The organism is Peribacillus sp. FSL K6-1552, from assembly GCF_038005205.1.
Lineage (GTDB): Bacteria > Bacillota > Bacilli > Bacillales > DSM-1321 > Peribacillus > Peribacillus butanolivorans.
In genome coordinates this window covers 2,305,303-2,362,973 of the sequence record NZ_JBBOST010000001.1, presented here as the reverse complement: position 1 = coordinate 2,362,973, position 57,671 = coordinate 2,305,303, and the positions used below count along the sequence as shown (strand labels likewise).

General features: G+C 35.8%; 54 protein-coding genes and 6 pseudogenes (1 of these 60 running past the window's edge). 19 read left to right on the top strand and 41 right to left on the bottom strand.

Annotated features, from left to right (window positions below):
* The first annotated feature begins 475 nt into the window (after positions 1–475).
* The 4 genes and pseudogenes from NST21_RS11530 to NST21_RS11515 all read left to right on the top strand — a co-directional run bounded on the left by NST21_RS11530 (position 476) and on the right by NST21_RS11515 (position 2,127).
* Complete coding sequence (locus NST21_RS11530; protein ID WP_340892508.1) at positions 476–1,156, top strand: YesK family protein; 681 nt, start codon at positions 476–478, stop codon at positions 1,154–1,156.
* A 27-nt stretch (positions 1,157–1,183) separates the two neighbouring features.
* Positions 1,184–1,315, top strand: a pseudogene (locus tag NST21_RS11525) (HIT family protein); the annotation flags it as partial.
* 171 nt (positions 1,316–1,486) lie between these two features.
* The gene (locus NST21_RS11520) at positions 1,487–1,651 is read left to right on the top strand and encodes a hypothetical protein (RefSeq protein WP_283901966.1); all 165 of its coding nucleotides are present in this window, start codon (positions 1,487–1,489) and stop codon (positions 1,649–1,651) included.
* Positions 1,652–1,845: 194 nt separating this feature from the next.
* Positions 1,846–2,127, top strand: a complete 282-nt coding sequence (locus tag NST21_RS11515; protein ID WP_340889212.1) for a hypothetical protein — start codon at positions 1,846–1,848, stop codon at positions 2,125–2,127.
* A gap of 513 nt (positions 2,128–2,640) precedes the next feature.
* Here the strand turns inward: NST21_RS11515 and NST21_RS11510 are convergent.
* Together NST21_RS11510 and NST21_RS11505 are read right to left on the bottom strand one after the other, a co-directional pair.
* Positions 2,641–2,850 carry a DUF3006 domain-containing protein gene (locus tag NST21_RS11510; protein ID WP_340889210.1) on the bottom strand — a complete coding sequence of 70 codons (210 nt, stop codon included), beginning with the start codon at positions 2,848–2,850 and terminating at the stop codon, positions 2,641–2,643.
* Between the two features lie 320 nt (positions 2,851–3,170).
* Positions 3,171–4,001, bottom strand: a pseudogene (locus tag NST21_RS11505) (ComEC/Rec2 family competence protein); the annotation flags it as partial.
* Positions 4,002–4,623: 622 nt separating this feature from the next.
* On the opposite strand from NST21_RS11505, the gene NST21_RS11500 reads away from it, so the two are divergent.
* The gene (locus NST21_RS11500) at positions 4,624–4,821 is read left to right on the top strand and encodes a helix-turn-helix domain-containing protein (protein ID WP_340889209.1); all 198 of its coding nucleotides are present in this window, start codon (positions 4,624–4,626) and stop codon (positions 4,819–4,821) included.
* A 353-nt stretch (positions 4,822–5,174) separates the two neighbouring features.
* Positions 5,175–6,308 (top strand): site-specific integrase, encoded by a 1,134-nt coding sequence (locus NST21_RS11495; protein ID WP_340889207.1) that lies wholly within the window; start codon positions 5,175–5,177, stop codon positions 6,306–6,308.
* Between the two features lie 175 nt (positions 6,309–6,483).
* Here NST21_RS11495 and NST21_RS11490 read toward each other — a convergent pair whose 3' ends face one another.
* The 12 genes from NST21_RS11490 to NST21_RS11435 form a co-directional block, all read right to left on the bottom strand.
* Complete coding sequence (locus NST21_RS11490; RefSeq protein ID WP_340889205.1) at positions 6,484–7,263, bottom strand: sulfite exporter TauE/SafE family protein; 780 nt, start codon at positions 7,261–7,263, stop codon at positions 6,484–6,486.
* 51 nt (positions 7,264–7,314) lie between these two features.
* Positions 7,315–7,542 carry a sulfurtransferase TusA family protein gene (locus NST21_RS11485; RefSeq protein WP_053345635.1) on the bottom strand — a complete coding sequence of 76 codons (228 nt, stop codon included), beginning with the start codon at positions 7,540–7,542 and terminating at the stop codon, positions 7,315–7,317.
* Positions 7,543–7,588: 46 nt separating this feature from the next.
* Positions 7,589–8,716: an MBL fold metallo-hydrolase gene (locus NST21_RS11480; protein WP_057217100.1), complete on the bottom strand. Its 1,128-nt coding sequence runs from the start codon at positions 8,714–8,716 to the stop codon at positions 7,589–7,591.
* A 48-nt stretch (positions 8,717–8,764) separates the two neighbouring features.
* A complete protein-coding gene (locus tag NST21_RS11475) occupies positions 8,765–9,160 on the bottom strand; it encodes a DsrE/DsrF/DrsH-like family protein (RefSeq protein WP_340889202.1) in 396 nt (131 codons plus the stop codon).
* A 30-nt stretch (positions 9,161–9,190) separates the two neighbouring features.
* Positions 9,191–9,763 carry a sulfurtransferase TusA family protein gene (locus NST21_RS11470; RefSeq protein WP_340889201.1) on the bottom strand — a complete coding sequence of 191 codons (573 nt, stop codon included), beginning with the start codon at positions 9,761–9,763 and terminating at the stop codon, positions 9,191–9,193.
* 53 nt (positions 9,764–9,816) lie between these two features.
* Positions 9,817–10,113: a rhodanese-like domain-containing protein gene (locus NST21_RS11465; protein ID WP_340889199.1), complete on the bottom strand. Its 297-nt coding sequence runs from the start codon at positions 10,111–10,113 to the stop codon at positions 9,817–9,819.
* A 17-nt stretch (positions 10,114–10,130) separates the two neighbouring features.
* On the bottom strand, positions 10,131–10,499 hold the full coding sequence (locus tag NST21_RS11460; RefSeq protein ID WP_340889198.1) for a rhodanese-like domain-containing protein: 369 nt from the start codon (positions 10,497–10,499) through the stop codon (positions 10,131–10,133).
* 54 nt (positions 10,500–10,553) lie between these two features.
* Positions 10,554–11,033 carry a DsrE/DsrF/DrsH-like family protein gene (locus tag NST21_RS11455; protein ID WP_056523021.1) on the bottom strand — a complete coding sequence of 160 codons (480 nt, stop codon included), beginning with the start codon at positions 11,031–11,033 and terminating at the stop codon, positions 10,554–10,556.
* A gap of 310 nt (positions 11,034–11,343) precedes the next feature.
* Positions 11,344–11,649 carry a monooxygenase gene (locus tag NST21_RS11450; protein ID WP_056523023.1) on the bottom strand — a complete coding sequence of 102 codons (306 nt, stop codon included), beginning with the start codon at positions 11,647–11,649 and terminating at the stop codon, positions 11,344–11,346.
* A gap of 138 nt (positions 11,650–11,787) precedes the next feature.
* The gene (locus tag NST21_RS11445) at positions 11,788–12,048 is read right to left on the bottom strand and encodes a metal-sensitive transcriptional regulator (protein ID WP_340889196.1); all 261 of its coding nucleotides are present in this window, start codon (positions 12,046–12,048) and stop codon (positions 11,788–11,790) included.
* 15 nt (positions 12,049–12,063) lie between these two features.
* Positions 12,064–12,405: a sulfurtransferase gene (locus NST21_RS11440; protein WP_340889195.1), complete on the bottom strand. Its 342-nt coding sequence runs from the start codon at positions 12,403–12,405 to the stop codon at positions 12,064–12,066.
* An 860-nt stretch (positions 12,406–13,265) separates the two neighbouring features.
* Positions 13,266–13,751: a peptidoglycan-binding domain-containing protein gene (locus tag NST21_RS11435; protein ID WP_057217070.1), complete on the bottom strand. Its 486-nt coding sequence runs from the start codon at positions 13,749–13,751 to the stop codon at positions 13,266–13,268.
* A gap of 356 nt (positions 13,752–14,107) precedes the next feature.
* On the opposite strand from NST21_RS11435, the gene NST21_RS11430 reads away from it, so the two are divergent.
* Positions 14,108–14,701, top strand: a complete 594-nt coding sequence (locus NST21_RS11430; RefSeq protein WP_056523027.1) for a hypothetical protein — start codon at positions 14,108–14,110, stop codon at positions 14,699–14,701.
* A gap of 1,207 nt (positions 14,702–15,908) precedes the next feature.
* On the opposite strand, the gene NST21_RS11425 is transcribed toward NST21_RS11430, so the two are convergent.
* The 6 genes from NST21_RS11425 to NST21_RS11400 all read right to left on the bottom strand — a co-directional run bounded on the left by NST21_RS11425 (position 15,909) and on the right by NST21_RS11400 (position 21,425).
* Complete coding sequence (locus NST21_RS11425) at positions 15,909–16,688, bottom strand: hypothetical protein (RefSeq protein ID WP_056523029.1); 780 nt, start codon at positions 16,686–16,688, stop codon at positions 15,909–15,911.
* Positions 16,689–16,824: 136 nt separating this feature from the next.
* Positions 16,825–17,592 carry a LysM peptidoglycan-binding and 3D domain-containing protein gene (locus NST21_RS11420; protein ID WP_340889190.1) on the bottom strand — a complete coding sequence of 256 codons (768 nt, stop codon included), beginning with the start codon at positions 17,590–17,592 and terminating at the stop codon, positions 16,825–16,827.
* Positions 17,593–17,975: 383 nt separating this feature from the next.
* The gene (locus NST21_RS11415) at positions 17,976–18,224 is read right to left on the bottom strand and encodes a hypothetical protein (RefSeq protein ID WP_340889187.1); all 249 of its coding nucleotides are present in this window, start codon (positions 18,222–18,224) and stop codon (positions 17,976–17,978) included.
* Positions 18,225–18,237: 13 nt separating this feature from the next.
* A complete protein-coding gene (locus NST21_RS11410; protein WP_340889186.1) occupies positions 18,238–18,528 on the bottom strand; it encodes an SAV0927 family protein in 291 nt (96 codons plus the stop codon).
* Between the two features lie 35 nt (positions 18,529–18,563).
* The gene (locus NST21_RS11405) at positions 18,564–19,841 is read right to left on the bottom strand and encodes a Glu/Leu/Phe/Val family dehydrogenase (RefSeq protein WP_340889184.1); all 1,278 of its coding nucleotides are present in this window, start codon (positions 19,839–19,841) and stop codon (positions 18,564–18,566) included.
* 237 nt (positions 19,842–20,078) lie between these two features.
* Positions 20,079–21,425 carry an APC family permease gene (locus NST21_RS11400; protein ID WP_445670505.1) on the bottom strand — a complete coding sequence of 449 codons (1,347 nt, stop codon included), beginning with the start codon at positions 21,423–21,425 and terminating at the stop codon, positions 20,079–20,081.
* Positions 21,426–21,814: 389 nt separating this feature from the next.
* On the opposite strand from NST21_RS11400, the gene speB reads away from it, so the two are divergent.
* The 3 genes from speB (at position 21,815) to NST21_RS11385 (ending at position 24,360) form a co-directional block, all read left to right on the top strand.
* Positions 21,815–22,780: an agmatinase gene (gene speB, locus NST21_RS11395; protein WP_056523038.1), complete on the top strand. Its 966-nt coding sequence runs from the start codon at positions 21,815–21,817 to the stop codon at positions 22,778–22,780.
* Between the two features lie 395 nt (positions 22,781–23,175).
* Entirely contained in the window at positions 23,176–23,529 is a 354-nt protein-coding gene (locus tag NST21_RS11390; protein WP_082612881.1) for a GNAT family N-acetyltransferase, read from the top strand.
* A gap of 516 nt (positions 23,530–24,045) precedes the next feature.
* Complete coding sequence (locus NST21_RS11385) at positions 24,046–24,360, top strand: hypothetical protein (RefSeq protein ID WP_340889181.1); 315 nt, start codon at positions 24,046–24,048, stop codon at positions 24,358–24,360.
* 640 nt (positions 24,361–25,000) lie between these two features.
* On the opposite strand, the gene NST21_RS11380 is transcribed toward NST21_RS11385, so the two are convergent.
* The 7 genes and pseudogenes from NST21_RS11380 to NST21_RS11350 form a co-directional block, all read right to left on the bottom strand.
* Complete coding sequence (locus NST21_RS11380; protein WP_340892504.1) at positions 25,001–26,413, bottom strand: LysM peptidoglycan-binding domain-containing protein; 1,413 nt, start codon at positions 26,411–26,413, stop codon at positions 25,001–25,003.
* Positions 26,414–26,972: 559 nt separating this feature from the next.
* A complete protein-coding gene (locus tag NST21_RS11375; protein ID WP_340889180.1) occupies positions 26,973–27,260 on the bottom strand; it encodes a hypothetical protein in 288 nt (95 codons plus the stop codon).
* On the bottom strand, positions 27,253–29,397 hold the full coding sequence (locus tag NST21_RS11370; RefSeq protein WP_340889178.1) for a transglycosylase domain-containing protein: 2,145 nt from the start codon (positions 29,395–29,397) through the stop codon (positions 27,253–27,255). The genes NST21_RS11375 and NST21_RS11370 overlap by 8 nt, the downstream gene beginning before the upstream one ends.
* An 898-nt stretch (positions 29,398–30,295) precedes the next feature.
* The gene (locus NST21_RS11365) at positions 30,296–31,114 is read right to left on the bottom strand and encodes a putative protein N(5)-glutamine methyltransferase (RefSeq protein ID WP_377374312.1); all 819 of its coding nucleotides are present in this window, start codon (positions 31,112–31,114) and stop codon (positions 30,296–30,298) included.
* 776 nt (positions 31,115–31,890) lie between these two features.
* A pseudogene (locus NST21_RS11360) lies at positions 31,891–32,098 on the bottom strand (IS6 family transposase); the annotation flags it as partial.
* A gap of 106 nt (positions 32,099–32,204) precedes the next feature.
* Positions 32,205–32,552 carry a hypothetical protein gene (locus NST21_RS11355; RefSeq protein ID WP_340889175.1) on the bottom strand — a complete coding sequence of 116 codons (348 nt, stop codon included), beginning with the start codon at positions 32,550–32,552 and terminating at the stop codon, positions 32,205–32,207.
* 280 nt (positions 32,553–32,832) lie between these two features.
* Positions 32,833–33,983, bottom strand: a protein-coding gene (locus NST21_RS11350; RefSeq protein WP_445670500.1) for an IS3 family transposase whose coding sequence is annotated in 2 segments (ribosomal slippage) — positions 32,833–33,734 and positions 33,734–33,983 — 1,152 coding nt in all. Because the reading frame shifts where the segments join, the coding sequence is not laid out codon by codon here.
* Positions 33,984–34,454: 471 nt separating this feature from the next.
* Between NST21_RS11350 and NST21_RS11345 the strand changes: the two genes are divergently transcribed.
* The 3 genes from NST21_RS11345 to NST21_RS11335 all read left to right on the top strand — a co-directional run bounded on the left by NST21_RS11345 (position 34,455) and on the right by NST21_RS11335 (position 37,758).
* Positions 34,455–35,990, top strand: a complete 1,536-nt coding sequence (locus tag NST21_RS11345; RefSeq protein ID WP_056523044.1) for a maltose/glucose-specific PTS transporter subunit IIC — start codon at positions 34,455–34,457, stop codon at positions 35,988–35,990.
* A 31-nt stretch (positions 35,991–36,021) separates the two neighbouring features.
* Positions 36,022–36,714 carry an N-acetylmannosamine-6-phosphate 2-epimerase gene (locus tag NST21_RS11340; protein ID WP_056523045.1) on the top strand — a complete coding sequence of 231 codons (693 nt, stop codon included), beginning with the start codon at positions 36,022–36,024 and terminating at the stop codon, positions 36,712–36,714.
* A gap of 201 nt (positions 36,715–36,915) precedes the next feature.
* Positions 36,916–37,758, top strand: a complete 843-nt coding sequence (locus NST21_RS11335) for a MurR/RpiR family transcriptional regulator (RefSeq protein ID WP_340889170.1) — start codon at positions 36,916–36,918, stop codon at positions 37,756–37,758.
* A gap of 164 nt (positions 37,759–37,922) precedes the next feature.
* Here NST21_RS11335 and coaA read toward each other — a convergent pair whose 3' ends face one another.
* From coaA to NST21_RS11300, 7 genes and pseudogenes are all read right to left on the bottom strand, one after another.
* On the bottom strand, positions 37,923–38,843 hold the full coding sequence (gene coaA / locus NST21_RS11330; RefSeq protein ID WP_056523064.1) for a type I pantothenate kinase: 921 nt from the start codon (positions 38,841–38,843) through the stop codon (positions 37,923–37,925).
* Between the two features lie 189 nt (positions 38,844–39,032).
* Complete coding sequence (locus NST21_RS11325) at positions 39,033–39,326, bottom strand: RNA polymerase alpha subunit C-terminal domain-containing protein (RefSeq protein WP_053345612.1); 294 nt, start codon at positions 39,324–39,326, stop codon at positions 39,033–39,035.
* Positions 39,327–40,043: 717 nt separating this feature from the next.
* Positions 40,044–40,489, bottom strand: a pseudogene (locus NST21_RS11320) (IS3 family transposase); the annotation flags it as partial.
* 324 nt (positions 40,490–40,813) lie between these two features.
* A complete protein-coding gene (locus tag NST21_RS11315) occupies positions 40,814–41,041 on the bottom strand; it encodes a hypothetical protein (protein ID WP_056523049.1) in 228 nt (75 codons plus the stop codon).
* A gap of 413 nt (positions 41,042–41,454) precedes the next feature.
* Positions 41,455–42,285, bottom strand: coding sequence for an ABC transporter ATP-binding protein (locus NST21_RS11310; protein ID WP_098175088.1), 831 nt, complete (start codon positions 42,283–42,285; stop codon positions 41,455–41,457).
* Between the two features lie 252 nt (positions 42,286–42,537).
* Positions 42,538–43,359 carry an enoyl-CoA hydratase-related protein gene (locus NST21_RS11305; RefSeq protein ID WP_340889168.1) on the bottom strand — a complete coding sequence of 274 codons (822 nt, stop codon included), beginning with the start codon at positions 43,357–43,359 and terminating at the stop codon, positions 42,538–42,540.
* 592 nt (positions 43,360–43,951) lie between these two features.
* Positions 43,952–44,593, bottom strand: a complete 642-nt coding sequence (locus tag NST21_RS11300; protein ID WP_340889166.1) for a GntR family transcriptional regulator — start codon at positions 44,591–44,593, stop codon at positions 43,952–43,954.
* A gap of 484 nt (positions 44,594–45,077) precedes the next feature.
* On the opposite strand from NST21_RS11300, the gene NST21_RS11295 reads away from it, so the two are divergent.
* Complete coding sequence (locus tag NST21_RS11295) at positions 45,078–45,890, top strand: hypothetical protein (RefSeq protein WP_340889164.1); 813 nt, start codon at positions 45,078–45,080, stop codon at positions 45,888–45,890.
* Between the two features lie 68 nt (positions 45,891–45,958).
* On the opposite strand, the gene NST21_RS11290 is transcribed toward NST21_RS11295, so the two are convergent.
* The 4 genes from NST21_RS11290 to NST21_RS11275 are packed head-to-tail and all read right to left on the bottom strand — an operon-like array spanning position 45,959 to position 49,599.
* Positions 45,959–46,936 (bottom strand): quinone oxidoreductase family protein, encoded by a 978-nt coding sequence (locus tag NST21_RS11290; protein ID WP_340889162.1) that lies wholly within the window; start codon positions 46,934–46,936, stop codon positions 45,959–45,961.
* Positions 46,937–46,955: 19 nt separating this feature from the next.
* Positions 46,956–47,549 (bottom strand): flavin reductase family protein, encoded by a 594-nt coding sequence (locus NST21_RS11285; RefSeq protein ID WP_340889161.1) that lies wholly within the window; start codon positions 47,547–47,549, stop codon positions 46,956–46,958.
* A gap of 40 nt (positions 47,550–47,589) precedes the next feature.
* Positions 47,590–48,798, bottom strand: coding sequence for a CaiB/BaiF CoA transferase family protein (locus NST21_RS11280; protein WP_098175083.1), 1,209 nt, complete (start codon positions 48,796–48,798; stop codon positions 47,590–47,592).
* A gap of 3 nt (positions 48,799–48,801) precedes the next feature.
* Positions 48,802–49,599: an enoyl-CoA hydratase/isomerase family protein gene (locus tag NST21_RS11275; protein ID WP_328113244.1), complete on the bottom strand. Its 798-nt coding sequence runs from the start codon at positions 49,597–49,599 to the stop codon at positions 48,802–48,804.
* A gap of 442 nt (positions 49,600–50,041) precedes the next feature.
* On the opposite strand from NST21_RS11275, the gene NST21_RS11270 reads away from it, so the two are divergent.
* Positions 50,042–50,716 (top strand): GntR family transcriptional regulator, encoded by a 675-nt coding sequence (locus NST21_RS11270; protein ID WP_098175081.1) that lies wholly within the window; start codon positions 50,042–50,044, stop codon positions 50,714–50,716.
* Between the two features lie 878 nt (positions 50,717–51,594).
* On the top strand, positions 51,595–52,917 hold the full coding sequence (locus NST21_RS11265; protein ID WP_053345602.1) for an SLC13 family permease: 1,323 nt from the start codon (positions 51,595–51,597) through the stop codon (positions 52,915–52,917).
* Positions 52,918–53,338: 421 nt separating this feature from the next.
* Here NST21_RS11265 and NST21_RS11260 read toward each other — a convergent pair.
* From NST21_RS11260 to NST21_RS11250, 3 genes and pseudogenes are all read right to left on the bottom strand, one after another.
* Positions 53,339–53,627 (bottom strand): annotated as a pseudogene (locus NST21_RS11260) (response regulator); the annotation flags it as partial.
* On the bottom strand, positions 53,614–54,624 hold the full coding sequence (locus NST21_RS11255; protein ID WP_340889158.1) for an alpha/beta fold hydrolase: 1,011 nt from the start codon (positions 54,622–54,624) through the stop codon (positions 53,614–53,616). The gene NST21_RS11255 and the pseudogene NST21_RS11260, both read right to left, overlap by 14 nt.
* Positions 54,625–55,370: 746 nt before the next feature.
* Positions 55,371–55,916, bottom strand: a complete 546-nt coding sequence (locus NST21_RS11250; RefSeq protein WP_340889157.1) for a TetR/AcrR family transcriptional regulator — start codon at positions 55,914–55,916, stop codon at positions 55,371–55,373.
* 345 nt (positions 55,917–56,261) lie between these two features.
* Here NST21_RS11250 and NST21_RS28800 point away from each other — a divergent pair.
* The 3 genes and pseudogenes from NST21_RS28800 to NST21_RS11235 all read left to right on the top strand — a co-directional run.
* Positions 56,262–56,465, top strand: a pseudogene (locus tag NST21_RS28800) (carboxymuconolactone decarboxylase family protein); the annotation flags it as partial.
* A 22-nt stretch (positions 56,466–56,487) separates the two neighbouring features.
* On the top strand, positions 56,488–57,234 hold the full coding sequence (locus NST21_RS11240; RefSeq protein WP_340889156.1) for an SDR family oxidoreductase: 747 nt from the start codon (positions 56,488–56,490) through the stop codon (positions 57,232–57,234).
* 87 nt (positions 57,235–57,321) lie between these two features.
* Positions 57,322–57,671 carry the 5' portion of a cupin domain-containing protein gene (locus NST21_RS11235; protein ID WP_340889155.1) on the top strand. The gene runs 76 nt beyond the window's last position, so 350 of the gene's 426 nt are visible here — the first part of the coding sequence; it begins with the start codon at positions 57,322–57,324; its stop codon lies off the right edge, out of view.

The window sequence follows — 57,671 nt, the reverse complement described above, 5'->3', positions numbered from 1 at the left end:
TTATGTATCTAAAAGAATGTTGCTATTGGAAAACATAATAAATCATCCCTAAAGTAAATTTTTGGAGAAATCAATTAATATGAGGAGGTTCGTTCATTATTGGTGAATCATTATCATTAGCATTAGATTTTTTATTCGTTGCATTATTGTCATTACATAACAATACAAAACATACGGATAAACACATTGAAAAGTTAAAAGAATACGAATGGTTTACTACTTTGTATTACAACCCAAAATATACGAGGCTTTTTAACCACAACAAACTAATTCGTGGCTATTTAGGACATCGATTTTCAATCAATAGGATGATTAAGAAAAAGAAAGCAAGTGAAACACTTATTATCTTGCTTGATAAACAGGCAAAAAAACAAAACGTGTGATTGTAAATTCCCGTCTCTATCGCACACAACATTCCTTAAGAAATTTGACCGGGTTCCTTAACAACCATTTATACGAACATATCCTTATATAAATAACAAATAAGGGAGAGATTGATATTTTTTTATACTTTTATGAAGCAGGCATCATATTAGGTATTGTGATGTGTGGACTCAACTATTTATTTATGAGAAAGATAGAGGACAGGACTCAACTCTTACTTCTATTCTCTCTAAGCATATTGATTTTTGTGTTTTCAATTTCTGTGATTGGTGGATTCGAGGGGATGCCGTATGGTGTATTGAGCCTTGGTGTATTGACACTGGCGGTTCTATACTTTTTCTTAAATAGATTTGATATAGGAAAGAAAATACTCTTTATTGGGTTTCCGCTAATCTTCGCTGTTCATATATTCATCGGATTCATCAATCAAGTTGACTATCAAGTAGTGGATAAAGAAAGACTGATGGATGTTGAAACTAAACAGTATATTGGAAAAATCGAAAAAGATACATCGGTTGTCGGTTACAAAAAGTTTAAAGATGGTGAAGGGGACTTTTTATTAATATCAATGGGCGGTAAAAAAAAGGGAAATACCATTGAAGTGTTGGAAGTGAAAGAAGATTATGATAAGACTATCATCCGCATTCGGACATCTTATAATAAAAACCCTGAGCCAAATCCGTATATAGCTGTAGCACTTACTCGTATAAAATCAAAGGTAGTCATTTTGGATACTGATGGAACAAATTATGGAGATGGTTTATTGGATTAAACCTTCATAATTTTTTCTACTTGAAAGGTTCCTAGATATGAATGGATGTACGATTTTGGACGTTCGGTGGAATCTGTTAGACCAGTTTTACTCCACGCAAGAGGCAAATTAAATAATGATGAAAATATAAAAAGCGTAATTGATGGGATTAAGAACTAAACACACAACTACCCTTTCCTTGTACCGCTAATAGATGCTTTACTTCAGTAACAGTGGTTGCTGTGGTAGTCTTTTCCTTATGGAACTAAATGGGCAGGATAGTTCATTAAGAGTAATAATTTAAATGGAGAATTTTTACTTGCTTTCGTTAATTAATAGGAGGTTTTTCCTTTGAAGAAAACAAATATTTCTTTGGTTACATTGGCCGTAATCATTACAGTTTTAAATCACTTTGTTTCTCCAATTTTCTTCGATGTAGGACCTGATAGTTCAGGGACTGGATTATCAATACTTTTATTGGCTATTGCACTATTAAATCATCTTAGGGAAAAATAATAATTGTACTAATAGGTGCTTGAAATAAAACTCTTTACTGTTATTAAGCTGTTTTCTTTTACACTAACAGGTGCGTTAGCTGAAGGTCGGATCTGTCTTTAAGGCAGCTTTTTCTTATGGAACTAACGGGACAGGTTAGCATAATAAGAATATATCAATAAACGGTAGATAAACTTGGAAAGCAGGTGTTTCCAATGGAGAATGTTAAATGGATAAATGGAAGTTATAAAGAAGATAATCGTATTTTTGATTCAGAAATTCAAGCCGAAGAATGGGTGGATGCCTTATATCCAGATTTTGTTCCGTATTTATTTAATAAGATTAATGTTGGATATGCTACACCTGACGAGAAGGTATTCAAATACTTAGCAAATTACTTACCAGAATGGGCTCGTTATAATAATGTGAATGTTAGTATCAATACAGAGAAAATAACTAAAGATGGTCAAGTTATTTTTAAGATTTGTACACAGTAGAAGATATGAACAATGCAAGATTGTGAAGAAATGTACTTAAACTAACGGGTGCTTTAGCTTAGGATCAGAGCTGTCTTTAAGGCAGCTCTTTCTTTATGCAACTAATGGGGCAGTTTAGTTTAACAAGAATTATCCTGAAAATATGGTGGTGTATAATAAATTTTAGTTGAGGGGGAGATTGGTATAAATAAAAAGCTAAGTTTAAGCATTTTAGTAAGTATCATTATTCTAATTGGGGTTTTGAGTTCTATAGATAATTTAAATGTTTCAAGAATCCTTGTGATAGTAGGAATTGTTAACTTATTTTTTACTTTAATGGTATTAACCAAAAATAAAAATTAACCGTTATAAAATGTATTACTTTAACAAGATATGTTTTTCTTATTGAGCTAAAAGGTGCGTTAGTTGATTAAGAAAAATAAAGAGGACCATAATAAAAAGTGGTCTCTTTTATTTGTCCATAAAAAAACTTCTATTCAATGAATAGAAGTTTTTTAGATTTAATAATTAATTTTATTCGAATACATCATCCATCAGTATTTCAATTTCTTTTCGCCGTTTTTCCGTTTCATCTTTCAAAACAGAAACGTGATTATCCTTGATTACAACTACATCACCAGCGGTAGCTTCTTTTGGAAAAATTGCTTTGTCAAAGTCTATCGTTTTATTGCCTATTTCAACAACTACAAAATTCCCTTCGAAGCGATCGATGATTCCCTTCATACACAATCACTTCCTTATTGTGGAGTAAAAGATGTTTGTGCTTTGTATGGTTTGCTTTTGTAACTAGCGGATACATCTACAACCACTTTGTATCCTTTTGCTGCACGGCCAATTTTCACCGGTAAAGGCTTACCAATAGTACCAGTATAGGTAGTGTCCGTGCTCTTATAATGGAATACTGCTTTATAAGAACCGCTTGGAATTCCCTTTACAGTTAAATTCACCGTGCTGTATTGCTTAGGCTTAGTATTATCCAAAGTGGCCGTAAGTTTGTAAGCACTATTTACAGGTGGCTTCGGAGTTGGAGTACTTCCAGTTGCCGGTTTTGTATTAAATGTAACGGTCTTGCCATCTGTAGAAGCAATAATGTGACCTTGCTGATCCGTTCTAAAGATCTTTACATTAGCTGCTTTTAATCGATTCAAAGTTTCGGTAGTAGGATGTTTGTAGCTGTTCCCTTTACCAACCGAGATAACTGCATACGCAGGTTTTACAGATTTAAGGAAAGCAGCACTGGTGGAAGTTTTGGCTCCGTGGTGGCCGACTTTCAAAACATCAGATTTCAACGTTTGTTTGGAACTAATCATATCATTTTCTGATTTAGTTTCTGCATCTCCGGTAAACAAGAATGATTTACTGCCATATACGATTCGTAAAACGGCACTCCAGTCGTTCAAATCTGTACCATATGATTTAACAGGAGCAACGAATGTAGCACTTACTCCTTTTAAAGGAATTTTAAGGCCTTTTGTTGTAGGTGTAATCTTAACGCCTTCTTTTTTTACAGCGGATAGAAATTCTTGATACGCTTGTGTTGTATGACTTACTTTTGGAGCATAAACGGATTTTACTTTAAAAGCTTTTAACACGTCGTCTAAGCCACCAATATGATCTACATCCGGATGGGTGGAAATCATTACTTCTATATCTTTAACGCCTTGCTTTTTAAGATAAGAAACTACATCACTACCATCTTTATTGCCTCCATCAATGATAATGTCATCACCGTTAGCTGTTTTAATATATATTGAATCCCCTTGGCCAACGTCAATATAGTGCACCATCATTTTTTTGGTTGCCGCTTGTGTGTGGGCCCCTCCAAATAGAGTAACCATTAAAATTAAACTTAATAATACTTTGATCTTTTTCAACATTCTTACCTCCATAAATTTAATTTAACACGTTTTTTTGCAAAGGACGAAATGTCTTGTAACACATTTATTTCGTTTTGATCCCATTCCTTCTACAATGATAGATTTCTTTCTTAATGCACTTCATTATTATAACGGGTCAATCTATGAAATTGAGAAATTATTCTAAAAATATTTATTAAACACCTAAATTAAAAAAAGATGTCATAATGACATCTTTTTTAACTGGGCTTCAATTTGTTTTTTAACTCTTCTGGATTCTCTACTCCAAAAGCAATTAATTTGTATCGGAATTTCCCTATCTTATAATCTTCTAATTCTAAAACGATTATATTTTCCGATTTTTCCATTCAGAAAAAGTAATATTCGCCATTCTTTCTAAACTGACCTTCTTGAATATCTCCAACCTTAACTCCTGCCATCTTTCACAGAAAAGTAGGGTCTGGTAATTTGGTGTCTAAGTTCTTTATATGAGAATAAGGAAGTTGGTTTTTAAAATTTTTTTTATTTTTTGGACAAACCCTTGAAAACAGCAAAATTAAAAAAATATAATGTGACCGAATTAAATAAGTTAATTCAAATTAATCACTATTAAAAATAAAACTAAAAGGAGAAATAAAGTATGACTAAAAACATCGAAGATTATCCAATGATCCTAACAGCTGTGCACTTATCTGAAATTTTGATGGTGTCTAAGCCAACTGCTTATGAGTTAATGGAACAAAAATCATTTCCACTTATTAAATTAGGTCGTAGCAAACGCGTGCTCCGTGATGAGTTTTTTGACTGGCTGACGCAGCAACAAGTGAGCAGTTTATAAAACCGTAAGTACGTAGGTCATATCACCAGGCCACTTACTTTCCTTTCTTTACACATAATTATTTATCAAAAATATACGGAGGTTAGCATACTGAGAGGTAGCACACAAAAGAGAGGAAACTCTTGGACATATAGTAGATTTTGAAAGTGATCCCCTAACAGGTAACGCAGACAAAAAATAAAAACCGAATTCAAACGCGAGATGTTGCACAAGAAGGACTTTTCAAGTTGCTCACTTAAAACTTGAGGAAAAGAGCGGCTTATAGAACCGAAAGTAAGTGGTCAAACTGATACTAGACCACTTGCTTTCCATTGTTCTAACACGAACTATAATAGGATATGGGGGCAAGCAAAATGAAAGGCACTGTTAAAGAAAGAGGAAATACTTGGTCATATATTGTGGATATAGGCCGCGACCCTATTACGGGTAAACGAAGGCAAAAAACAAAGGGCGGGTTCTCTCGTAAAAAAGATGCACAAGCTGCTCTTCGAAAGATTCAGTCTGAACTGGATGAAGATCGATTTGTGGAACCGAGCAAGGAATCCTTTTCATCCTATATGGAATTTTGGTTTACGTCCCATTATCAAAAAAGGATTAAAGAAACAACGGCCTCAAGCAGAAAGTATTTGATGGATAAGCACTTAATACGGGAAAATCCTTTTGCCAACAAAATGCTTTCAAAAATTACGACCGAAGATATTGATGCTTTTTATAACCTCAAATTAGATGAGGAGTATAGTACGAGTACCATTCGAAAATTACACCAGTTGTTAAATCAGGCATTCGGTCAAGCTGTAAAGTGGAAAAGGATTAGTTTCAATCCAGTGATCAATGCTGATCCACCCTCGGTTAAAAAAGAAGAAATGAAGATATGGTCTTTTGATGAGATTGGTTCGTTCCTTAATCAATGCAAGGGGGAACGACATTATCTTACGTTCTTACTCGCCATTTATACGGGTATGAGGAAAGGCGAGCTTCTTGGGCTACAATGGAGCGATATTGACTTTGGAAAAAAAATCATCCGGATACAACGGTCCCTTTCTCACATCCCGAATAATGGGTATCGTTTATCTACGCTGAAAACGAAAAAATCCAAACGGCAAGTTCCGATTCCTGATTTCCTGGTCAAGGCATTAAAAGCTCATAGGGAACGTCAAGAAACACAGAGAAAAAGACTTGGGGAACAGTATCAAGACCAAGACTTAGTCATTTGTACGGAGACCGGCACCTTTCAAGATCCACGGAACGTGTTACGTGTAATGAAGCGTGTCAGTGAAGCGGCTAACGTAACACCCATTCGGTTTCACGATATTCGGCACACCCACGCTTCCATCTTGATTTCTGAAGGGGTAGATATCGTCAAAGTACAAACTCGTTTAGGACATTCGAAACCTAGCATCACGTTAGAGCATTACGCCCATATGATGCCCAACCAAGATGATGAAGTGGCTGATATTTTCCACAACGCCCTTCAGAACTCTCGTTAGCAAAATGTGAGCAAATCACTATAGTTGATCTAAACGCATCCAGTAAGACAAAATAAAAAAGGCCCAAATCCCTGTTATATCAAGGATTTGAGCCTTTGGTAATTGATGACCTGTGAGGGATTCGAACCCACGACCCCTTCCCTGTCAAGGTAAGGGTCCAATATCCCCAAAAATCTTATGACAAAATCCCCATCCAAATTTTCACAGCCGTTGCCAAAATTAATAAAGCTAAGATGACTTGAAGTATTTTTGTATTCATTTTTTTACCAGACATCGCTCCTAGTGGAGACGCTATTAAGCTTGCTATAACCATGATCAAGGCAGGATAGAAGTCAACTTGCCCTGTTGAGATTTTCCCTACCGTTGCACCAATCGATGAAATGAATGTAATCGCTAAGGAAGAGGCGATTGTTACCCTAGTTGGGATTTTCAAGACGACTAGCATAATAGGAACTAATAAGAATCCACCGGCTGCACCGACAATCCCTGAACCCAAACCGACAATTAAGGCTAAAATTGCTGCAAGCCATTTGTTAAAGGCTATTTGATCCAAAGGAACGTCATCTATTCCTTTTTTAGGAATAAACATCATGACAGCTGCTATTAGAGCAAGTAGGCCATACACGATATTTATCCCATCTTCAGACATGGATTGCGACCCAAAACTCCCAATGACACTACCTATTAGTACACTAACACCCATATAGATGATGAGCGTCTTATTTAAATAGCCACCTTTACGATAAGCCCAGACACCACCTATGGATGCAAATAATACTTGTACTGCACTTATTCCTGAGACTTCATGAGCACTAAAAGCCGCTAAACCGAAAAGTGGTGGTATATACAAAAGCATTGGGTATTTAATGATGGATCCGCCTATACCTAGCATTCCTGAAATGTATGAACCTATAAATCCTATCAAAAAGATGGTTATGATAAAAGTAATATCCATTTTTATTGCCTCCTTGAAAAGAAGGGAACCAATAGGGTTCCCTTATCATTATCAGCCTTTTCTAATCCAAAATTTTAGAACTTCATTTTCTTCTGCAGTTTCTACTAGCTCATGGCCACCAGATTTTGACCAAGCAGCTAAATCTGCTTTAGCGCCTTTATCTGTCACATGTATTTCTAACACTTGACCAGATTGTAAATCATTCATAGCCTTCTTTGTTCTAACAATCGGCATCGGACAAGCAAGTCCCTTAGCATCTAACATTTTATCTGAATTCATCATACATCTCTCCTGTTTTCGTAGTATTTATAATCTTTTTTTATGTTTAACGAACCGCACAACGATTTGGTCCAATTTCCATTTCGCGCTGTTTTTCCTCATCAGGGGTGATTTTCCCCATATTCGTTTCGCGGATTTCTTGATATGCGTTTGGCTGCGGAGGTAAGTTTCCTGTAACCAACTCTCTGAATTCTGTTTCGTCAGCAATGTTCAAACCATGATTTTCTGCAAATAACTCTCCTAATTTCTTCGCAACACTGCCGTCTTCATTTAATTCTTCAATGATCATAAAGTGAGATGGCAGTACGATTAACTCGTCTGACAATTCTCTATAGCGAATATAAAGTGTTTCTCTTAAGTCTCCTACCCAATCCTCAGCCAATCCGGCTAAGTCCGGTCTACCAATGGAATCGATGAATAGAATATCTCCTGAAAGCAAGTATTTTTCATCGACTACAAATGAAGTGGAACCAATCGTGTGACCTGGGGAGTATAGAGCATGAATATTGATAGCTGTGTGACCGATCGTAACCACCTTACCACCTTCTAATGGCTGATATTCAAAAGTTACTTCTGTTGCATCTTTTGGTGGTAGCCAGTAAGTTGCATTTGCACTTTCTGCTATTTGTCTTCCACCTGAAATATGGTCAGCATGTAAATGCGTATCAAATACATGAGTAATCTTCGCTCCAATACTATCGGCAAAATCAACGTAGATATCAGTCATTCTTGTGGAATCAATAACGGCTGCTTCACCATTAGAAATGATCATGTAAGATAAACAACCTTTACCGAGACGTACAAATTGGTAGATTTCTCCGCCATTATTCAAATCCCCAATTTTCACTGGTTCTAAGTGTTCACTCCATGCTTTCATTCCGCCCTTCAAATAAGAAACATCCAGCCCTGCTTCAGATAGCATTTCAGCAACCATAATAGATGAGCCTTCTTTTGCACAGACAACTAAAATTTCTTTATTTGCTGGAATTTTATCAATGATTTCTTCAACGCCATCCAGTAAATCAAAGTAAGGAATATTAAGGAATTCAAAGTTCTCTCCTTCAATTTTCCAATCGTTAAAATCACTTTCATTTCGAACATCCAAAATGAATAATTCAGCTTTATTGATTACTTTCTTTGAAACCTCTTTGGCTGTCATTTCATTTAACGTCATAAAATATACCCCCTACAGTATTTAGTGTTTCAAAATTTTTTACCTGACTTAAAAGGTTAAAGTTACATCCGCATCTTTCGCGAATTCTAAAAATGTAACAGCTCCACCGACTTCGATGCCGTCAACGAAAGCTTCTTTTTCCAAGCCCATAACGTCCATGGTCATTTGACAACCAATAAACTTGACGTCCATTTCTTGTGCCATAGAAAGTAACTCAGGAATAGAAGGTTCATTAGCCCTCGCAAATCCTTCTGCAAAATGTTCCTTACCTTCTGGCATCGGTAGTTGTTGATTCGCTACTTTATGGATTAAATTTAAGCCTTCGAATGTAAAGAAAATAGCTACTTCTTGATCCGTTGCTGCTGCTGCTGTTGCAATGTTAAATACTTTATATGCGTCAAATAAACCACCGTTACTAGCTATTATCGCTACTTTTTTAGACATGATATGCCCCTCCATTTTTAGGATTATATGTTATTCATTCACTGATTTTTGTGTAGGACCATTCCATTGGCTCATGCCCGGTTCAACATTAACCACTTGTTTAAATCCTGCAGCTGTTAGTTTTTGTGCAGCCAGGTCACTTCGGCTACCGGTTCGGCATATGACAAAAATCTCAGACTCTTTATCCAGTTCACTAAAACGTTCTTCTAATTCACCCATTGGAAGGGATTTAGCAGATGGAATATGATTAAACGCATATTCTGCCGATTCACGTAAATCAAGTACTATCGTGTATTGGTTTTCTTCTATTTTTTGTAGAAGTTCTTCATTTGAAATGACTTTTTCATGCTTTTTTTCTTCATGCTCTTCACCACTTGCTTTCCGAAGATAATGTTTAAGAACGGTTCCTTCTTCAACTGTACCCAAATATTGATGACCTGTACTTTCTGCCCAAGCTTTCATATCGGCAGTTGACCCTTTATCCGTCGCTTGGACTTCTAGCACTTCTCCTGCTTCCAGGCCGTTCATTACTTTTTTCGTTCTTACTATCGGCATTGGACATGCTAATCCTTTTGCATCTAATACGGAATTTGTTTTTATCATGTTTTTTCCTCCTTATTTGCTAATACAGATGGGGGTATTTAAGAATTTAAAAATTATTCTATTGGACCGTTCCATTCAAGCATGCCGCCTGTCATATTTAGCACTTTATATCCATGATTTTCAAGTAACTTTACTGCCATTGAACTTCTGCCTCCTGAACGGCAAACCATGATATATTCTTTTGATTTATCCAAATCTTGCATTCGAAATTCCACGAGGCCTAATGGGATATGCATAGCATTGGGTATTTTCCCAGCCTTTACTTCATCTACTTCCCGAACATCTATAATATTAATTGTCGAGTTTCCCTTTAATAATGCATTCACTTCATTTGGTGAGATTTCTTTCATGATTGAAATACCTCCTTTTAATTGTGCCAAGCACTCATGCCGCCTTTTACGTTTGTAACTTCTTTAAATCCAAGTTTTTTTAATGACTTACTTGCTTTACTGCTTCTCATCCCACTTTGGCATATGACAAAGACTTCGTCATCTTTTGAAAGTTCTTGTGCTCTTTTATGAAGTTCGAATAAGGGAATATTCTTAAACTCCTTAATATGATTGCCCCTATACTCATTAGGTGTACGGACATCAATAAATTGCTTACTTCCTTTGTTACTTAATTGAGCTTTTAACTCACTCGTATTAATATTCTTAATTCCCTTTGCCGGGACAAAGCGCTGAAATAAAAACCAAGCAATTGCCCCAATTATTATGACATTAAATGCTGTTTCCATTTTAATATCCTCCCCTCCTTACCATGAAATTTACCCTATTTCACATTTTATTGCTTAAATGAATAAGTTTACATTACCATCTTCTGCGTCGGCTAGATAAGCTGCCACACCCGCGTATTCTATTCCATCTAATAATTCCTCTTGTTGCAAGCCCAATAAATCCATTGTCATCGTACAAGCTATTAATTTGACCTCTTGTTCTTGAGCCAACTCAATTAAATGAGGCAGTGACATGGCGTTATGTTTTTTCATTACATGTTTAATCATTTTAGGGCCCATTCCAGCAAAGTTCATGTTGGATAACCCCATCTTATCAGAACCTCGAGGCATCATTTTTGCAAACATTTTTTCAAGGAAGCCTTTTTTTAATGTCGATGGCTCATCTTTTCGTAAAGCATTTAATCCCCAGAAAGTATGGAAGATGGTTACTTCATGATCATAAGCCGCTGCACCATTTGCGATAATATAGGCCGCCATGGCCTTATCATAATCACCACTAAATAAAATAATCGTTGTTTTTTTCTTTTCAGTCAATTTGTTTTCCCCCTTGATTCCTAATTACCCGTATGGGTATATTTTTCATTAAAAAAATATTCTTTTATATGGATACTTTGTTAGTTTAGTTTCGAATACCCCACGGGGTATATATTATGGTAAAAAGTTTATTTCGTCAACCCTCTTCTTTTGAAATGTTATAAAAGGAACTTGATACACCAGGTTTTTTTGAGAGATCCCTGGAACAGTAAGTAACAATACAGAAGGATAGGTTCCTTAACCACATCCTCCTGTATGTTTTAAACCATACATATAGGTAAACTATCTTGATTAGATTAACAGACACCTCTTATTTAAACGGACCATGATTGATTTGTGTTAATCCTTCATTCACTTCGAATATTTTCCCGTTAACTGTCTCAATACCAAATCCTTTTAATCGAGCAGTGTGCATAGTTAAGTATTTTTGAGCTGATTCTTTTGACTCAAACAGATAAATACCACCAGCCTCCTTTGCCTCGCTATCTTCAGTCCAAATTTTCCAAATCACCCCTTCTTCATCATTGATGCTTTTTGCTAATTCAGTAAATTGTTCAACCATGTCATTACCAAATGGTCCATCCATTTTAAAATCCACTTGTAAAATATAAGCCATTTTTAACACTCCTTTTTAAATAACTAATAAATTCGTTTTGTTTAGATTTTGTGTTAATCGGGGTACAACGACACTACCTTGTACATTTTCCGGAATATCACCTAAATTTACCGTTGCTGACAGCTTACTTTACTTCTTTTATCTGCTTCTTATCAATAAATTAACAGCTTCTTTTACAAGATGTTCAGTGCCTTCACCTTTCTCTATGTTATCCCGAACACATTGTTCTAGATTTGCACTTACAATAACGCCCATAGTCCTATCAATTGCATTTCGTGCAGCAGACAACTGTGTGATGATATCTCTACAGTCTTTTCCCTGCTCCATCATTCCTAGAACTCCTTTAATTTGTCCTTCAATTCGCTTTAACCGATTGATGACGCTTTTATCGTATTCCATATTCTACCCACCCATCTATTTACAAACACAATCACTTATCTCATAACTGGTTACCTTAATTCCTTTTCCAATTAAGAAGCGCAGCCCTAAGTTCACTTCTAATTTATCGGAAGCAATTACATGAATGTTTTCATGTGGGATTTCATTATTAAAACGTTTTAAATATGCATAAGGGATATTCAAAGCATCTCTATTGATATCAACCTGTTTTTGATTATAAGCCCTTATATCTAATAAAATGGCGCTATGATCTTTACTATAATTCTTTTCGCAAGGAACGTTTTTAACAGGAACATATCGTTTATACAAACTCGGGACCAAAATCACGACAGTTAATAGAAGCAAATAAAAAATCAAATCCACCACCTTTGTTTCAATTTATAACCTCATATTATACCTATGGGGGTATGTTGTCAAGCTAGTGAAACTTACTTCTAAAATGATTGTCTGCGATGGCGATATATCAGTTACTTAATATTTTTCTATATTTGTGAGTTATATGGGAGGAAATTTATACTGGAAACGAATAATATTAGTCCCTACTGCACTTTCCCTTATACTTTCTTCTATCATTTTGCTCTTCGTTATTCTTTTCTGATATTCGTCTTTATATGCTTTCGTCTCCCCATTCACATAGTTTGTATCATTTTGCTCATTCTTTTTTGAACCTCCTGATACTCATACTTACTCCCCTCGAGACAACTTATCAAACGTTTAGAAACTTATTCTTGTCCCCAAATTCTATTCGCACATGGGCAACTGTTTTATCAGGATATGTACATTTCTGAAGAAACCTAATAAATCTCATTTATATTAGATTATAACAGTCAGGTTATACTAGAATGGTGGTGCTCAGTGATGTTCACTCCCCGAATGAGCATTATTTTAATTTACCTCAATTTTCAACTCTGTTGAGGTATAATCCTCGGAGTGGTTAAGCATGGAAGACCTCTCTTTATAAAGATTTTACTCATTGGGGGTTTTAATTCACAAACGCAGAAAACACATATTTCTAAATGAATAAAGCCGATGATTCCTACGTAGGAATCATCGGCTTTTTACAATTAACCTGAAACTAATAAAAAGGAGAAATTTAATAGAACTATCCCCCCTCTCCTTCTTTGATATTGGATCGCTTACGCTTAGGAAATCATTTATGCAAGGCTGCCCCATCGTTTTATCTTCATTTAACTTAAAAGGGCCTCCTTCTTGGGTTTTTAATTCGCATACAAGCGATATTGGTCACTTAATGTATCTCCATTACCGTAAATATAGGCTTTTGAGCCGGATGTATAGGAAGAATCGTCGTACTTCCATTTGATTCTGAGACCCATGTTCCCGCCTGCTCCATATGTGTTCTCGCCATTCTTTTTAATATATTGTGAAAAACTGGCCCATGTCTTGGGGCCAACCACACCATCCACTTGGAGATGGTTTTCTTTTTGATATTTCTTTACACCCGCTTCGGTTTTCGGCCCAAAAATCCCATCAACGTCAACCACTGCTGAATCAGTATAAAAACCCATTACATTGAGGATATACTGCATATTTCTGACTTCCACCCCAAGAGTGTCCTTCCGCAAAATCGAGTTTTTATCCCAGCTTTGCGGGTGGTGAAATCCTCCAGCAGATGCTGAAGCGGTGGAAAATGATATCCCCAGGGCTATTACTAATACTACCAAACCAGTAAGTAATTTCTTCATAGCTCCATCTCCCTCTTTTTTTGTTTATTCAATCCACCTTACTAATTCCCCTTAGATTTTATATTCCCCTTCCGACAAATGTCCTGTTTATTTTGAAACTGCTATACAAAAATAGTCATCAGAAGGACCACAGAATAGGATAAGTTGTACGAACAATAGAGACAATCCTTAAAGCTTTAAAAGAAGATCCTAGCTATAAATCATATCCCACTTTGGGATTCCTTTACTATCCGTTCACGACTTATTTTCCTTAGTTTCACGTACACCGTTCATTTACAGGACAAGTTAAAAAAAATGGAGGTAATTCACACAAGTTTGGAGAATATGTGAATAATAGTCGTAATGGAGTGTGAAATATGAAAATAAAAGAGCTATTAGATGAACTATCCGTAACTGGAAATACAATAGCAAAAATCGCACAGGACAAGGTTGGCATTGGAGAGAAACGATTAAAGAATGCGTTACACAATGCAGGATATGAATACAGGAACAAAAATCCGAAAGGCTGGTTTTATGCAAAAGAAGGGAAAGAACCCCTTTATCAGTCAGTGTTTGAGTTCATTGAATCAAAAAATAGTTTACCTAATGTTAAACAAAGTTCCCCCGACTTGAATATTACTTTACCAAGAAGTTCACAACCTATTACACTCGATGTGAAGAGTGTAAGAAATGAAGGTGAAAAATATATTCACACCGTTTTCACACCTGAAGAAGTTACGATATTAAAGGAACTGATAAAGGCATATGTTCTTGATGATCAGCAAGATAGTCAAAGAGATGATCTTTATCAAAGGGTAGTCACTTTAGAAAAAGGCAACAAAGTAAGAAAAACGATTGTCATTAACGAAGAAGTTGGGACTTTGCTTGATAGGTTCGCAGATCAACAGAAGTTTAATAAATCCGACATAATAGAACTTGCCATATTAGATTTAATTAACAAATACAAATAACTACTCAATAATATCTATTTTATGGCTCCTAGCAAGCTATATACAGCCCTATCATGTAACTGCTTAAACATGCTTTTCTTTGTGTGTTTACTATTTAGGGTTCAGATCATAAATGGCGGCTTTCCTTCCTCATCATTGTTAATGTATTCGTTAATTGTTTGATTTTCTATATCTCTAGTAGTCAAAGGTTTCAGACAGACTGACTTGAATATCAAACAAATTCAATTTTATGTGAACTTCTCAGAGTTGATTTTTTCTAATTCTTGAAGTTAACTACCAAATATTAGCTAATTGTACTTACCCTAGCATGTCCATATTTCTTGGCGTATCCCACTTTTACACTTTATTTATGACCCTAATTTATGACACCACACAATACCTTACCATTACTACACTATCAAAACGGGTGGCCTATACTTTTATGTTTTAGGTAAGGTTAGTTCAAAAAAAGAGACTGACTATAAAAAGCCAGTCTAATGTGACGTCAGGTGCTTCCTCACGTCTTATATATATTATGCAAATGTTTGGACAAGCGTTACTCTATCTATTTATTTATGACTAGTTCATTTTGTTCTTGGTCAAAAACCTCATCCATTATGCTTATATAGTATGTGGAGATAACAACAAAACATTTCTTCTATACGTCTATCACTTGGTAGATATTATTGACAAGGCTTTGTTAAATGTTATTAAAATAATTCATTAAATAACAAGGTCCCTCTACTATGTTTACTAAGTCACCAATGCTGATATATTTTGTTCATTTTTACATAATCAATGGGAATTCACAGAAAAAAACTACTTTATGGTAAAGAAAGTAGATAAAGGGAGATGGTCTAATGAATAATAATAGACTATTTAAACATCTTTGAATGCTTCTTTCAATAGAGATTCCTAAAGATACTAAAATAAGATTGAAGAATTGGTTAAAGAAATAGAAAGTGAAGAAAAAATCAATTTAAGAGGATGTATTCAAAGAGAATGCTCGGTTTATTTACATGGAATGATTAAGTATGCACCCGAATAATCGGGTGTTTTTTTATTAAGGATAACTGACTTCTTTTAACCACTTCCTAGTTTCATATAGAACTTAAAAGTAAGATTTATCGTTATCCAACAGCTTGGAAATCCAAATTCTGATTAGCTTTCAATTAGTTCTTTTCTTTTCCCTATTTAGTAGTTATATTAGGAAATTAAACACTAATAATCATTTACCTTTGATAAAATTTCTAAAATTATCGTAATCAGTTTTAATGTAATGAAATACCTTTGCGTTGCCGTCATGATCTGGGTGAGTTATTTTTAATAACCCTTTATATTCTGCTAGCAATTCTTTATTACTCGCCATTTTTGCAAGTCCTAATTTTTCACTATAATCATTTGATTGATTATTAGAGTTGAAATTGTAATTGTCACTTTTGTTTTCTTTTACTTTTATCAATTCATTACGTAATTCAATATTTTCTTTTAATAAATCCTTTGTTTCATTTTGTAATTTACTTTTCTCATTTTTCAGTAGTACAACTTCCTTTTTAAACATATCTCTTTGCTGGATTAATATTTTTTTTGAAGTCTCATGAAGTTCCTCAATTCCTTCTATATGCTTATCTTGTGCTTGTATTTTTAATTTTAATCGGTGTATGATCTCGTCCTTATTTTGATCAATACGATCATTTATAGACAGCATAGAGGCTGTGTCATCAATTATATATCCAGTTTTTCTATTCCCGTTTCCCTCGTATTTAATCTTACCTTCACGCAGCCAACGGCTAACAGTTTGAATACTAATACTTTCTGTTATTCCTGCATCTTTTAACAGTTCAAATGCTTGATCTGTGTCATCAATTATGTATCCAGTGTTTCTATTCTTGTTTCCTCCCTCGTATTTAATCTTTCCTTCACGCAGCCAACGTCTTACAGTTTGAATACTAATACTTTCTGTTACTCCTGCATCCTTTAACAGGTCAAAAGCTTGATCTGTGTTCACGATGTCCCCCCTTTCACTCTTATTACGCCATGTAATGTTACATTGAGTGATATTAGCCTAACATAATAAAAAATGAGTTGTTTTTATGTACCTTGTCGCAACAAAGTATTTCTAATCAATCAATTATATGAATGAGTTAATTCAAGACTTGTATTTTCACGTTTTTAACGCCCCAATTTAAAGCATCCTGCTCATTAGGAATAAAGATATCTATTCTATTTCCTTTTATAGCACTGCCTGTATCCTCTGCTGTTGCATAGCCATAGCCTTCCACATACACTTTTGATCCAAGTGGGATAACAGATGGGTCAACAGCTACAACTTTTGCATCCGGATTTGCTTTTAAGTCGATTCCAGTAGCTGTAGTGCCGCTACAACCTTGACAATCAGCAGTATATGCAGTTGCTCTTACGGTAATCTCTTTTTCTATATCTGACTGATTCGTAGCTTGACTTTTTGATGTTGTTTTTTCTTTTTCAGATTTATTAGCTGGCGCTGCTGGTTCAGAATTCTGTTCAGGCTTAACGCTCACTGCCTCATCTTTGTTTGTCACAGGTTTAATAACTAGTTCCTGTTTCGGATGGATTGTATCTAAACTTAAACCGTTCCAAGATTTAAGGTCATTTACTGATACATGATATTTGTCTGCAATTTCCCATAACGTGTCCCCGGACTTGACCTTATAATGCTTTTCTTGAGAAATATGTAATGTTTCTCCTGAATAAATCGTATCTGAAGACAAATGGTTCCAATCCTTAATATCTTCTATTGATACTTTATATGTTTGAGATATCCCCCATAATGTGTCTCCATCTTTCACATTGACATCTTCTGCTTGTACCGGAATAGTGAATGCACCGGATATTGCAGCCGCTGCCGCTAACGATAAGATTGATTTTTTCATATGTTGTTACCTCCTTGTAAGCTAGTAAGTTAGCTAATTTTTTCAATAATAGCATAGTTATTTGCTATACAAAGAACAAACAGATAAAGAATAGATGACAGATATCACAGAAGGATAACGAAAAGATATCAAATTTTAAAATAACACTAGAATAATTAATCCTATATGTCCGTCGTATCAAATACGACACCACTGGGCGGAGTTTGGTTGTTTTACTGGTCCGCACCATCCAGATAGACTATCTTCCTGAAAGAAAGTACTTCAAGAAATTGCAAACATATGTCCAACCCCATTATTGCTTCATATGTAATTTCACACTGCCCTTATCCAGAAAGCAGATAAAAAAAAGAAGATGATACAGTTCATCTTCTTTTCTATATATATTAATCGCTACCGGTCACGAATAAATCTTCTTTAAAATAGGCGAGGACCTTGCCAGCTTCCACTTGTTCCCCCTCCAGTACCTCCAATGATTCTATCTCACCGCTGACACCAATATGGATGATTTCCTCAAGTCCATCTGCCGTCTTAATATGGAACAATGGTTCCCATTCGTAGAATCCGGAATTTTTGGTTGTTAAAACTTTTTCAACTTTACCTTGACAAGGACTAAGAATCACATCAACGTACATATATATCACTCCTTCAATATTGTTCAAAATGAAATCTGGATTGTAAGACTGACTTGAGAAAGTATTGAAATTCAGAAATATCTTCTTGTTCAATGCCAAGCTTCGGAGCCCAGTACTGATCTAAATGAATATCATCGGCACACAGTAGGATCATTCTCCCGCTTTGAAGGGAGGTGACCATTGCTTTACCTAAAAACTGAGCCGAGTAGGCAATAGTCACATCATATCTATAATTTTTTGACAATAAGCAATAATGATGAATAGCCTGATTTTCTTTATTTTCGGAAATAATATCAAAATTCAACTGATTGCCTCCTTTCTTGTAAAGCCCTAATTAGTTTAGAACCTGACCCACCCTCGGAGCCGGGATGCTTCTGCTATTTTACGAATCCCTTCTATATAAGCAGCAATTTTCATGTTCACGGAAAATTTTTGAGAAGTATGATAGACATTCAAAAAGCTGGCTGTTATCTTTTCTTTTAAACGTGTATCTACAAGTTCTTCTGTCCAGTAATATCCTTGATTGTTTTGGCACCATTCAAAATATGAAACAATCACTCCTCCTGAATTCGCCAAAATATCCGGGACTAGTAATATACCTTTTTCATCGAGAATTTTGATTGTTTCCTTTGTTGTCGGTCCATTTGCTGCTTCAATTAGGATTTTACATTGCAGTCGTTCAACATTATCTTTATTTATCACTCCGCTAATAGCTGCGGGAATTAGCACATCACACTCTTTTTCCAATAATTCTTGATTGGATAATGAATCTTTAAATAAGTTCGTAACGACTCCATACGAATCCCTGTTTTCCAAAAGGTAAGGAATGTCTAAGCCGTTTGGGTCATATAATCCGCCAAGCTCATCCGATATCCCGACAACCTTAGCTCCCAATTCATGCAAATACATTGCCAAATAACTGCCAACATTCCCGAATCCCTGAATAATTACCCGCATACCCTGAATAGGCATTTTCTTTAAATCACTTACCATTTGAAGAGTATATAATACTCCCTTGGAAGTAGCTGTTTCTCTGCCCTTCGATCCTCCTAATGACAATGGCTTACCCGTAATAAAGCCGGGTGAATCAAACTCCCTGATATGATCATATTCATCTAGCATCCAGGCCATTATTTGAGAATTTGTATACATATCCGGTGCAGGAATGTCCTTGGTCGGCCCAACTATTTGACTGACTGCCCTGACATACCCTCTGCTTAATCGTTCTAGCTCAGACAAACTCATCTGTCTGGGATCACAGACAATGCCACCCTTTGCTCCTCCATATGGAAGATCTGTTATTCCGCATTTCAAACTCATCCAACCCGCCAAAGCCTTAACTTCTTCAGGAGTGACATCCGGATGAAACCGAATCCCGCCTTTCGTTGGACCGGTTGCATCATTATGTTGAGCCCGATACCCTTGAAACATCCTTGTCTCACCGTTATCCATTTGGATAGGAATACAGACTTCTAAAAAGCGCATTGGTGTTTTTAAAAAATCAAAAACCTGATCTGGGTAGTCCAAAACATCAATTGCTTCTTTTAAGATATCCTGGAATTCTTGCAGAGAATTATCCTTTTCGCGTTTTTTAATCCCCTCAGTTTTAACTGCCATTTTAGCACCTCATTTTTTATTCTTATAAATGTATAAAGCAATTTCCGTGCCAGCTTTAACCATGTTGCTGGTTGGTATTATATCGCCACTTTCCTTCATGGTTTCACGCTTCATTCATCCAGACCATATGTATACATTCATAAGCAATTCAAATTTGCATAATGTTAAAATATGATGATGAAATAAACAAATAGAAAAAAACGCATCCTTTTTAAAATGCGTTTTTCCTTTCAAACTCTATAACTGAATTTCTTCAACTTGATATTGAGGTGGAACTGTTCGGAATGCCTTCGTGATAAATAATAGATAACAAAAACCAATTATAAACCAGCCTAACCCCATTATTAGTGAGCTAGTCTCAAGATTAATCCAGAGAATAGCAATTGAAATAGCTCCGATTAAAGGCATAATTAAATAATTGATACATCCTTTAATAGTTCGATGCTTCTTCTCTCTGAAGACAAAATGGCTGATCACTGACAGATTTACAAAAGTAAATGCCATTAATGCACCAAAGTTAATCAGTGATGCGGCAGTCACTAAATCAAAAAACAAAGCCGACAAAGAAATGACTCCAACTATGACAACATTAATAGCTGGTGTTTTCCACTTAGGGTGGATAAATCCAAACCATTTTTCCGGAAACACTTTATCCCGGCCCATAACATATAAAAGACGTGAGACACTGGCATGTGAAGCTAGTCCTGATGCTAGCGTATTGACGAAAGTTGCACAAAGAAAAATGGATTGGAACAACTTCCCACCTACATAAAGGGCGATTTCCGGTAAAGCAGCATCTGGTTCCTTAAAACGGGACATGTCCGGGAAAAAGAGCTGAATAAAGAATGAAGAGGTGATGAAAATAATTCCACCCCAAAGGGCTGTTAAAAAGATCGCTTTCGGAATTGTTTTTTTCGGATCTGGTGTTTCTTCTGAAAGTGTTGTTACTGCATCAAACCCCAAAAAGGAAAAACAAAGAATGGTTGCTCCAGTTATTATAGCCGAATAGTCCATTCCTCCATTTATGAAAGGCTGAATTGTAACCACTTCGCCTGTACCTTCTCCATTATGCAAGCCTTTGACAACAAGAATGATGAACACCACCATGATGGCAATCTGAATTAAAACAAAAAGGGTATTAAAGTTAGCAAGTACATTAACACTCCGGAGATTGAGAATGGTGACAATCCCGACAAACAATACTACCCATATCCATGTTGGAACTTCTGGAAATAATGCTGTGAGATAGATTTTGGTCAACAATGCATTTACCATAGGCAAAAATAGATAATCTAACAACGAAGACCAACCTACCAGGAATCCTAAATGTCGGTTAATTGCCTTTTGCGTATAAGTATAGGCAGAACCAGCTGTCGGGAAAACTTTTACAAGTTTCCCATAGCTTGCGGCTGTAAAAAGCATACCCACCAATGCAACGATATACGCTGTTGGGACGTGCCCCCCCGTAATTCCAGATACAATACCAAATGTATCAAATACGACCATGGGCGTCATATAAGCTAACCCCATCATAACAATTTGCCATAATTTTAGAGTTCTTTTCAGTTTAGCACCATTTTCCACCTATCATTCCTCCTTGTAATCGCTTTCATTTATTAGGATTAACACATCTTTAATAGATTTAAAGACCTCCCCATTTTTCAAATTTTCAAATATATCTAAATGCAAATTCTGTGCCAAATGGTTACTGTTTACTTAAATACATGAATTTCGCAATAATAAGCTTTTAAATTATGCAATATTAGACAGCGTATTGGATTTTATTCACGAGAATGAAGTAGTACATCGCCTTCCGATAAGCGATTCAATTTTTCATAGATTATGCGCTCCTTCATAACTCCTGCAAATAATAACTAGTTAGAACATATAGATATCACTTAATAGCGACTTGGCATGATATTTGCATTGTTTTCTCTACTATGAAAGAAATAAGAAAATGGAGGAATACAAAAATGAAATATCCGTTATCTCCTGACGTAAAACCAGAGTTTTGTACGACCGGATCATTCATGCGCTTACCTGCTTCAAGAGAAAATGCCAAATTGGCAGTTTTAGGTATACCTTTTGATACAGCTGCTTCATTCAGGGTAGGAGCACGGTTTGCCCCACAGGCAATCCGCCAGGCATCTATGACCTTGTTTCCTTACCATCCGATACACAAGGTGTACCCATTTGACGATTGTAATGCCATTGATATTGGGGATATTTCAGTGATTCCCCATAATATACACCGAAGCTATGAGTTAATTGAAAGTGCAATGACAGACTTAATGAAAGAAGGAATCATTCCAATAGGTATTGGCGGGGATCATTCAGTAACATTGGCAAACCTGCGAGCTGCCGCAAAAGTACATGGACCTGTTGCAATGCTCCATTTTGATTCACATACTGATACCTGGGATACCTATTATGAAGAGAAATATTGGCATGGTTCCCCTTTTATCCGTGCATATGAGGAAGGTTTGCTCCAAACGGATAAAGTTTTCCAAATTGGAATTAGAGGGACGCTAAATCATCCAGGAGATATAGATTCCAGCACGGATCTAGGATACAACGTGATAACTACGCCTGAACTGAAGGAAAGAGGAATCGAGGATGTCTTGAAGGAAGTCAAGAAGACCATTGGGGATACACCATGTTTCTTGAGCTTTGATATAGATTTTGTGGATCCATCCTGTGCCCCTGGTACAGGCACCCTAGAGGTCGGCGGTCTAAACAGCTTTGAAACCCTAGAGATGATTCGTTCTCTGCAGGGATTTAACTTTATTGGATTCGACCTAGTGGAAGTCCTCCCCCCCTATGATCCAACACAAATAACATCACTATTGGCAGCCACTATCATTCATGACTTTGCTAGTTTAGTAGCCTTAAAGATAAAAGAAGAAGAACTAGAAAAATCAACCCAAAATCATTCATAATATTTTATTGGATGAAAATTAGGAATGCAACGGAATCAAGTGATTAGTCTTAAAGAATTGAGCACAGAATTTAATAATCTAGCATAAGATCTAAGAAGCGATCATCTAATAAAAATTCCACCTGTGAAATTAACAGAAAGAAGCAGGAACCTTAACTGTGTTCCGCTTCTTTTTTTATCAGATCTAGCGAGAAGACCCCATCTTCAAACCGAACCAATTCGTGAGCGAGAGTAGGTTAAGTGGGTGCTGAATCTCTAGATTGATAAAGATTCCACTTAAATTGTAGCATTTTTAACTAACAAAAATTTTGGACAGGTTTATTTGTCAGAAAATCAATCCGTATCTATTTATGGAAGGCGAAGCAATAAAAATTAAAAAAGATAGGAGAAATTAATATGAAAATACCAGTGGAAAATATTGTAGAGTTAACTGTAGAACATCAATTCTTACAGGCTTATCCGATAATAAATCAGTTACATACTGATTTGACTTTAGAGGAATATCTAGAATTATTAAATGATATGCGTAAGGAGGGTCAACAGTTATTTGCTTTATATCATGATACAAGCATCGTAGCTTTAGCAGGTATTAGCTGGCATGAAGATTTGTATAATGAACGCTATGTATTTGTACAAGATTTGGTTACTGATGTAAATCATCGCCCTAGTGGCCTTGGATATAGGCTGCTCAGTTATATACATAATTGGGCAAAAGAACAGGGTGCTGAATATATTTCATTGGAATCTTGATTTCAACGTCTTGATACCCATCAATAAATCAAAAAAATCGTTTCAAGTACAATTTTCAAGAGGGGGCTTATACCTATAAGGTATAGCCTTTTTTTGTACCTAAAATTACCTCATATCCTACCTATGATATTTTGAAGTTTGAATAAGGGTTAGCTTTTAATGAATTTTTATAGTTCTAAAAAAAATGAAGTTTGCTCAAACGCTTTGACTTTGATGAAAAGTTGACTTATCAATGTTTTTCATGAATTTCTTATCAAACTTAGTTTCACTTTATAACAAAAATTACATGTAGGGAAAAGAGCCTTAGTTGAAGTATCGCCTTAGTATTAATAAAAATTCCATTTACACTAAATAATTATTCTCACGACTACCTTTTTGACGAGTTTCTTCTGTTTTTACAACATCTTCATCAGCTTATCTGTGATTGAAGATAATTTGATACAGTGTTTGAATAAAAAAAATTAGAAAGGAAAAGGTAATATTGAAAGTAAAAAGCCAATAGAGAGGACGATAAAAATGAATCAAAAGTGGTTAAGACTATTATCAGTTGTTTTTCTTTCTGCCATGATGTTAATGGGTTGTAATACTGCAAATAAGGATAACAATCCAGCTCCTCCTGATACAGAGGAACCTGTTGAAGATCCTAAAGATGCAACTGACCCAGATAATATCGATGAAAATGATGGTGGCACTAATACAGAAGATCCGATTGAAGACCCTAAAGATGCAACTGACCCAGATAATATCGATGAAAATGATGGGGGCACTAATACAGAAGATCCGATTGAAGACCCTAAAGATGCAACTGACCCAGATAATAAAGATGAGTAATAATTTAAATAAGTAAACAGCAATAAGTATTAATACCGTTTGTTTTCAATAATGTAAAAACGCTGACCATAGTCAGCGTTTTTCAGTTTGACGTTTATTTAAATTTGTAGAAATAGCCTAAAGAGACATTGATATTCACCTTGCTATGTTTGAGCTTCAGTAATTTCTTATGTGGCTTGTTTAAAGCATTCTTCATATTGTAGCTGATTCCCAGCAAATTGTTGAATAGGTATTAATAAGTTCCGAGCATTTTGCTAACAATAAAAACATAATAGAGGATAAATTTTTGTTCTCAAACCTCTTTACATGTTAAAAATTAACCTTTTTTCAGCAAAAATCATTCCATCGCAGTCGTTAATTTCCCAAGATTCGCCCCTTAAATAAGCTGTCTGTGTATACCCTGAAATAGGGCATGGCAGCAACTTCCTGCAATACATGGACATATGAAGTAACTTTTGCTTCTTCTCATCCACATTTTACAAAAAGGGCATTAAGATTTAATAGTGGTGATTATAAATGAGGATATAATGATTGTTTGATTCTTATTCTGCCAAAAACGCTCACTTTGTTGACCCCATGTCAGGCAAAAAGCAATGATGAACTTCTAGGGCGGGCAATTTCAATGCTGTTAAAAAACACCTTACAATTTTCGTACAATAAATGTATCCCCAAGTAATTCCCAATTCTGAGGAAAAGGATAACCAAGTACCCAATAACTGAGACCCCTTGCCCTGTAACTCTTCACCAGGTCGAATTTGGCTTTAGCACTGCGTGCGTCCTCAAACCAAACTTCATGTGTGCGTCCCTGACTGTCTTTGTATCTATAATAAGGTGATTGGGCTGTCTCGTCATATTTTATTTCTACATTATATTGGGTGGCACGCCTGATGGCTTCCTGCATGTCGAAAGTCTCTGCTTCTTGACCCTCTTTATGAGGAACAAGCCAGTCACGTGCATAAATTTGAAAGCCTATAAAGATTTTGTTTGTTGGAATCACTGTAACTGCATAGTCTAGAACCCGCTTGATTTGATTAATGGGAGAGATAGCCTGTGGCGGTCCCTTTCGGTAACCCCATTCATATGTCATCAGCACAACGAAATCGAGCAGCCGTCCGTGAACTGGATAATCATGTGCTTCAACTAATAATCCCTTTTGATTGGCACTAGTTTTTGGGGCAAGGGAGGAGGACACAAAGTAGCCTTCAGGACGCAATCGATCCACTGCTCTTTGGAGAAACCGATTGTAGAAATCACGGTCCTCTGGTGCTACACTTTCAAAGTCGATATTCAATCCACGGTAACCTTTATTTTTCATCGTATTTATGACATTGGTCAATAATTTTTCCACTAAACTTAAATCAGAAAGTATCGTATGTGCAAGCCTTGTTCCAGCTTCAGTGGCGGAAAAATTCGTTATGCACATCATGGGTACAACTCCAGTTGACTGCGCCGCTTGTATGGTCGGGTTGTCATCAATGACTTCTAAACTCCCATCTTGCCTCATTCTATAACCAAACGGACTTACGTAGGTCAAATCGTAGGCTACTTCACGTACCTGCACCGCACCACTTTGCCCATAAACGTTTGTAAAACCATTCACATCAATCGTTGGTTTCGGTTTCTGGGGAATCTTTAATATCTGTCCGGGATAAATACTAAAAGGGTCTGTAATTCGATTAGTCTGCATAATGGATTGAACTGTTGTTCCATAACGTCTTGCTATTTCATAAAGGGTATCTCGTTCCCTTACTGTATGAAAAATGACCGGAATGGTAAGTCTTTGTCCTGGATAGATATTAGAAGGATTTGTGATGCGATTCGTTTGCATGATTTCCTGTAAGGTTGTTCCAAACTGAGTCACGATTTTTTCGAGAGTATCCCCTGGTTGAACTCTGTACTGAAGATAAGGTTCAGGAATCAAAAGTGCTAGGCCAATCACTAACTTTTCGGGATTTTCAAGGCCATTGATCCTAACTATTCGGTTGGTGCTGACACCATATTGCTGGGAAATCTTCCACAAGGAATCCCCCTTATTCACCACATGGATTTTCAAATGCACTGCCCCGCTTTCCTTCATATATTTCATTCATTTTATTCCCTGTAAAGACCTTATATGCTTCATGGTGGTTTCGTTATTCCATAATGCTCAGTTTTTTCGCTATTCTAGCTTATAATTATTACAACAAATTTCTGGTTATTTAAAGTACATCCAAGAAACCGTGCTACATTTTTTATCCCAGATCATTGCTCCTACAATTCAGTCATTTTAACCATCTTTGTATATCTTTTACGAAATGGAGAACATTAACTTTAAAGGGCGAAACGTTCAGGGCTCCCAACACTTCATCTCCCTGACTCTCGTCCTTCATATTTTTTCTACATTCTATTGTTGGGTTATATGAGGTATCCAATGGTTTCCATCAATTAAAAATACGAAAAAGCCCTTTTTTCATCTACTAAGGGCTTTTTTGTTCATAAAAGTGTACTTTTTCGAATGAGGTAAAATAATATCTTCCAAATCTTACAAGCTAACGGTATCTATTACATTTATTACAAAAAGCAAACCGCATGTAGGGTTCAATAGCTATAGCTAGTGTTACTCATCCAAATGGTTACACTAAACTATATTTTTCATTGACATTTATAGGTTGATAGTCTTTTATCCTTAACCTTTTATCTGCATAGGCAAGATTTTTCAAACATTCTATTCGAACTTTTTCGTCACATTCAAAGTCGTATAAAATTTCATTTTCTAATCTTGAATATATTAATGAGATTTCATCTTCTTTAGTCCATTTTCCCATTCGACTAATTTCTAAGTGTCTTAGCATTTCTTGTTCAAAGTATTCTACCGTACCGAACAAAACAGTCATTATAATTACTCCCCCTTCCTTATCCATGATTCTCCTTCTTTTCTTTCTTAACTTTGTTTTTTTTATCATCTTTTCCCTTTTTTTCTTTCTTATCTTTGTTTTCTTTATTTTTGTTTTTTATTTTTTTTAAATGTTTTTTATTTTCATGGCTTTTGTTCTCTTCATTTTTTGGTGCTTTGATTCCACTTTGGTTTTCATTATCTTGTTTTCTCTTTTCTTTTTTAGCCTTTACTTTCTTTTCTAATTGTTTTATATAGTTGCCTCCAAGTAATGATAGGTCAAACCCTTTAGTAGGGACCTCATTGCCAGATTTCAATAAAATCTCTTTAAAAATAACAGTAGCAGTTCCACTACTGGACGATGAGAGATAATGGGTTTGATCTGTTTTGTCGTATCCTAACCAAATGGCTCCTACAACTTGCGGAGTATACCCTACAAACCAATGATCCTTCGCTCCATTTTGCGTAGAAAATGGCAGTTGTGTTGTTCCTGTTTTACCAGCAATTTCTCTACCTTCAATCTGAGCCTTTACCCCTGTTCCTTCGTTTACAACACCTTTCAGCATAAAAGTGATTTTTTGGGCAACAGATGGTTCTGTTACTCGACTTTCTTTTTTATTCCACTTTCCGAGTGTTTCGCCACTGGCGTTCTCGATGCGTTGAATAGCATGAGCTTCTACCATAATTCCATCGTTAGGGAAAGCGGAAAAGGCTTGTGCCATTTGCAATGGAGAAGTTCCTTTGTTCATACCCCCTAAAGCTAGACCGGGAATATAGTCTTTTTGTTCCAATGTGACTCCAAAACGTTCCACTGCCTTGCCACCGTACTCTAGTCCTATCTTTTGCAACAACGAGACAGCTGGTACATTATAGGAATGAACTACAGCATCATACATAGAAACGCTACCGCGAAATTGTTTGTCATAATTCTGAGGTTGATATCCATCAATATTAAGTGGGCTATCTTGTAACATATCAAAGATGTCATAGCCTTGTTCCAACGCAGGGGTGTATACTGACAATGGTTTCATTATTGACCCTGGTTGTCTTTTTAATTGTGTTGCACGATTATACTGGCGGAAGCTGTGCTCTCCTCTTCCTCCAATAAGGGCATTGATTCCTCCTGTCGAAGGGTTAATTAAGATTGCCCCACTTTGAATCAATCGATCTGGCTGACTTTTTGGAAACATATTTTCACTTTTATATACCTCTTCAACAGCATTCTGCATCCTAGGATTTAATTCTGTATAAATCCGGAGACCACCTGAAAGTACTTCGTTTTGTGTGAGATGATACTTATTAATTGCCTCATCAATAATGTTATCTACATAATGAGGATATTTCCCTTTATAGTCTTCTGTTTCCTTTCCTTCTAACACTATCGATTGTTGCTTGGCTTCCTCTAAATCACTTTGGCTAATATAGCCTTCATTCTTCATAAGTGACAATACAATATTTCTACGCTGAATTGCCTTGTCGTAATTTTTAAATGGCGACAGGATAGAAGGTGCCTTAATAAGTCCTGCTAGCATTGCGGACTCACTTAATGTTAATTTGTTTACGTCTTTTCCAAAGTATACTTGAGCAGCCCGCTGAATTCCCCAAGCACCTTCCCCAAAATAGATTTGATTTAAATATCGTTCCATAATCTTATCTTTAGAGTATGTACGTTCAATTTTTTTAGTGAAAATGAGCTCTTTGAACTTTCTTGTATATGTACGTTCCTGGGTAAGAAATACATTTTTAGCTAACTGTTGTGTTATTGTACTTCCCCCCGCTACAATTCCCCCACTAAATAGATTCTTAACCATAGCTCTAGCAATACCTACGTAATTAATACCATGATGATCGTAAAAACGCTGATCCTCAGTTGAAATGACTGCATTGATCAAATTGCTAGGAATTTGTTTAATACTAACTCCCTCAATATTTGAAGTCGAAATCTTACTTGCAACGCTTCCCGCTTGGTCGTAGATAATTGTCGGTTGTGGTACAGGATTCTCTAATTTACTTACATCAGTGGACCAAATAAACACATTAAGAATAAGTAAAACGCATATAGTAAATGTTGTAACTATGGCCATTATCTTTAATAGAAACTTTTTGGAATACCTCCGATTCCATATCTTTCTTAATGAAAATTTTCGTTGTTGCCTCTTATCCATTCTCCCCATGCTTATGTAACCGCCCTTAAATAAAATCAATATAAAAGAATAATATAATCGTTCAGGAAAATGCAGTTAAATCCTATCCAAAAGTTAAAAATATAAGTAATAACATTTAATCAAACGTACATAACGTATAAAAGCATCCTTAAATATATCCTTACCTTTGTCGTTATTCAGATTTATAAAAATAATGTTTTCAATCGTTTTTAGCAACTCTAGTAAAACGTCTTCTGATTTTTCATCCAAACATTTTGTTACTTTCTCTCATTTCACATCAGGTATCAAGGGTAAACAAACACTGAACTCTATCAATAAATGAATCACTTCTATCTTTTCCTACATCAAATTATTTCAGAATATTTACAAAGACCGTTATTGATAGTCATAATACATTTATTTCTGTATTTTATATAAACCAAATTAAAAATATTATTGCATTATACTATTTACAGATTTCCATACTTAATAAACTTCGAAAGATTTTACTTTTTTATAGGTGTAAAGACATTATTTTTTTTAAAATTGTATTTGAGACAATATACAACAGGGGAATTATACATTTTTTCACAGAACGTTCTTTATGTACTAATCCATCTATTAAAGAGAGCTTATACAGAGGTAGTGTATCTGCACTATCCACCTTAATACGAAATCAGATATTAAGGCTTTTAATTTCTTTCAGGACCCTTGTTAAATTTAACTGCCCGGTTTGTTGCATACAAAAAAGGCTGCCTCAGCAACCCCCTCGTAGAAGTAATGCACTCGCTCGTTAAGTCCTATTTAAATTCCGAAGACTAAAACTAAAATTTTTTAACTTTTATTGGGCCATATTTTTGACTTAACACCTGCCATCAGCACTCTGCCAAGCAAACATCACTCTCATTTGCGGACAGTGCTAGCCGTCCGAATTGCTCTGAAGGTCGGGCTTGGTTCCGATGACGACGGTGGCGTCCAGTTCGTCGAATCTGGCCACTTTCGGTACCAGCCCGTTGCGAGTGAAAATCTCGACGGTCTTCGGCGCCTGTCGCTCGCTAGTCTCGACCAGCAGGCGCCCGCCCGGTGCCAGCCAGATTGGGGCCGCGTTCGCCACCCGTCGCTGGACGTCAAGCCCGTCCGCTCCCCCGTCGAGCGCCACCCGTGCCTCGTGTATGCGGGCCTCCGGGGGGAGCAGTCCGATCGCCTCGGTGGGTACGTAGGGTGCGTTGGCGACCAGAACGTCGACGCGCCCCCTAAGTGTGGAGGGCAACGGCTCGTAGAGGTCACCTTCGTACACGTAACCACCTGCTACAGTGACATTGCGGCGGGCGCATAGCACCGCCGCCGGGTCGATGTCGGTGGCGTGCAACTCGATTCGTTCCAGAACAGCGGCCAGTGCGGCGCCCACCGCGCCCGATCCACAGCACAGGTCAACCACGATGGCTCCTGGTCGGGCGATGTCGGCCGCCTGTCGGACGAGGAATTTGGTGCGTTGACGGGGTATGAAAACTCCAGGGTCCACCGCTATTCGCAGTCCGCAGAACTCCGCCCAGCCAATGACGTGCTCGAGGGGCAAACCGGCGGCTCGGCTGTCAACCATGGCGGCAAGGTCGGCTGGAGTCCGTTCCGCGGAGAGGAGCAACCGGGCCTCATCTTCGGCGAAAACACAACCGGCGGCCCGAAGCCTGCTAACGATTTTCGTACAAGTGATATCTCCATGAAAGCCACCATAATTCACAAATGATCCTGCCTCGGCATGGAGTGTTACATCATCAATAGTTTTTGAAGTTTCAGACTCATTTGTTATCTTACTTCCATCAACACAATTGACTCTCCCAAAGCTCAAAGTAGCTTTCCTTAAGTCCATAAATCCCCCTCATTCCCATCCTCGTAACTATCCGGGTAGCACATTAAGAAGCAGGTATTTCTATGCTACAACCCCTTTTCTTAAACTTAAGCAAATCGTTTCGATTAACAAAAAAGGCGTACCACTATCGTAGTAACACCTTCCTTTTTGAGCCTTCAAAGTTATATATTCGTCAAAGGGAAAAAAAATCCCTTTTTCCACTAAACCGCCCCGTTAGTTGCATAAAAATAGGTTGCCTTCGCCACTCTCTCAGTGAAGTAAAGCACCCATTATTACATTAGAGTTTTTAAATCTTTATTATTAAAAAACTCATATTCCTCACCATTTTTTCTAGTGTAATCAATTGTATATTATTCCAATTCTAGCAATATATTAATATTTTTATGATTACTCGAAATATTGATGAGTAATGGTAATGAAAAAAATGCTTTGGCTTCTTCAACTAACCCAATTCAATTTGACCATTAATACTTTTGAGCATTGCAATACTAACTATGCCTCATTTCATCAGTTTCAATAAGTCGGTGACTCCCTTGGGAATTAAACATCTTTTAGTCTTACGAGAACCTTATCAACCGATTAAGAATGGCCTTGCATGATTAAATGACTCTTCAATAGTCTAGTGGCTATTCCTCCATGTTCATTTACATCCATTGACCTTTTACTTTGATATACTTTTCATCCACTCTCAAGGAGTCATTTGTTGTATAAGATGACGCTGTATTCCTTCACCTAATGCCAATCAATATTGATTTACCCAAGCATAATCGTTGTATAAGCCATCGATAAGCCACGTTTTTCCCTCATCTCCACTACATTAAGAAAGCTCAAGTTTCACCGCAGGTACCATCTCATTGTTAACAAAGTATATGAGTCAAACTTATTCAAAATTAATACTTCATGATGAAAATCATCTTGAACATTAATAGTCATTAGATTTTGCACCAGGATTGAACTGTCCCTACTTTATTTTTGAGACAATTAATCCAACTACAATAATCGAAAATCCTAATAAAGTTTTCCAAGTAGGCACTTCCTTTAAAAATATGTACCCCATTATCAATGCGATTAAAATTTCTATCCCCTTAGAAGTAACTAAGACATATGTCAGGTTATGTATAGCTTTAAATCCTAACTTTACTCCATAACCTATCAGCATATTTGCAGTTAAAAATAAAGGTAAGACACGAAGATGGAACTTGAGTGTTTCCCAAAAAGCTGAATCAATGTGTTTACTTTGATAAGAAAAAATCAGGTTTATCAGAAATAATCCTGAGAACAAGCACGCTAAACTGTAAATATAATTCATGCACACACTCTCTTTACTAAACTTCTTGTTTTTAGCATTAGTTTATCCTAAAAGGTTTTTCTTATACCATAAATTTTGCATAAGGTAAAAAATATGGTTCTGTTACAAAAATGAATAATAACTATTGTGAAGATATCTTTTATTTGTAATTAAAAACTTTATTACAAATAAGCCTTATTTCTGTCCGTAAAATAGTAAAAGCAACTAGTATCACTCATACAAGTTGCTTTTTTTAAAGAGTGGATTTGAGTCAATATTTTGGACACTAAAAAGTTAAATCTTAAGCTGTATTCCTAATTCGATCTTCAATGGCTTGTGGGGTTTGATAGCCCAGGCTGCTGTGAATTCTTTTTCGGTTATACCAACCTTCAATAAATTGGAACATCGCTAATTTAGCTGTTTGATAGTCTAGATATTGTACGTGGTTGACTTCTTCCTTTTTTAATAGGGCATGAAAGGATTCAATACAGGCATTATCGTACGGGCAACCTTTCTGACTAAAGGATTGCTTAATATGATGGTTTTGGATATGTTGAGTAAACTCACTGCTTGTATATTGTGAGCCAAGATCTGTATGAAGAACTAAGCCCTCCGAGGGCTTTTGTGAAATGTGTGCGTTATTGAAAGCTTTTATGACCAGTTCTGTCGTCATTGAACGAGAAAATGAATACCCTACTATTTTCTTAGAATGAAGGTCCAATACCGAAGCTAAATAACACCATCCGTCTTTTAACGTGTGGATATACGTAATATCTGCTACCCATTTCTCATTAATGGTCTGAGTAGTGAAGTCTCGTTTTAGCAAATTATCCAATTGAATAACCTTTTCTTTAGATGGATAGGGACGGTATTTTTTCTTAGTAATAGAACGAATTCTTGCCTTGCTCATTAAACGTTGAACACGCTTTAGACTTAGGGAAAACCCTTTGGTTAATAAGCTTTCATGAATCTTTGGAGCCCCATATCGTCCCTTGCTTTCCAGGTAAATCAGATGAATTTCCTTCGTGAGTTCTTGGTTTTCCTGTTCGCGATTTGATACGACTATTTGAAGGGACTGATAATGGCTGCTTCTTGGGATTTCTAGTATTTCACACATCTTCTGTACGGGATATTGTTTCTTGTGTTCCTCAATAAATTCGGTAAGATCTGTCTCGGTTACTTTTTCGCGAATATGGCCATAGCCTTTTTTAAGATTTCAACTTCTTGCTTTAACCGAAGGTTTTCCTTCTGTATGGCGGCTAATTCCTTTGGAGTCATGGACTCTTCCCCTAAACCGATAGGAGTAAATTCTTTAACCCATTTATAAATGGTAACTTCTGATACGCCATATTCGCCGCTTAATTCTTTGACCGAATTACCCGAGTGATAAAGATCTACAATAGTCTTCTTGAATTCATTATTATATTTTTTACCTGTATTTTTACGTTCCAAGACGGACACATCCTCTCAAAAATCATTGTAAGGACTTAACTAAAATGTGTCCATGAAACTATACTAACTCCAGAGACCTCTTATCAAAAAACATTGTGAAAAGATTTAAGACAGCAATCACAACCGCAATACACCATGAGAGGATGATTTTATTTAGGCTTATTTAAACATTAATGTTGATAGTTAAACAAAAGAAAAAGGAAATTAATTTAGTCCTTTGTATGTCTTCTTGACCTAAACCAGCTAATAGGAAATACTTTTTTTGCAATCAGATTTTCAGAGATTATTTTTTTTTGAAAACTTTTTCAAAAAAATCAGCTCCTAGGTGAAAACAATTGATATCTCTTGCTTCGTATTGAAAACGCTTTTATTGGGATTTAATATATAGCTATAGGGAAGAAATACCCCTTATTAATAGAGAATCAAAATATAGAGAACATTATAGGCTCGTTAAATGAGGGAGGAATTTTTATGAAGAAAGCTTTTGAGAAAGCGCAGCAGTTCGGTAAATCTTTTATGCTCCCGATTGCCGTTTTGCCAGCGGCCGGTTTATTGCTGGGAATTGGCGGTGCTCTTTCTAATCCAAATACAGTTGAGGCCTATCCTTTTTTAGACTTTGCCTGGCTGCAGGCCATTTTCACGATCATGAGTTCTGCAGGAAGCATCGTATTCGGTAACTTGCCGGTCATTTTTGCCGTAGGTGTTGCAGTAGGATTGGCACGTTCGGATAAAGGGACCGCTGCACTGGCAGCCATGATTGGCTATTTCGTCATGAACAGTTCAATAAATGCACTACTTCAAATAAACGGGGAACTTGCCAAAGAGAATTTGGCAGGTGCCGGACAGGGAATGGCGGTCGGGATCCAAACACTGGAGACTGGTGTGTTTGGCGGTATCGTAGTAGGTATCGTTGCCGCACTTTTGCACAATAAATATAATAAAATTCAGCTTCCGCAAGTGTTAGGATTTTTCGGAGGTTCCCGTTTCATTCCCATCATCGTTTCCTTCGCGTCCATCTTGGTTGGAGCCGTGCTTTTTATCGTATGGCCTTATTTCCAACTTTTCATAAACCAATTAGGTGCGCTGGTAACGAGCACAGGTACGATTGGGACTTTCTTTTACGGATTCATATTACGGATGCTCGGGCCGTTAGGGTTGCACCATATTTTCTACCTTCCCTTCTGGCAAACAGCTTTAGGCGGAACGATGGAGATTAAAGGGCAGATTGTCAGCGGGACCCAGAATATCTTCTTTGCGCAATTGGCCGACCCAACTACCGTCAAGTACTATGAGGGTGTTTCCCGGTTCATGTCCGGACGGTTCATCACGATGATGTTTGGTTTACCCGGCGCGGCATTGGCCATTTATCATTGCGCTAAACCTAAAAATAAGAAAGTCGTGGCCGGCTTGCTTCTTTCAGCTGCCTTAACATCATTCTTAACAGGCATCACCGAACCGCTTGAATTCAGTTTCTTATTTGTCGCCCCGATCCTTTATGTTTTTCATGCCTTGTTTGACGGACTTGCCTTCATGATGGCAGATATATTCAATATAACGATCGGTCAAACCTTTTCTGGAGGATTTATTGATTTTACTTTATTCGGGATACTCCAGGGCATCAGTAAAACAAACTGGATTTACGTACTTCTAGTCGGCATTCCGTGGTTTTTCCTATACTACTTTACTTTTAAATTCTTGATCAGGAAGAAAAATTTGAAAGTGGTCGGCCGTGAAGATGATGAACAGGCCGCTGTTACACAAGTAACGGCATCAGAGAGAACCCAGACCATCGTTAATGGATTAGGCGGACAGGAAAATATCGATATAGTCGATTGCTGCGCAACCCGTCTACGTGTCACTGTAAAGGATGAATTATTGGTAAAAGATGACTTAATTATGCAAACTGGTTCAAAAGGTATCGTGAAAAAAGGAAATGGTATTCAAATAGTATACGGTCCCCAAGTAACGATCATCAAAAATGAAGTGGAAGAATACTTGGGTCATTAAGAACATAGATAACGATAAGGACGTGTTAAACATGCAACAGGTGCTGGATAAAATTCACAAAGGCTTAATTGTATCATGTCAAGCATTGGAGAATGAGCCGCTGCACAGCTCTTTTATTATGGGACGCATGGCCATTGCTGCCAAAGAAGGTGGAGCAACGTGCATTCGCGCAAACTCTGTAGCTGACATAATGGAAATCAAGAAAAATGTGGACCTTCCAGTCATAGGGATCATTAAACAGGTGTATGGACAAAACGATGTCTATATTACTCCCACCATGGTCGAAATTGATGCTTTAATGGAAACTAAATCGGAAATCATTGCGACGGATGCTACTGCTCGGATAAGACCGAACGGTAAAACGTTAGAGCAGTTTTATTGTGATATAAGAGCAAAATATCCAGATGTTCTGTTAATGGCGGATGTATCTACCATAGATGAGGCTGTATACGCTGACCATTTAGGATTTGATATTGTAGCACCTACACTCTACGGCTATACAAATGAAACAATGGGACAGAAAATTTATCAGGATGACTACGCTGTGCTCAAAGAGATAATAAAAGCAGTGAAAAATGCAAAAGTTATTGCAGAGGGAAATGTCATAACACCAGAAATTGCTCGTTCTATATTAGATATGAATGTCCATGCAGTGGTAGTAGGTGGCGCTATTACCAGGCCACAGCAAATCACAAAAAGATTTGTAGATGCTATGCAAAAATAGAAACTTTGTAGATGTGCACCGAACATAACAAAAGAATGAAAAAGACTCAGACTATCAGCAGTTTGGGTCTTTTTCTCGATTAATTTTGTTGTAGCTGCAACTTTATTTAAAACTATCGGTTATAGACGTTCTTAATGGTTACATTAAACTATACTAAAGAAAGCATACATTTAAGAAATTCAACCTGAAATGGGTGGTCAAATGGAATATCTAGCAGAAAATCTCATATATGGAATCGAGTGCAATATGAGCAAATTCACAAAAACAGAAGAAGAACTAGCCAAATATATTCTTCAACGCCCTGATGAAGTTAGCCAGTTAACAATAAGTCAAATAGCTAAAAATCTTCACATTTCGCCAGCAACCATTACGCGTTTTTGCCAGAAACTAGCTTTTTCAGGATTTAATGAGTTTAGACATGAGTTAAAAAGGTTCGTTGATCTGCAAAATACACCGATAAGCATGAAAAACATTAAGCAGGTAGATTATTTCGCTAAACTGTACCAAGATCACTTAGGAATCATTGACAACACCTTTCGTATAGCTACATATGACGATATCCAGAAAGCGGTATCTTTCCTTACTCAGGCAGATAAGATACATGTCTATGGAATAGGGAGTTCGGGTATAGCCGCCCAGGAGTTTAAATCCAAGTTTTTCCGAATTGGTTTACATGTTGAGGCTGTTACGGATACTCACCAGGCAATGATGGATGCGGCTTTAAGTAACCAGAATAGTGTTGTCATTGGCATTTCCATTTCCGGAGCAACAAAAGAAGTCATTCGTGCTGTTAAAATTGCAAAGAAACAAGGCTCACTCATATTAGTTTTTACAGGTGATAAAAATTCTGAGCTTTCACAGCTAGGTGACTTATCATTATTAGTAACCAGTAAAAGTAGCATGCATATGGGACAGAATATTTCTCCCTTACTTCCGCTCTTATTACTTTTTGATTTAATATATACAGAGTTAGTAGCAAAAGATTATAAAAACAGGATAACTATTAGAGAAAAGACTTTACAGGTATTAGCTGATACTGACTAGTTTTCTTGGAACCTTTACGTCCTAATTTATATTAGACATTTGATTGCTCTATAATACTAAGAAACATACTTTCAAAAGGCCGCAATTGGCGGCCTTCTTATGGCGCTAACGCACCTGTTCGTTGAATTAGATATATTTATTTTTTTAAAAAGTTTTAAATTATATTATCTTCGTAAATAGATATTTTCAGCTTTATGATCTGATCCTTTTTTTAAAACTAGATTGGCCCGTCCTTTTGTCGGTAGTATATTTTCATGTAAATTTTTCAAATTAATTTCTTCCCAAATTTGAGTCGCTTGTTTAATAGCATTTTCTTTAGACAAGTTAATGTACCGATGAAAATAGGATTCGGGACTTTGAAATGCTGTCTCTTGAAGTAGAAGAAACCTTTCAACATACCACCTTTCTATGTCATGTATCTCTGCATCAACATAAAGTGAAAAATCAAAAAAGTCACTGACAAATACTTGATTTTCTTTGTCAACTTGAAGAACATTAACACCCTCCACTATTAAAATATCTGGATTACTGATAGTTTGTACTTCATTCGGCAAAATATCGTACGTCAAATGTGAGTAGATTGGAACTTCCACTTTATTTTTTCCAGCTTTTACATCTCCGATAAGATTAATTAATTTTTGTGTATCATAACTTTCAGGAAACCCTTTTCTTTTCATCATCCCTTTTTCTTCTAAAATCTCATTTGCGTACAAAAAACCATCTGTTGTGACTAGACCTACATTTCTATGGTTATCCCATCTAGATAATAATGTCTGAAGTAACCTTGCTGTTGTACTCTTTCCTACAGCAACACTTCCTGCAATTCCAATAATATAAGGGGCTTTTTTAGCATTATTTTTTAGAAATGAAGAAGTAGCTGTGTTAAGTTGCTGATAAGCTTCGACATATAAATTAATTAAACGAGTCAAGGGCAAATAAATCTCTTCTACTTCCTGAATAGATATTTCTTCATTGATTCCTTTTAAGTTATCTAATTCTTCTTCAGTTAAAGGAAGAGGAGTATGATTTCGTAAAGATGCCCACTTTTTTCGATTGAATTCAAAATAGGGAGTATAGGAACTCATGATTTTCGTTACCTCACTTTTTAGAGTTACTTTCAGTTTAACAAGGATGGTGGCCAAAAAACTCAGGAACCATCGATGTTTCTAATCCCTTATTGACATAAAGCCCCTGTGACTTGAGGAAGGAATTGAATAAAAATTATGCTCCAGTAGGCATAAAATGCATTACTTAAGTTTAATCATTCTTGGTGTTTAATTTTTAAATGATAACCCATTTGTCTCCAAAGCAGTCCTAAGTTTAGGTATAGAAGCTGGTCCCATACCGTGAAATTGCAAAATCTCTTTTTCACTAAATTTTGATAGCTGTTGTAGTGAAGTTACCCCATTGTTTTCCATTGCTCGTCTGGCTGGCGCAGAGAGTAGTGAAAGAAATCCGTTGTCAGGTTTGCGTTCTTGCTCACAAATAGGGCAGGTCGGACAGTCGCTACCCTTATAATATTTGTGTCCTTTGTTGCAAGTCCTTACATTTTTCTTTGAAGTTGTCATTTCTAATGTCTCCTTTTCTCAAGAATTTTTTAGCAGTCCTCTTCTGCCAACTTTTCAATGGATTACTTAAGAAGTAATAACATCATAGGTATATCAAGCTAAGCATTAGCGGCTACGTATTGCCCCATTCCTGCTGTATGTAACTAAACTCCCTCAATAAAGAAAGCGAAATCTCTCAATTTCTCGTGTTTTGTTAGAGTTTTATAGTCATCCGATTTCAAAGGTTTTTCTTTCAAATGGATTAACCTATTTAAAAAGGATATAACTGGACATTTGAAGAAAAAGACTCATAGGAATGCTGCCCCGTTAGCTCCATTAGAATAAGAGCTGCCAAAGCAAAGCAATTCCCTAAATAAAATAAAGCACCTGTTAGCTTAATAATCCGTTTTATTTATCATTATCTAATTCATCATCAAGAAAAGACTTTTTATCTTCCTTTAATTCAATACTTCTTTACAAGAAATTGACCAATAATTGAACTATTAATACCTTTCCTTACTGCTGTTTCGATAACTATATATAGAATAAATAACCCAAAAATATAAAAAACAATAGGGATGATAGCCTCCACTAAAAATCCCCCAAACTAATAATCAATTATTCCCTTTACTTTACCATAAAATTCAGAATTCCTTATGGAACTAACCTGCCCCGTTCGTAATATAAGTTCAGCCAGTTATTAAACTGTACCCTATGTAAAGGACATTTTAAAAAAGGTCATGCCACTTGGAGAAGGTGATTTCTGTATTGAACAGGAGTCATCTTCTTTAAGTTCCATTGATATCTTAAATTGTTATAGTACGTCATATAACTTCTAATTTCCTTTTTAAGTTCTTCTATTGTATTACAGGGTTTAATATAGGCTTCATCTTTAAAATGACCAAAGAAGGACTCTAGTGGAGCGTTATCCCAACAGTTCCCTCTTCTCGACATGGATTGCCCAAGTCCTAGTTTTTTTACGTGTTTTTGAAAAGTGGACCAGTATAGTGTACTCCGTGATCAGAGTGAATAGAGGCCCCTTCGGCAAACTTTACTCGTTTATTCTTCGTTAACTTTACTAATGTATCTGTAGCTAAATCTAATGTCATTCGGCTAGACACATTATAGGCAAGTATTTCATTGGTTGAACCATCTTTAATCGTGGATAAATAAGACTCATCATTAGTTAACATAATGGATCCTTTAGGAAATAAAATACGCAAAAGCCCTTTTTTCTTCCCCACGGGTTGGGACTTAGAACAAACACCTATACTACCTGTTTTCTATTTTCAATTGGAGCCAGTATTGTATAAAAACCAGAGATATAAAAAAGTTCTCATCATACATCTCAGCATGGATTGAAGTGATCATATTTGTCATCAATTCGGTTCCGAGTTTAAGACGTTTGTCGGTAAAGCCAAATAATTTCTACTTCTTCATCAATATAAACTAGGCTAAACTTTTCTTCGATCAAGAAAATGACCACAAAAAAGATCTAGTTCATATGACTAGATTCTCTTTTTAATATCTTCCCTTATTGATTCAATGATAGTATCTGATAAATTTGATGGAAGAGATGAACCATCCTCAAAAACCCATGTATTAATTATTTCAAGATCTGCTTTATTAAAAGTAATGCTATACTCTTTATAATTGTGAGTAAAATCAGCTGTAACCGTTTCTTCACCATCAAACTCGTCATCAATAATCATATTTTTTATTTCATATGGCTTCACGATCTAATCTCCTTTTTATTTTCATTCTTGTATATAGAATTGACCTAATATGATTGTTTATTCACTTTTTTTACCCAGCCTGCCCAAATCAAAAAACGAAGGGCTACTTTCATCGTATCATATATATGCAAGACCATATTCCTTACATTGTCAACCACTCAACCAGACATACTATTAAGGTGAATGAGAAAAAGGTATTGTCAAAACAAAAATACCCGTTCGTAAAAGTCAACTTTTACGAACGGGTCATTAATGATTAACATAAGGGTGTTGTTCTATAAAACGTTGCTCCCATTGAATCTCTATGAATAACAGTTGACACCCTTTTCAGAAGAGCGAAAATCCCCTAAAACTCGTGTAAAGTTCATAGAAGAACTGATTATACTACTCACGCAGAATGCTTTCCAAAAGTTTTAATTTTTAACAGTCGCTAACATCGATTTAATCCGGATCCAAGGACGATCATTGTCCCATTCTAAAGTTATAGGGACACGAAAGGTCTTTTCTAACAATGATTCTGTTAATGTGTTCTTTTTATCGCCTTTTGCAATAACGTTCCCTGAATTGATTAACAAAGCATGGGTTATTGATGGAACGATTTCTTCGATATGATGTGTAACATATAAAATGGTTGGGCCGTTCGGTGCAGCAGTCAAATCTTCAATAGTGGTTAATAGTTCTTCCTTAGAGTATATGTCCAATCCATTACAAGGCTCATCTAAAATTAATAAACGAGGCGAAGACATTAGAGCCCTTGCAATCATCGCTTTTCTTTTTTCGCCTTGAGAAAGAGATTGGATGAATTGGTTGGACAAATGTTTGATTCTAAATTGCTCTAGTAATTTATTTGCTTTTTTTATATCATTCTCTGTAATTTCCTCATATAATCCAATAGAAGCAAATTTACCACTTAAGACTACTTCAAGTGCTGTATCATTCGGCCGTGATTGATATTCCTGATCTAAGGAGGAACTCACCCAGCCTATGGATTTCCGCAGCTCAGGAATATTCGTTTTTCCAAAAATGTTTCCTAAAACAGAAACTTCGCCACCACTATTGGGCCATTGATATCCCGTAATCATTTTTAAAAGAGATGTTTTTCCTGATCCATTTAAACCTAGAAGCGCCCAGTGTTCCCCCGTTTGGACTTCCCATGAAACCCCATTTAATATTTGGTTCCCATTGCGTTTCCAATTAATATTCTTAAGTGAGATGACATTGTTGCTGGTTTTTGTTTGATCCATCTTTATCCTCCATCTGTCTTATAGACTTTCAGTCATTGCGCTTTTTCGTTATCACACAATACGCCGATTTTATATAGAATGTCCATTTATATCCCTTTTTTTAACTTCATTTCAATCGTTTTAAGCCTTTTATGTAAAAATCCCCTTTCTTAAGGTGCGTGTGATAGTTAAATTAAAATTCATTCAACGTTTTTTTATTTCTTATCTAAACTTACACCTCAAGAAAGTTTCTCAGTATGACTCATTTACATATTAAGAATATTTAAAGTTCGGCTTGCGTTTTTCTAGGAAAGAATGAACACCTTCTCTATAATCCTCTGAAACAAAAGAATCGATTACAAGTTGAGCTGTCTCTTGAGAATCTTTGGTAGCTCCCATTAAAACTTCATTAATAATCTTTTTTGACCCCCGTACTGACAATTGAGCATTTTTACAAATTAGTTTTGCATAATCCAAAGTGTCTTTTTCAATTGAGTCTGAGGAAAATATACGATCCACTAACCCAATTCGAAAAGCTTCTTCAGCATCTAATAAACGGCCTGTATATAGAATGTCTTTTGCTTTTGCAAGACCTACAAGGTCGACAACATTCTTTGTTCCAGGCGTATTATAAACTAATCCAAGTTTGGCAGGGGTAATGCCCAATCTTCCATTTTCATCAGAAAATCTAAAATCGCATGCAACTGCTATTCCACAGCCCCCTCCCACACAAAACCCTTGAATCATGGCTATTGTTGGTTTGGAAACGTCCATTATCGCTTTTTCTGCAACCAGCGTTGCCCTATTATATTTATCAGCCCCTTCAGCTGTATAACGTAATGTTTTAAATTCGCTTATATCCGCTCCTGCCGAAAACGCACTATGATCTACACCTTTAAAAATAATTACTTTAACCTGTGAATTTTTTTCGCATTCTTCTATTAAATGAGGTATTTTCGTCCACATTTCGTAACTAAGTGCATTCCGTTTTTCGGGTCTGTTGAAATTGATAAACGCTATATTTCCTTCTATTTGGAGAAAAAGTGGATCATTACTAATACTATTTTTGTTCACTACCTCTAGATTTTCAGCCATCTCTTCTACGTCCCTTCTATTACTTTTTCAATATAGTAGATTCTTCGGGTAACCTAACGACACCAATATCACCCTTTTACTGGTCTAATTTTCTCTTTCTCTACAAATAATTCAAAAGTCTCACGATTATTAGTATGGTGAACTTTACATTGATTGGACTTATCTTCAAGTTCTCTTCGTTCAGAAATACTTCAACCTACTCCTTAATTACACCAATAACAGTTACGTTGGATTTACATGCTTTTAACCATGTCACCATTTTCCTCCATAATCACACTTAAGAATTTCGTTGTATCTTCTTCTCCAGGGCAAAAGGCTTTACCTGTTCCGAAATCATAAGAATGTCAATATCATCATTTTTCTAAAACAGCTCAATAACCTTTCCCCCCCTCAATCATTTTCATATTAATAGCATTTCGTACTAGAAAACGGCTAAATGTTAATAGCTTAAAACCTTCTAACGTTTCCATTTCCATCTACAATCCCTTTTTTTATTCAATGTCCATTTAATGAATAATCATTTCAACTGGCATTTTTTATATTATTTTAAATATTTCGATAATTTAGGACAAAAAATAAAAGATACATTCCTTTATTTTTTATTTTTTTCAACTGCTTCATAAAACCTTCTTTTACCACTTTCAATATGGTCTTCTAACACTGCTTTTGCAAGATTAATTTTCCCCACTTTTATAGCATTCCAAAGCATTTTATGCTCCTCATACGATTGCTTTACACTTTCAGGAGTTTCTAAAACTATCTTTTGTAAGGTTATCAATGGTGTTCCCAAACGAGAAAAAATATTTTTAAAAACCTCATTCCCTGATAAAGACAAGACTTTATAGTGAAAATCATTATTTAGTTGTGCATAAACTTCCATATTTGCAGTAGCCATATCACTAATTATTTGATCAATTTCATTTACCTGATCCTCTTGTAATGGATATTTAAGGCGGCTTAGTGACATGTTTTCTAGAGATCCTCTGACTTCAAATAAATCACAAAGATCCTGTTTGTTGTATTTTTTTACAAATGAACCCCTTTTTGGAATTCTCTCGATCATCCCTTCATTTTCTAATATATAAAGTGCTTCTCGAACTGGACCTCGACTAGTACCAAAACTATTCGCGTATCGCTCTTCAATTACTTTTTCCCCGGAATCCAAAACGTTATTTATAATATCAGTAACGATTTGACTTGCAATAATTTTTGGAAGATGCTTATCGACCTCCATAATAATACACCTCTTTTACAAATAACTTTAAGCGAATGCTCAAAAAGGAGGAAAAACGCGAATCAATGAAGAGATTCACAATACTAGGGTCAGCTTCCTAGAAATAATTTCGCGAAAAGAAAAATCTTTTTTCTTTTTGCGGAACTTTTCCTGACCTTTTTGAACAACCTCTTAAGAATGATATAATGTCTTTGAGGATATTATATATTATCGCTAAACTCCCTTCAATAAATTGTTAACAATTTATACTTATTTTTCAATAATCTAGTATGCGTTTAAGATTAAAACCTTATTATTCAAAGGGTTTTGTGTTAATCGGTTTTTCTAATCACATTTTTTGTTAACTATTTTTATTTATTTTATTAATGGATTAGAAGGGAAATTGACTCAAAAGTAATTTCCTTCAATTTGATATTTGCTAGAATATAAAAATTATCTTTAAAAGGTAAATTTTATATAAACCGGAAGTTAAGGGGGATTTTTCTTGAAAGTTTTTGCATTAGTTGGAAAAAGCGGTACCGGAAAGAGCACTTCTGTTCTTCAATATACCCATAAAAAAGGGATTCCTGCCTTTATTGACGATGGTCTTTTAATAGTTAAAGGCCGGAAAATTGCAGGAACTTCTGCAAAATACGAAAAAAATTATATTAAGGCGGTTAAGCGAGCTATATTTCATTACGATGAGCATCAAGAAGAAGTAATAAAAGCTATTCATAGAGCTTCGATTGATAAAATTTTAATAGTAGGTACTTCAATCAAAATGGTTGATTTAATTGCCCAAAAATTAAAATTAGGGAAAATTGACCAATATACTGATGTATCTAATATCCGTTCCAGTAAAGAAATTAAAATGGCACTCTTTGTACGAAAGACAGAAGAAAAACATGTCATACCGATCCCATATATTCAAATCGAACCTAGCATGGTTAAAAAGATAATCTTAAAGGGTAAGAAAATCTTTTCTAATCAAAAAATATATATTGGTGAAACAACAATTATTCAGCCAAACTTTAACAAAGGTACTATCTTCATATCTGAAACTGCCTTAAAAGATATTACAATTTTCAGTTGCAAAAACTTAGTCGAGGTGTCAAAAGTTAGCAACATTAGATATAATTTCTCCAATGTCCCTAAACTACAAATACAGGTCGAACTCGTTTCCTCGATTGATCAAAATATTATAAAAATGATCGAAATGATTCAAGAGAAAATCACCTTTATTCTCCTTTCTGTCTTGGAAATTGAGCTAGATTCAATCGATGTTTATATTTCTAGTCTTACTTTAGAAAAAGATTAATAGAAAAGAGGATGAAAATATGAAGTGACTCGTTAACCTCACTCCTTCATTAATCATCCTCTTTCACATTATGGAATTAATAGAACTTTCCCTACACTATTCCTACTCTCAATCCATTTATGTGCTTCTGCTGCCTCGTTTAATTTAAATTTTTTACTTATGACTATTTTTAATTCCTTGTTTTCAATTAATTTCAATACATCTGAAACTGGTTGAGCTAATGATTCTGGCCGTGCCTTTAACTGGGTTCCTAAACTATATCCTAATACGGAACGGCATGTTTTATGGAGATCGTTGGTTTTGACTATACCTGATTCTCCTAATGAGCTTCCAAAACAGACAATTCTTCCGAAAGGAGCAAGATATTTCATACTTTCTTCAAAAATCTTCCCCCCAATTGAATCGAGAATAACGTCAGCACCTTGTCCATTTGTTAATTCAAGGATTCTTTGCTCCATGCTTTCTGTATTGTAATTAAGCACAGCATCTGCACCTGCACTTTTAGCTGTTGCAATTTTTTCATCATTTCCCACTGTTCCAATTATCATCTTTGCACCTAATACTTTTGCAATTTGTATTGCAGTTGTACCTATTCCACCAGAGGCAGAATGAATAACAACGATTTCTCCCTTTTTTACATTCGCAGATTGTGATAGTAGATTATATGAAGTTACTGAAACAACTGGGCATGCTGCTGCAATATCAAAGCTAACATTATCAGGAATGACATAGGTTAGTTTATCATCAGCCACACAATATTCTGAATAAGAACCGTTGGCTGGAAAGGCAATTACCCGATCCCCCACCTTTACATTTTTCACTGAATTACCTACAGATTCTACTATCCCAGCTACATCTAATCCTGGTATAAAAGGCGGGTTGCCTTTCCCATGATACTTACCTAATCTTGCTTTTATATCAGCAAAGTTAACACTCACTGCGGCAACTTGTATTAGAACTTGGTTTGGAGCTATGAGAGGCACAGTTGTTTCTATTACTTCTAATACCTCTGGACCTCCAAATCGATTAACATAAATGGCTTTCATCAGATTATCACTCCCTTTTTTATCTGGGGAGAAGAAAAATATTTTCAACAAGATTATAATTTCCAGCAAGGCGACCTACTGGTTGTAATTTTCCTATATTGACCTTCCCATCACAATATAAATCGTCAATAATATGATATTGAACAAGTCTGCCAATTACGAGATGATCTGATCCAAGTTCGATAATTTTCTCTAATCGACATTCCATTTTTATATCTGCTTCCATTATTAATGGAGATTTTACTATCTTACTTTCCATTGGTGTTACATTTACACTCTTAAACTCATCAACCTCAGGTTGAAAATTACCAGAACTTAAATGCATCTGATTTGCAACCTTATTGGACACTACATTGATGACAAAATCTTTTTCACTACGTATATTTGTCAACGTATCCTTTTCTGTTCCATTTCTTTCACCGACACCTGGACCTATTGAAATGCCGAGCATTGGCGGGTTTCGCGAAACAACATTGTAAAAACTGAAAGGTGCTAAATTATATACTCCATTTCTACTAACCGTAGAAACCCATGCAATCGGTCTTGGGACAACTGAACCAATGAGCAATTTATATATTTCCTTAGGTGTTAGCGTCTCCGGGTCTATAAACATCTTTATCCTCCTAGGTTTCCATAAAGGATACTTTTTTCATCTATTTTTTTATTAGACTAGCTTTTTCTGGAGCTGTAATATTTAATTCAACAAAGCGTGAAATTTCTTCATCACTATAACCTAACTCTTCTAAAATTTCGGTCGTATGTTCCCCTAATTGTGGTGGCACAGTTTTAACCTCCCCTGGTGTTCTTGAAAATTTAACTGGAATTCCTAACATTTTAATAGGCCCAAGTGTTGGGTGCTCCCTCTCAATTATCATTTCGCGTTCATACATATGTTTATCATTTAGAATGTCTGAAAACTTATTTACTGGACCGCACGGAATTTTCACTGATTCAAATAATGCAATCCACTCATTAATTGTTTTGTTCTGAAACACTTCATTTAAGAGAGGAATAAGTATCTCTCGGTTTTCCACCCTCTTTGGATTTGTTACAAACCTTTGATCTTTTATGGATTGTAAATCCATCACCTCAACAAATCTATCCCATAAACCATCGTTCCCAACAGCAAGGATGAAGTATCCATCAGATGCTTCAAATACTTGATAAGGGACAATATTTGGATGAGCATCTCCCAGTGGTTCTGGATTTTTTCCAGAAGCAAAATAACTGCTTGCTAAATAAGTTTGCCACGAAACAACGGTATCCAGTAAGGATGTGTCTACCCACTGACCTTCGCCAGAATGATTGCGTTCATGCAAAGCTGCTAAAATGCCAAAAGCTGCCCACATTCCAGTACCGACATCCGCCATGGAAAATCCTGCTTTCACTGGTCTTTTCCCGAGTTCTCCTGTTACTGACATTAACCCGCCCATACCTTGGGCTAAAACATCATATCCTGGTTTCTGTGAATATGTACCAGTTTGGCCGAATCCGGAAATTGAAGCTAAAATAACTCCTGGATTATGCTCTTTAAGGACCTCGTAACCTATACCAAGTCTCGTTAAAGTACCTGGACGGAAATTCTCAACTACAACATCAGCATTTTTAACTAACTTTAAAAAAATTTCTTTCCCTGTTTCTTCTTTTAAATTGAGTACCATGCTTTTTTTATTTCGATTAACGCTTAAAAAATAAGCGCTTTCATTTTGTAAAAAAGGGGGACCCCACTCTCTTGTATCGTCACCTTTTGGGGACTCTATTTTGATTACTTCTGCACCTAGGTCAGCAAGTGTCATTGTACAGTATGGACCACTCAATATACGGGTTAAATCTACTATTTTAATTCCTTTTAGTGGTTGCATATATTATCGTCTCCTTTGAAAGTTGGGTTTTCTTTTTTCTACAAAAGATCGAACACCTTCTGGAAAGTCAATGGGGTCAACGCTGGATTGAATGCCAGTTTCCCATGGAATTGAAATAGTCGGATAATTATAAGCAACTGACCGTTTTACAGCTAAAAGGGAGGCTTGTGACTGCTCCAAGATCCTTTTGCCAAGATTTATAATGAAATGATTAATATCTTCTTCATCATCTAGAAGATAATTGATTAGGCCCAATTGATAACACTCTGTTGGATTTAATAAACGACCCGTATAAACTAGATCCATTGTTCTACTTTTTCCGATCATGTCGGCTATTCTTTTCGCAAATGGTTGGTTCAAAGTAATCCCTAGTCTTCCAACAGGAATTCCCATTAGTGTGTGTGGCGTGCCAATTCGTATATCGCATGCTAAGGCCAATTCAAAACCGGCACCTAACGCAGGACCATTTATGGCGCCTATTGTAGGTAATGTTATTTTTTCAAAAGTAGAAATGGCCTCTTCCATTAATCGAAATGCTTCATTTGCCTCAGCAATTGTTAACTTATTAAATTGTTTAATATCGGAGCCAGCAGAGAAATGAGTTTTACTTCCACGCAATATTACGACTTTATTCTTTGGATTTTGAGTTATCATTTTCCCCATCTCTGCTAAATCATTCCACATTCGATTTGTCAGTGCATTTTTTAATTCTGGACGGTGTATGGTCACTATCGCAAACCCGCCACTTTCTTGTAAGGTAATCTTCCCATTCGTTTCAGTTCGGTTAATCGTAACTTTCATGCTGAATTCACCCCTTTAATAAATTTGAATTTGATGACTCCTTTACTTGCTTTTTTTTAAAAATTATCATGTACCGAAACTAAAATAGTATATTGTCGACAATCGTTTATTGTGAATGATTACATCCTAATATACTTTTAATGTAAATTCAACTAATAATTATTAATTTATATAATTTTCTGACTATTTATTTTCAGGCTTATTACGTGCATTTTCAATTTTGTCGATAACATTGGTTGTATTTACTTCTAAAAAGAGTGGCAATCTTCACCCTTTTTCTCATTTCAATAGACTTAGTTTGATGACTATATTTTGCTTTTTAAAAAAAATTTTTAAATGAGTAGGATTTTTCCAAAAAGTTTCTTCGATTTTTCTAAAAGTTCTGGTATTGTATACATTAATAAAAGTTCAAAACTCATGTCCAGGTTAAGGAGGACAAATAATGGTTGATAACAACATTTTTGATAATAACTCACTATCTAGACTGATAGCCGAGAAAATAACTGAAGAAATTATTACTGGGAAACTTAAAGCAGGAGACAAATTAATAGAAGCTAATTATGCTGAAGAATTTGGGACAAGCAGAGCCCCAATAAGAGAAGCTTTTTATTTATTAGCAATCGATGGTTTAGTTGAACGGATCCCAAGAAAAGGTTCCGTTGTAAAGGGCTACTCAGAAAGAGATATTATTGATCTGTTAGAAATAAGAATGATGCTCGAAAGCCTGGCAATAGAGAGGATTGCAGAACTCGATACACCTGAATCATCTCTAATTCATATGGAACAGCTTGTTAATAAGATGGATCTGGTTGATGGTGACCGTTTGGAATACGCGATGTTGAATCAAAAGTTCCACTTGGGGATTATCGAAATGAGTAAAAGTGATATTATCGCCAATATGTATTCGAGATTAGGACTACCGCTACTATCATTGCAACGACTTTCTTTTGAATGGGTAGAGAATATTAATAAATCACTTAAAGAACACCATATTATTTTAAATCATTTACATAAAAAACAATTTGATGAAGCAAAAAAAGTTTTAATAAAACATAACCAAAATGTCTTTAACCCTAGAGGTAAATCACAACCTAGCATTAAAGGCTTTAATAATTAGATTTCCCCTTAACAATCCATGCAAAACAAAGGTCAAGTTGATCTTACCAATTCCAATTATTGAAGCCGAAACGGGTGTTTTCAATGAATGTAGTTATTGAACGTGCATGTGGTATGAATGTTGATGAGGACTGTATTACTGTTCGAACTATGACACCAGAAGAAAAGGACGTTGAAAAACAAAATTAGAAAACCATATTCCATAGTTTCCTACCTAAAAACACTTTCCCTTGTTTTTTCAACATGAAAACTTAGCAATTGAAAAAAGTGAAAAAGCCTATCTCTACGAGCAGGCTTATTTGCCTTTCCCAAAATACGGTTTATTCTTTCAAATACATAGGGTACAAAAACCAACTTCTGGTTTAACAAAACTTCTTGAATTTACACCCTCCTATTATGGATTAAGGGAATTTAATAAAATTGATAAAAAAAACATTGACAGAAAATTCTAATTTCATTAGAATTACAAGCATCAGCATAATTTTGTCGACAATCGCCATTAGTTTTTTATACAAAAATGAACTAAGGAAAGGAGGTTAAAGAAATGAAGCTACTCTACAATTGGTTTAACAGAAATTAAACGTGTCTTGTATTATGCAATTACTCTTGATGATATTAATAAATTGTTGACAATTACTCTTCATTTGAAAAAAACTCAAAAAAATAATTCCCTAATAAGGTTATTTATTGGCATTCATAATATTTCTAATTGAAAGCGTTTTCAGATTTGTGAATCAAAGTTTTAAATTTTTAATAGAGTATTTTTCTTATGTGTCTGTTACAGTGCGACCCTACCTCTAAGACGCAAGCAATTGGATTTGTTCAGCACATTTGATCAGGTCACACATGAGCAATTTATTAAAATTAGGGGGTCATTTTATGAGCATAGAAATCGGAGCTATTATATTACTTTTACTTATGTTTATCATTGGAGCTATTCTTCCAATAAACATCGGTATTATCGGTTTTGTTGCAGCTTTTATCATGGGTGTGTTAGTAAGTGGGCTAAGCGTTGACGAGATCTTTAGTGCATTTCCTGCAGATCTATTCGTCCTACTTGCAGGAGTCACATTCTTATTTGCAATTGTCCAAAAAAATGGAACCATCGACTTAATTAGTAGATGGGGGCTCCTTTTGGTTAAAGGTAACACCGGCTTAATTCCATGGGTTATGTTCGCCCTGGGTGCTATTTTGACCAGTATCGGTACATCTGCCATTGCTTCTGCTTCTATCTTAAGTCCAATTGCGTTACGAGTGGCCTTTCAATACAAGATTAATCCTCTTATGATGGGATTAATGCTACTTATAGGGGTGACTGCGGGTGGTTTCTCACCACTTCATCTTTTTGGTGTGATTGTGAACGGTATGATGGATTCACAAAACCTCCCACATTCACCAGGTTTGCTTTTCTTAAACACCTTTATCTTATGTGTATTCGTTGCGATTATAGTATTCATTCTTTTTGGAGGACTTAGGTTTTTTAGGAAAGATTCTGTTCACCTGTATACAGCAGCTACAGTAGAAACAGTAGAAACAATCGATATAAATGTAAATCAAGTAGATAATCCAGAAGATAATTCAGGAAAATCAGAAGGGCGTTTAACTTGGTATAGAGGGTTCACACTTCTTGGAATAGCTCTTCTAGTCGTCCTAGCTCTAGGGTACAATGTACACATGGGCTTTGCCGGGTTTGGAGTAGGGTTGGCACTTTTCTTGATGGCTCCAAAAAGGCAAGAAGGCGTCTTACAGAGTATGCCTTGGCCAATTATCCTTATGGTAACAGGGATTGTGACTTATGTAGGAGTACTAGAACAAATCGGTGTTATCGAATATATGACCCAGTTAATAGCTGGCATGAATAATTCTGTAATGGCAGCTCTAACAGCATCTTATATTGGAGGAATTATCTCATCTTTTGCCTCAACAACAGGTTTCTTGGCAGCCATTATTCCACTCGCGATTCCAATTCTTCAGGATCCGACTGTATCATCCATAGGTGTCATATCATCCATCTCTTTTGCATCGAGCATTGTGGATATAAGTCCCTTCTCAACAAATGGTGCTATGTTGCTCGCAAATGCTCAAGGTATGAACCAAAATGAATTTTTTAGAAAACTCTTAATTGCATCCGCATGCTTTGTTGTTATCGGACCTGGACTTGCATGGCTAATATTTGTCGTGATTGGAACACCATGGGGATAGACACATGCTCGTCATTATTGTTCGTTATGACGAAGGGAATTGCTTAATTAACCGGTAAGTGATTCCCTAATAAGAAAGATTATTAAATATCTATACCTGGTACTGATTCCGTACAAAAAAGGAATTAGTACCTTTTCTTTGTATTTACCGCCCAGTCAATTAACCAATTAACTCATAATCATCCACCTACTATCCTTGATTTCCTATATAGATGAGCGAAGCTGTATCCAAGTTAAGAGCCTTGACCTTAAAGTATTAGTTCTATAATTCCAAATCCCCTCCTGAAACATTAAAGAATCCACCAAAAATGGTATAACTTTTAATCAAGTTCAACTAATATTTAATCTATAATTTCTGCTAATAATTCAACGCCCCTATGTTCTTAGTCAATTATATTTTCTACCTCGCAATTTAAAAAAGTTTGTAATAGTAACTCTCTAGAATCAAAAGGATTTACCATATCATTTCGGACAGAGAGAGAAATTATGAGAATATTTAATCCTAGTTTTTTATTTTCTTTGTGATTTGATAGCCATCTTCACCTAGTAACATAACATCCATTATGACTAAATCTATCTTATGGATGATATCCAGAACTTCTCTTCCATCCGTTTTCCAACAAACATAGTACGCTTCGAGTTGCAAATTTTTTGAAGTAAATCGCCAATCATCAAATCGTCTTCTACTATTAAAATGTTATATCCTTTCATCACGTAGGATTTCATTTTTTTCAACTTCCTTATTGATAAATTCCATTGAAAGCTTATATATTTCATCAGGCACGTATAAATAAATGCTGTGTGTACCTCTAATTTTTATGACATCTGCTATTTCTAATTGTTCTGCAAATTCCTCATAATCTTTGTTTTTTTGTTTTGTATATTTCGAGTTTTTATATTGGTCAGCAATTGCATCTAAAAATAAAATAGGTGTTTCTTTTGGTATCGGAAGGTTAACTGATTTTTTACCGTTTTCATAAGCCTGTAAAAGTTCTTGCTTCATATCATCATTAAAAAATTGTTTATAGTATAATGCTTTATAAATTTCTTTTTCCTCTTCAGTTAAAAATGATTGCCGAATCACTTCAGGATTATAAGTAGAAGAAGGAACAAGTCTGTGCAAACCAATTTTCGTTAAAATATTTATTCCTCTTACTGTCAATGAATCAACTAGGTTCATTTTATGTGTTACGTACTGTTGAGGTAAACCAATATCTAAAGCAATAATTCCCTTTATTTCATCTGGGTATCTTTGTGCCCAGTAAATAGCTTCTATCCCTGATAATGAGTGAGGCACTAATATATACGGAGGTTTATTTCCACTTTCTATTAGCGCTTCTCTAGTTTGCTCTAGTATTTTGTCAATATCTCTGTCATCGTTAAAAACGTCACTGTACCCATATCCAGCTCTTTCAATGACAGCTATCTTATTTTCTTTTGAAAACTTGCTATATAGTCCTTTCATGTCATAAACAGGAGCGGCGATCCCGGAGCCAGCCATAAATACAAATGTATCCTCACCCCTCCCCTCATTATAGACATTAATTTTTTTATTATTAAACTTAACGACTGTTCCCTCACTTTTAAGGAGTGCTGCTTCCTTACTTAATTGAGAGTTATGGTAAATAAAAACAAATACTGATACGAGCAAGCTAAAGGCAATAAATAAAACAAATATTTTCTTTAATACTTCGAATACTTTTTTCATAGACTTCTCCTTTCAAGTTATACACTCTCCATCAAAGAAAATGATAGATTGATTGTATCGATCAATATTATTTTTTGTTTTAATATAAGAACTTTAAAATTCATTTAAGTTAACCGTACATTCTCTAATACGGGTCTCGCCATCTATCAGGTTAATACAAGGTCGTTTCCTTAAAACGCCTAAGGGGCTATCTTACTTTGGTAGGGTGGCTTTTTTTATAAAGTATCTACTTTCAGATAAAGTGTATCTATTCTCCCATGAAGTACAAAAATTACAAACAACGTCAACCAAACTAATAAGGTGATTGTAAAGGGTTCTCTGGACTTATTCCTTTCTACAACAGAGTTTATATCTATTTTAAAAATCATTTCAATTTCTTTCCATCGATTTACCTAACAATAAATAAATAAGAATGACAGAAATGTCACTTACGGGTTCGACCTATCAGCAACAAAACGGAAAAATACGTTCAAAAAATAGTATGTGAAATAAGAAGAACCAGTGTACGCCAGCCCTACTTAACATAATTAGGATTAGAGGCAATCAAAAAAGTCCTTAGATTTAATAGAATCTAAGGACTTTTTATGTTTATAAATGTGTACTTTTACGTACAGGATTAATAAAACAATATTTAATTTTATTTCTTGGGATCATCCTGGTTTTTGGTTCAAGAGATTCTTTATAATAACAATCGATATTGGCTAAAGTTTAACTACAATCCTTCACAATCTCATTCTATTTCCCACCTATAGGTTTCTCTCTAGCAAAATCCCCACTTGTTCTGCCACTGCTTGAGGTGAGACACGAATCTCATTTCTAAAATAAGATTCCGTTATCCCTACAATTGCAGCCCCAAAGAATTTAAGAATAACATCTTCGTTTAATCCTTTATTTTTCCCTTCAATTATATTTACTTCGCCCTTTAACTCTTCGATAACAAACTCCAGGAAGCGACTACGAAAATATGGTGCTCCCTTACTCGCTAACATCGTAGAAAAGAATGAATGATTGCTATCAAAGTATTCGAACCAGATTAGATTTGCGGTAACAAAGTCCAAATCTGCTGATGATTCGCAGAGTTTTCTTAGTTCATTAATATGTTCTCCAATGAGCTTATCTAGTAAATCAAATTTATCCATGTAATGATGATAAATGGTTCTTCGGCCAACATTGCCCCTGTCAGAAATATCCTGTATCGTAATTTGATCGAAACCTTTTTCAGACATTAGCTCAATAAAAGCGTTTTTTATTGCTTCATGAGTTTTGAGGATTCTTCTATCCACTACAGACATTTTTAGAGTCACCAATCTTTCTTGATAAATAAGGCACAATTTCAGTCAATTTGTGCAATACCGCACGAACCGAAGTAAATTGGTTATTGCAGACATCCTACTTTCATTATAAATTATACACAGATGTGCGATACCGCATCAATATGTATTTTCCTAACTCATCAATTTTAGCTACCTTCGGCAAAATAGATGAGTAAAAAGTGAAAGAAGGGATAAAAAATGTCAAATCAAAAAGAACTTACTCCTGCACAGAAGATGATTGGAGATTTTGCACCCAAACTTGTGCAATTAAACGATGATGTACTATTTGCAGATGTATGGGAGCGTAAATAGTTATCTCCTCGTGAACGCAGTTTAATCACTGTATCTTCATTAATCACTGGTGGAAATACAGAACAACTAGGATTTCATTTAAACAAAGCCAAAGAAAACGGCCTTACTGAAGAAGAATTGGTTGAAGTTATCACCCACCTTGCTTTCTATGCTGGTTGGCCAAAAGCGATGTCAGCCATTATGGTTGCTAAACAATTGTTATTAAAAGAAAAATAAAAAGAACGAAAGGATGTATTATATGTCTAATATTCAAAATAAAGTTGTCATTATTACAGGTGCCTCTAGTGGGATTGGAGGAGCTACCGCGAAAGATCTAGCCTCTAAAGGTGCAAAGTTGGTTTTAGCTGCTCGTCGTGAAGACCGTTTAAAAGAATTACAGGTAGAAATTCAAAATAATGGTGGGCAAGTTATTTATAAAGTAGCTGATGTTACTTCACGTGAACAAATGGAAGATTTAGCTGCCTATGCTCTTGAACAATTTGGAAAAATTGATGTTTTAGTCAATAATGCTGGCATTATGCCTCAAGCTTTTATGTTTAAGAAAAAAGTTGATGAATGGGATCAGATGATTGATGTAAATATCAAAGGTGTATTGTATGCTATTGCTGCTGTTCTTCCATCCATGAGAGAACGTAAATCAGGTCATATTATTAATCTTTCTTCAGTGGCAGGACATAACGTTTATCCAGGCGGAACAGTATATTGTGGTACAAAACATGCGGTAAGAGCAATCTCTGAAGGTTTGCGTCAAGAAGAAGCAATGAGTGGTACTAATATCCGTGTAACCAATGTTTCTCCAGGGGCTGTCAGCAGCGAATTAATAGAAACTACTTCAGATCCTGAGATGAAAGCCGGCTTAGATGAATTTTACAAAGTGGCAATTGATGCTGAAAGAATTGCTAGTGCGATTTCATTTGCAATTGAGCAACCTTCGGATATAGGTATAAATGAGATGATTATTCGTCCAACTGTTCAAGTTGGTTAAAAAAGAAAGAAACAATTAAATCATCAAATGCCACAACAAGGGGCTTATATTACCTTGTCAGTTCATATTGAAAAGGAGATGAAAATTATGGCAAACGAAAATGATTTAAGTAAAAGTGTTATTTTCCCAATAGGTGAAAAAGCTCCAGAGGCTTTTGCAAAGTATTTTATTGGTACTAGTTATCTCAATTTTCTTGTTGTACCGTCCGACACTCTAAAACAACTGATTGGAAATGTAACGTTCGAACCAGGATGCCGCAATAACTGGCATTCACATCCAGGAGGACAAATTCTTTTGGTTACTGGCGGAAGAGGATGGTATCAAGAAGAAGGAAAGCCTGCACAAGAATTACATCCAGGAGATGTAGTAGAAATTCTTCCAAACGTAAAACATTGGCATGGTGCTGCAGCTGACAATTGGTTTGTTCATCTTGCAAT

What these genes read in the sequence shown, in the direction of transcription:
- NST21_RS11325 (WP_053345612.1), bottom strand. Translation starts at nt 39,326, where the DNA reads ATGACAACTTCAAAGAAAAATGTAAGGACTTGCAACAAAGGACACAAA.
- coaA (WP_056523064.1), bottom strand. Translation starts at nt 38,843, where the DNA reads ATGAGTTCCTATACTCCCTATTTTGAATTCAATCGAAAAAAGTGGGCA.
- NST21_RS11275 (WP_328113244.1), bottom strand. Translation starts at nt 49,599, where the DNA reads ATGAAAGTTACGATTAACCGAACTGAAACGAATGGGAAGATTACCTTA.
- NST21_RS11465 (WP_340889199.1), bottom strand. Translation starts at nt 10,113, where the DNA reads ATGAAAGAAATCTCACCAAATGAAGTGAATGCATTATTAAAGGGAAAC.
- NST21_RS11405 (WP_340889184.1), bottom strand. Translation starts at nt 19,841, where the DNA reads ATGGCAGTTAAAACTGAGGGGATTAAAAAACGCGAAAAGGATAATTCT.
- NST21_RS11285 (WP_340889161.1), bottom strand. Translation starts at nt 47,549, where the DNA reads ATGTTTATAGACCCGGAGACGCTAACACCTAAGGAAATATATAAATTG.
- NST21_RS11250 (WP_340889157.1), bottom strand. Translation starts at nt 55,916, where the DNA reads ATGTCTGTAGTGGATAGAAGAATCCTCAAAACTCATGAAGCAATAAAA.
- NST21_RS11470 (WP_340889201.1), bottom strand. Translation starts at nt 9,763, where the DNA reads ATGATAAAAACAAATTCCGTATTAGATGCAAAAGGATTAGCATGTCCA.
- NST21_RS11460 (WP_340889198.1), bottom strand. Translation starts at nt 10,499, where the DNA reads ATGGAAACAGCATTTAATGTCATAATAATTGGGGCAATTGCTTGGTTT.
- NST21_RS11240 (WP_340889156.1), top strand. Translation starts at nt 56,488, where the DNA reads ATGTCTAATATTCAAAATAAAGTTGTCATTATTACAGGTGCCTCTAGT.
- NST21_RS11345 (WP_056523044.1), top strand. Translation starts at nt 34,455, where the DNA reads ATGAAGAAAGCTTTTGAGAAAGCGCAGCAGTTCGGTAAATCTTTTATG.
- NST21_RS11335 (WP_340889170.1), top strand. Translation starts at nt 36,916, where the DNA reads ATGGAATATCTAGCAGAAAATCTCATATATGGAATCGAGTGCAATATG.
- NST21_RS11415 (WP_340889187.1), bottom strand. Translation starts at nt 18,224, where the DNA reads ATGTACGTTGATGTGATTCTTAGTCCTTGTCAAGGTAAAGTTGAAAAA.
- NST21_RS11340 (WP_056523045.1), top strand. Translation starts at nt 36,022, where the DNA reads ATGCAACAGGTGCTGGATAAAATTCACAAAGGCTTAATTGTATCATGT.
- NST21_RS11305 (WP_340889168.1), bottom strand. Translation starts at nt 43,359, where the DNA reads ATGGCTGAAAATCTAGAGGTAGTGAACAAAAATAGTATTAGTAATGAT.
- NST21_RS11430 (WP_056523027.1), top strand. Translation starts at nt 14,108, where the DNA reads ATGAAAATAAAAGAGCTATTAGATGAACTATCCGTAACTGGAAATACA.
- NST21_RS11300 (WP_340889166.1), bottom strand. Translation starts at nt 44,593, where the DNA reads ATGGAGGTCGATAAGCATCTTCCAAAAATTATTGCAAGTCAAATCGTT.
- NST21_RS11500 (WP_340889209.1), top strand. Translation starts at nt 4,624, where the DNA reads ATGACTAAAAACATCGAAGATTATCCAATGATCCTAACAGCTGTGCAC.
- NST21_RS11510 (WP_340889210.1), bottom strand. Translation starts at nt 2,850, where the DNA reads ATGAAGGGAATCATCGATCGCTTCGAAGGGAATTTTGTAGTTGTTGAA.
- NST21_RS11280 (WP_098175083.1), bottom strand. Translation starts at nt 48,798, where the DNA reads ATGCAACCACTAAAAGGAATTAAAATAGTAGATTTAACCCGTATATTG.
- NST21_RS11480 (WP_057217100.1), bottom strand. Translation starts at nt 8,716, where the DNA reads ATGACGTTAAATGAAATGACAGCCAAAGAGGTTTCAAAGAAAGTAATC.
- NST21_RS11450 (WP_056523023.1), bottom strand. Translation starts at nt 11,649, where the DNA reads ATGGCTTATATTTTACAAGTGGATTTTAAAATGGATGGACCATTTGGT.
- NST21_RS11495 (WP_340889207.1), top strand. Translation starts at nt 5,175, where the DNA reads ATGAAAGGCACTGTTAAAGAAAGAGGAAATACTTGGTCATATATTGTG.
- NST21_RS11390 (WP_082612881.1), top strand. Translation starts at nt 23,176, where the DNA reads ATGAAAATACCAGTGGAAAATATTGTAGAGTTAACTGTAGAACATCAA.
- NST21_RS11420 (WP_340889190.1), bottom strand. Translation starts at nt 17,592, where the DNA reads ATGAAAAAATCAATCTTATCGTTAGCGGCAGCGGCTGCAATATCCGGT.
- NST21_RS11490 (WP_340889205.1), bottom strand. Translation starts at nt 7,263, where the DNA reads ATGGATATTACTTTTATCATAACCATCTTTTTGATAGGATTTATAGGT.
- speB (WP_056523038.1), top strand. Translation starts at nt 21,815, where the DNA reads ATGAAATATCCGTTATCTCCTGACGTAAAACCAGAGTTTTGTACGACC.
- NST21_RS11445 (WP_340889196.1), bottom strand. Translation starts at nt 12,048, where the DNA reads ATGGAATACGATAAAAGCGTCATCAATCGGTTAAAGCGAATTGAAGGA.
- NST21_RS11370 (WP_340889178.1), bottom strand. Translation starts at nt 29,397, where the DNA reads ATGGATAAGAGGCAACAACGAAAATTTTCATTAAGAAAGATATGGAAT.
- NST21_RS11515 (WP_340889212.1), top strand. Translation starts at nt 1,846, where the DNA reads ATGGAGAATGTTAAATGGATAAATGGAAGTTATAAAGAAGATAATCGT.
- NST21_RS11265 (WP_053345602.1), top strand. Translation starts at nt 51,595, where the DNA reads ATGAGCATAGAAATCGGAGCTATTATATTACTTTTACTTATGTTTATC.
- NST21_RS11255 (WP_340889158.1), bottom strand. Translation starts at nt 54,624, where the DNA reads ATGAAAAAAGTATTCGAAGTATTAAAGAAAATATTTGTTTTATTTATT.
- NST21_RS11385 (WP_340889181.1), top strand. Translation starts at nt 24,046, where the DNA reads ATGAATCAAAAGTGGTTAAGACTATTATCAGTTGTTTTTCTTTCTGCC.
- NST21_RS11375 (WP_340889180.1), bottom strand. Translation starts at nt 27,260, where the DNA reads ATGGATAAGGAAGGGGGAGTAATTATAATGACTGTTTTGTTCGGTACG.
- NST21_RS11310 (WP_098175088.1), bottom strand. Translation starts at nt 42,285, where the DNA reads ATGGATCAAACAAAAACCAGCAACAATGTCATCTCACTTAAGAATATT.
- NST21_RS11435 (WP_057217070.1), bottom strand. Translation starts at nt 13,751, where the DNA reads ATGAAGAAATTACTTACTGGTTTGGTAGTATTAGTAATAGCCCTGGGG.
- NST21_RS11290 (WP_340889162.1), bottom strand. Translation starts at nt 46,936, where the DNA reads ATGAAAGCCATTTATGTTAATCGATTTGGAGGTCCAGAGGTATTAGAA.
- NST21_RS11485 (WP_053345635.1), bottom strand. Translation starts at nt 7,542, where the DNA reads ATGAATTCAGATAAAATGTTAGATGCTAAGGGACTTGCTTGTCCGATG.
- NST21_RS11355 (WP_340889175.1), bottom strand. Translation starts at nt 32,552, where the DNA reads ATGAATTATATTTACAGTTTAGCGTGCTTGTTCTCAGGATTATTTCTG.
- NST21_RS11475 (WP_340889202.1), bottom strand. Translation starts at nt 9,160, where the DNA reads ATGTCTAAAAAAGTAGCGATAATAGCTAGTAACGGTGGTTTATTTGAC.
- NST21_RS11270 (WP_098175081.1), top strand. Translation starts at nt 50,042, where the DNA reads ATGGTTGATAACAACATTTTTGATAATAACTCACTATCTAGACTGATA.